The 57,671-nt window shown below is 35.8% G+C and carries 36 protein-coding genes (2 of these 36 running past the window's edge); 28 read left to right on the top strand and 8 right to left on the bottom strand.

All coding sequences use genetic code 11. The features are described 5' to 3' along the window. The 4 genes from VB796_RS01470 to VB796_RS01455 all read left to right on the top strand — a co-directional run. Positions 1-680 carry the 3' portion of a hypothetical protein gene (locus tag VB796_RS01470; protein ID WP_323344731.1) on the top strand. It extends 286 nt beyond the left edge of the window, so only the last 680 of its 966 coding nucleotides appear in the window; its start codon lies beyond the left edge, outside the window; it ends in the stop codon at positions 678-680. A 278-nt stretch (positions 681-958) separates the two neighbouring features. After that, positions 959-2,011 carry an efflux RND transporter periplasmic adaptor subunit gene (locus VB796_RS01465; protein WP_323344730.1) on the top strand — a complete coding sequence of 351 codons (1,053 nt, stop codon included), beginning with the start codon at positions 959-961 and terminating at the stop codon, positions 2,009-2,011. A gap of 260 nt (positions 2,012-2,271) precedes the next feature. After that, positions 2,272-5,385, top strand: a complete 3,114-nt coding sequence (locus VB796_RS01460) for an efflux RND transporter permease subunit (RefSeq protein ID WP_323344729.1) — start codon at positions 2,272-2,274, stop codon at positions 5,383-5,385. Positions 5,386-5,436: 51 nt separating this feature from the next. Continuing rightward, on the top strand, positions 5,437-6,753 hold the full coding sequence (locus VB796_RS01455) for a TolC family protein (RefSeq protein ID WP_323344728.1): 1,317 nt from the start codon (positions 5,437-5,439) through the stop codon (positions 6,751-6,753). A 145-nt stretch (positions 6,754-6,898) separates the two neighbouring features. On the opposite strand, the gene VB796_RS01450 is transcribed toward VB796_RS01455, so the two are convergent. Next, positions 6,899-7,984 (bottom strand): glycoside hydrolase family 130 protein, encoded by a 1,086-nt coding sequence (locus VB796_RS01450; RefSeq protein WP_323344727.1) that lies wholly within the window; start codon positions 7,982-7,984, stop codon positions 6,899-6,901. Between the two features lie 212 nt (positions 7,985-8,196). Beyond that, entirely contained in the window at positions 8,197-8,580 is a 384-nt protein-coding gene (locus VB796_RS01445; RefSeq protein WP_323344726.1) for a hypothetical protein, read from the bottom strand. Between the two features lie 349 nt (positions 8,581-8,929). Here VB796_RS01445 and VB796_RS01440 point away from each other — a divergent pair, with 349 nt between their 5' ends. After that, the gene (locus VB796_RS01440; protein WP_323344725.1) at positions 8,930-11,785 is read left to right on the top strand and encodes a M14 family zinc carboxypeptidase; all 2,856 of its coding nucleotides are present in this window, start codon (positions 8,930-8,932) and stop codon (positions 11,783-11,785) included. Between the two features lie 62 nt (positions 11,786-11,847). Here the strand turns inward: VB796_RS01440 and VB796_RS01435 are convergent, their stop codons facing one another. From VB796_RS01435 to VB796_RS01415, 5 genes are all read right to left on the bottom strand, one after another. After that, a complete protein-coding gene (locus VB796_RS01435) occupies positions 11,848-14,136 on the bottom strand; it encodes a GH92 family glycosyl hydrolase (protein WP_323344724.1) in 2,289 nt (762 codons plus the stop codon). A 138-nt stretch (positions 14,137-14,274) separates the two neighbouring features. Continuing rightward, complete coding sequence (locus VB796_RS01430; RefSeq protein WP_323344723.1) at positions 14,275-15,024, bottom strand: hypothetical protein; 750 nt, start codon at positions 15,022-15,024, stop codon at positions 14,275-14,277. A gap of 19 nt (positions 15,025-15,043) precedes the next feature. Next, positions 15,044-16,195 (bottom strand): AAA family ATPase, encoded by a 1,152-nt coding sequence (locus VB796_RS01425; protein ID WP_323344722.1) that lies wholly within the window; start codon positions 16,193-16,195, stop codon positions 15,044-15,046. A gap of 36 nt (positions 16,196-16,231) precedes the next feature. Continuing rightward, on the bottom strand, positions 16,232-17,515 hold the full coding sequence (hemL, locus tag VB796_RS01420; RefSeq protein WP_323344721.1) for a glutamate-1-semialdehyde 2,1-aminomutase: 1,284 nt from the start codon (positions 17,513-17,515) through the stop codon (positions 16,232-16,234). Positions 17,516-17,625: 110 nt separating this feature from the next. Beyond that, positions 17,626-19,233, bottom strand: coding sequence for an ABC transporter substrate-binding protein (locus tag VB796_RS01415; RefSeq protein ID WP_323344720.1), 1,608 nt, complete (start codon positions 19,231-19,233; stop codon positions 17,626-17,628). A 95-nt stretch (positions 19,234-19,328) separates the two neighbouring features. On the opposite strand from VB796_RS01415, the gene VB796_RS01410 reads away from it, so the two are divergent. The 6 genes from VB796_RS01410 to VB796_RS01385 all read left to right on the top strand — a co-directional run bounded on the left by VB796_RS01410 (position 19,329) and on the right by VB796_RS01385 (position 24,534). Next, positions 19,329-19,781 (top strand): GNAT family N-acetyltransferase, encoded by a 453-nt coding sequence (locus VB796_RS01410; protein ID WP_323344719.1) that lies wholly within the window; start codon positions 19,329-19,331, stop codon positions 19,779-19,781. An 8-nt stretch (positions 19,782-19,789) separates the two neighbouring features. After that, positions 19,790-21,907 carry a Tex family protein gene (locus VB796_RS01405; protein ID WP_323344718.1) on the top strand — a complete coding sequence of 706 codons (2,118 nt, stop codon included), beginning with the start codon at positions 19,790-19,792 and terminating at the stop codon, positions 21,905-21,907. Positions 21,908-22,011: 104 nt separating this feature from the next. Next, positions 22,012-22,410, top strand: a complete 399-nt coding sequence (locus VB796_RS01400) for a heme-binding protein (protein WP_323344717.1) — start codon at positions 22,012-22,014, stop codon at positions 22,408-22,410. Between the two features lie 79 nt (positions 22,411-22,489). Beyond that, the gene (locus VB796_RS01395; RefSeq protein WP_323344716.1) at positions 22,490-23,386 is read left to right on the top strand and encodes a helix-turn-helix domain-containing protein; all 897 of its coding nucleotides are present in this window, start codon (positions 22,490-22,492) and stop codon (positions 23,384-23,386) included. Between the two features lies 1 nt (position 23,387). Further along, positions 23,388-23,903, top strand: coding sequence for a DinB family protein (locus VB796_RS01390; RefSeq protein WP_323344715.1), 516 nt, complete (start codon positions 23,388-23,390; stop codon positions 23,901-23,903). 76 nt (positions 23,904-23,979) lie between these two features. Beyond that, entirely contained in the window at positions 23,980-24,534 is a 555-nt protein-coding gene (locus VB796_RS01385; RefSeq protein ID WP_323344714.1) for a C40 family peptidase, read from the top strand. Between the two features lie 69 nt (positions 24,535-24,603). Here the strand turns inward: VB796_RS01385 and VB796_RS01380 are convergent, their stop codons facing one another. Further along, positions 24,604-26,373: a hypothetical protein gene (locus tag VB796_RS01380; protein WP_323344713.1), complete on the bottom strand. Its 1,770-nt coding sequence runs from the start codon at positions 26,371-26,373 to the stop codon at positions 24,604-24,606. 103 nt (positions 26,374-26,476) lie between these two features. On the opposite strand from VB796_RS01380, the gene VB796_RS01375 reads away from it, so the two are divergent. The 17 genes from VB796_RS01375 to VB796_RS01295 all read left to right on the top strand — a co-directional run. Beyond that, positions 26,477-27,496: a LacI family DNA-binding transcriptional regulator gene (locus VB796_RS01375; RefSeq protein ID WP_323344712.1), complete on the top strand. Its 1,020-nt coding sequence runs from the start codon at positions 26,477-26,479 to the stop codon at positions 27,494-27,496. Between the two features lie 328 nt (positions 27,497-27,824). Next, on the top strand, positions 27,825-30,857 hold the full coding sequence (locus tag VB796_RS01370) for a TonB-dependent receptor (RefSeq protein WP_323344711.1): 3,033 nt from the start codon (positions 27,825-27,827) through the stop codon (positions 30,855-30,857). A gap of 11 nt (positions 30,858-30,868) precedes the next feature. Further along, positions 30,869-32,485 carry a RagB/SusD family nutrient uptake outer membrane protein gene (locus VB796_RS01365; RefSeq protein WP_323344710.1) on the top strand — a complete coding sequence of 539 codons (1,617 nt, stop codon included), beginning with the start codon at positions 30,869-30,871 and terminating at the stop codon, positions 32,483-32,485. A 748-nt stretch (positions 32,486-33,233) separates the two neighbouring features. Next, entirely contained in the window at positions 33,234-36,335 is a 3,102-nt protein-coding gene (locus tag VB796_RS01360; protein ID WP_323344709.1) for a TonB-dependent receptor, read from the top strand. Positions 36,336-36,353: 18 nt separating this feature from the next. After that, on the top strand, positions 36,354-37,916 hold the full coding sequence (locus VB796_RS01355; protein ID WP_323344708.1) for a RagB/SusD family nutrient uptake outer membrane protein: 1,563 nt from the start codon (positions 36,354-36,356) through the stop codon (positions 37,914-37,916). A 59-nt stretch (positions 37,917-37,975) separates the two neighbouring features. After that, complete coding sequence (locus tag VB796_RS01350) at positions 37,976-39,448, top strand: arabinan endo-1,5-alpha-L-arabinosidase (protein ID WP_323344707.1); 1,473 nt, start codon at positions 37,976-37,978, stop codon at positions 39,446-39,448. Between the two features lie 195 nt (positions 39,449-39,643). Continuing rightward, positions 39,644-43,009 (top strand): VCBS repeat-containing protein, encoded by a 3,366-nt coding sequence (locus tag VB796_RS01345; protein WP_323344706.1) that lies wholly within the window; start codon positions 39,644-39,646, stop codon positions 43,007-43,009. A gap of 125 nt (positions 43,010-43,134) precedes the next feature. Next, positions 43,135-44,079: a glycoside hydrolase family 43 protein gene (locus VB796_RS01340; RefSeq protein WP_323344705.1), complete on the top strand. Its 945-nt coding sequence runs from the start codon at positions 43,135-43,137 to the stop codon at positions 44,077-44,079. 247 nt (positions 44,080-44,326) lie between these two features. Further along, entirely contained in the window at positions 44,327-46,567 is a 2,241-nt protein-coding gene (locus VB796_RS01335) for a glycoside hydrolase family 127 protein (protein WP_323344790.1), read from the top strand. Between the two features lie 37 nt (positions 46,568-46,604). Next, entirely contained in the window at positions 46,605-48,116 is a 1,512-nt protein-coding gene (locus VB796_RS01330; RefSeq protein ID WP_416233508.1) for an alpha-N-arabinofuranosidase, read from the top strand. A 316-nt stretch (positions 48,117-48,432) separates the two neighbouring features. Further along, on the top strand, positions 48,433-50,436 hold the full coding sequence (locus tag VB796_RS01325) for an alpha-L-arabinofuranosidase C-terminal domain-containing protein (protein ID WP_323344704.1): 2,004 nt from the start codon (positions 48,433-48,435) through the stop codon (positions 50,434-50,436). 106 nt (positions 50,437-50,542) lie between these two features. Then, complete coding sequence (locus tag VB796_RS01320; protein ID WP_323344703.1) at positions 50,543-52,432, top strand: family 43 glycosylhydrolase; 1,890 nt, start codon at positions 50,543-50,545, stop codon at positions 52,430-52,432. Between the two features lie 129 nt (positions 52,433-52,561). Next, positions 52,562-53,260, top strand: a complete 699-nt coding sequence (locus VB796_RS01315) for an NUDIX hydrolase (protein WP_109742826.1) — start codon at positions 52,562-52,564, stop codon at positions 53,258-53,260. A 68-nt stretch (positions 53,261-53,328) separates the two neighbouring features. Then, on the top strand, positions 53,329-54,966 hold the full coding sequence (locus VB796_RS01310) for a ribulokinase (RefSeq protein WP_323344702.1): 1,638 nt from the start codon (positions 53,329-53,331) through the stop codon (positions 54,964-54,966). Continuing rightward, positions 54,959-56,449 (top strand): L-arabinose isomerase, encoded by a 1,491-nt coding sequence (gene araA / locus VB796_RS01305; RefSeq protein WP_323344701.1) that lies wholly within the window; start codon positions 54,959-54,961, stop codon positions 56,447-56,449. The genes VB796_RS01310 and araA overlap by 8 nt, the downstream gene beginning before the upstream one ends. Positions 56,450-56,603: 154 nt before the next feature. Further along, the gene (locus VB796_RS01300; protein WP_323344700.1) at positions 56,604-57,074 is read left to right on the top strand and encodes a methylglyoxal synthase; all 471 of its coding nucleotides are present in this window, start codon (positions 56,604-56,606) and stop codon (positions 57,072-57,074) included. Then, positions 57,071-57,671, top strand: partial view of an L-ribulose-5-phosphate 4-epimerase gene (locus tag VB796_RS01295; protein WP_323344699.1) — the 5' portion only. The gene runs 104 nt beyond the window's last position; the window shows 601 of its 705 coding nt (coding positions 1-601); the start codon lies at positions 57,071-57,073; the stop codon falls past the right edge of the window. Before VB796_RS01300 ends, VB796_RS01295 begins: the two co-directional genes overlap by 4 nt.

Below are 57,671 nucleotides of genomic sequence, written 5' to 3'. Positions count from 1 at the left end.
ACACAACTATTGATGGCAAAGAACAACCTGACGGTGGTTATAAAACAATGGGCTTGACGTATGTGCAATTGAAGGCAAGTTTAAGAGAAAAGTTTTGGGTTTATGGTGTTGGTGGAGGTGTTACGCAGTCAAATGAAACGTTTTTTAACCCACAACCGTATTTTTATGGTGGTGCAGCACGACTGCGAATTTTAGGACTTAGAACCCAAATTCTCTACGGAACAGCCATTGTTTACAGTCAAAAATTTAGAATTATTCCCATTTTTGGTTTTACAAAATCCTTTGGGGATGATTGGAAGGTTTCTGGGATATTACCATTTAGAGCAAGTGTAACTTATAAGGCAAACCAATGGTTACATCTTGATTTTAATACCGTTTACGATGGTTTTAGTGGAGGGTATCAAGAATATAGTGCGGCAGAAAAATTAGTTCGTCGTCAAAATTATCAACACGTCAAGTTTACATTATCTGCCAATGCTCATGTTCTAAATGTATTCAATTTAGGAATTGAAGGTGGCTTGACCGCTTTTCGTCAAGTAAAAACATTTAATACCGCTAATGAAAATTTAGCAACTTCCACAATGCCCGCAACACCTTATTTAGGTTTGAGTTTGAGGTATATCACGAGTAAGTCAAAATTGTCTTCAAAATTTATGAAAGGAACGGGTATTGACTTTTAAATCTCTCAGAAAATTATACAAGAATTGCCAAATTTGATATTTTATCAGATTTGGCAATTCTTGTATAAATGCAATTTTTAATAGTGTTTTTCGAGTATTTTATTTTATAGCTTCTCTTCAAATAGTTATATTTTCTGCCAACTATTTCCGACATATCTACACATTATAATCCTTGGTCGAAATATATTGATATTGTGCAGTAAAACGGGATAAAAGGTTATTCTTCGCAAGTTACCTTTACATAAAAATCAACGTTGAATAATATTTTCAATTTAAAAATGAAGAACACTAATCCACTATTAGTATTTTTTGCCATCATAGTCTTTTGTTTAAGCTTGGCAGGATGTAGCAAAAAGAAAAAGGAAGATTTAAGTAAAAAAGAAGACAAACCTGCTGTTGTTGATGTCATTATTGCCTCACATCAAGGTATTAGTTCAATTACAGAGGCGAATGGTTCAATCGTTGCCAACGAATTTGTGGAACTACACACGGAAGTTAGTGGTCGTATAACCTATCTCAATATTCCAGAAGGGACAAATGTTGCTCAAGGAACCGTTTTGGCTCGTATCAATGATGCTGATTTGCAAGCTCAATTGAACAAAACGAAAGTTCAACTTGAATTAGCTCAAAAAACGGAACAACGTTTGGCTAAACTTTTGGCAGTCAATGGTATTTCTCAGGGAGAATATGATACTGCTCTCAATCAAGTAAATAGCTTGAAAGCTGACATGGCATATACCCAAGTGTTGATTGATAAAACCGTATTGAAAGCACCATTCAGCGGTTTAATAGGTCTCCGTCAAATTTCTCAAGGAGCTTACGTTTCTCCAACAACCATCATTGCCACTATGCAGCAAGTCAACAAATTGAAAATTGACTTTACCGTTCCAGAAGAATACGCAGGTATTATTCGTAAAGGTTCAGTGGTAGAAGTTGCCGTAGAAGGACAAGGTAATTCTCGTTGCAAAGCCGTTGTGATAGCTCGTGAGCCTCAGGTAAATCAGACTACTCGAAATTTATTGATTCGTGCTTCACTTAGTAATTGTTCTGCCAATCCTGGAACATTCGCTAAGGTATATTTCAATGCAGGTGCTGCCCGTAAAAGCATTATGGTACCAACCAATGCCATAATTCCTGACGATAAAAATAAAAAGTTGGTATTAGTTAAAAATGGCGTTGCCAATTATGTAGTAGTTGAAACAGGCGTGCGACAAGAAGGTTCTGTGGAAATTACCAGTGGCATAGCAGACGGCGATTCCATTGTAGTAGATGGTGTATTATTTGCTCGTCCAGACAAACCTGTAAAGGTTCGTAGTGTGAAAAACTTGTAATAGAACTTAGAACAAGCAGTATATTTTTTGAGCGATAGGAGGGCAACAGAGTCTAATCAAATGTTGTTTAGTTAAGCTGATTAACTTCCCGAAAGTTTGTACCAAATAAATTCTTTAACTAAGCGATATTGGAGTCTAATCTGTTTGTAGGCTTCACGGGAAAGATTCCCGTGCTACATAAAACTCACTATATGCTAAAGTTATTTTTCTTTGTAGAAAATCAAATCATTGCTTTAAAGCTGATTTAATCCATCATATTCATGAATATTTCAGAATTATCATTAAAAAGACCCGTATTTGCTACGGTGATGAACATCCTTATTATTCTTTTTGGAGTAGTAGGTTTTTCATTCTTGGCAGTACGTGATTATCCCGCCATTGACCCGCCCATTGTTACGGTAAGGACTTCATATACAGGTGCAAACCCCGATATTATTGAAAACCAAATCACGGAACCATTAGAAAAGCAAATTAATGGTATTCCTGGTATTCGCTCAATTACCTCATCGAGTACCTTAGGAAGTAGTTCAATTTCGGTTGAATTTAACTTAGACGTACCCTTAGAAGCCGCCGCCAGTGATGTACGTGACAAAGTTGCTCAGGCAGTAAGAAGTTTACCGCAAGATATTGACGCTCCGCCAGTGGTTTCTAAAGCCGATGCCAACAGTGATTTTATTCTTTTATTGGCAATTCAGAGTAGAAGTAAAGGCTTATTAGAGTTAAGTGATTATGCAGAAAATGTACTTCAACAACGTTTTCAAACCATCAATGACGTAAGTGGGGTGAACATTTTAGGGCAAAAACGTTATTCGATGCGTGTTTGGCTTAAAACTGACCGAATGAACGCTTACGGTTTATCATTTACCGATGTTCAAACGGCTCTCGCTCGTGAAAACGTAGAATTACCCGCAGGGAAAATCTACGGAAGTAATACCGAAATGACTATTCGTGCTTTGGGAAGATTAACGACAGAACAACAATTTAGAGACTTAATTATTCGTCAAAGTATTGATGGAATTGTTCGTTTGGGAGATATTGCAGGCGTTGAATTAGGGCCAGAAAACTTAGAACAAAGTTGGAAATACAATGGTGTTTATGCCGTTGGTTTGGCAGTTGTGCCACAACCTGGGGCAAATTACATCAAAATTGCCGATGAATTTAACAAGCGTCTGGAGGAAATCAAGAAAGAAAATAAATCGGATATTGAGTTTAAATTATTGATTGATAATACCAAAAACGTTCGCCGTTCTTTGGAGGAGGTTGAAGAAACTTTGATTATTTCCTTCGGATTGGTTGTATTGGTTATTTTCTTCTTTTTCAGAAACTGGTTAATTGCTATTCGTCCTTTGATAGATATTCCTATTTCATTGATTGCGACTTTCTTCGTGATGTATTTGTGCGGATTTACTATCAACGTTTTGACGCTTTTGGGAATCGTTTTAGCAACGGGTTTAGTAGTGGATGATGGTATTGTTGTAACTGAAAATATCTTCCGAAAATTAGAACAAGGTTTGCCAATCAGAAAGGCGGCGTTGGAAGGAAGTAAGGAAATTTTCTTTGCCGTAATTTCTACTTCATTGACCTTGGCAGTGGTGTTTTTACCTGTAATTTTCTTGGAAGGTTTCGTGGGTCGTTTATTCCGAGAATTTGGTATTGTCGTAGCGGGTGCGGTTTTGATTTCCGCCTTTGTTTCTCTGACAATTACGCCAGTTCTGAACGTGTATTTGACTCGTAAAAAAGCGGGGCATGGTTGGCTTTATGACAAAACTGAACCATTTTTTACAGGTATGGAAAGTGGTTATCAGCGTATTCTGAAAGGATTTATGCGTGTACGTTGGATGGCTTGGGTAATCGTTTTGGCGTGTGGACTTTTAATCTGGTTTTCGGGTAAAAACTTGCAAAGTGAAATTGCTCCGATGGAAGATAAAAGTAGTGTTCGTTTTACCATCACAACGCCCGAAGGCTCAAGTTATGGATATACGCAAAGTGTTTCGGATAAGGTTACGAATTATTTGAATGACTCTATTCCAGAAAAAGATTTTGTATTTAATGCCATTCCAGGTTTTGGAGGTGTTGGGGGTACAAACTCATCAATTGCTCGTGTCGGTTTAGTTGACCCAGATAAACGAAATAGAAGTCAGGACGAAATTGCCAAAACGCTCAATAAAAAACTAAGTAAGTTTAATAATGCTCGAATTTTTGGAATTCAAGAACAGACGATTTCCGTTGGTTTGGGTTCTCGTGGTAGTTTACCTGTGCAGTTTGTAGTTCAGAATATTGATTTTGCCAAAATTAAAGATGCTTTGCCTAAATTCTTGGATGAAGCCCGAAATGATAAAACATTCCAAAACGTTGATGTAAACTTGAAGTTCAATAAACCAGAACTTTTAATGACTTTCGACCGTATCAAAATTAAGGATTTGGCATTAACGACTCAAGACGTAGTAAGTGCGGTACAAGGAGCATTTAGTGGAAGAAGATTGGCGTATTTTACGATGAACGGTCGTCAATATGAAGTAATTGCTCAAGTTGAAAGAGGCGAAAGAACTCAACCGAGCGACATTGAAAACCTATTTGTAACCAATACTCGTGGTGAAAGAATTCCGTTAAGTGCCGTTGTGAAATTGGAAGAAAGTAGTAATCCTTCAACGCTTTACCACTTTAATCGTCTGAAATCGGCAACAGTTTCTGCATCTTTGGCAGAAGGAAAAACGATTGGTGATGGTGTAAAAGCGATGCAAAAAATTGCGGATAAAGTTTTAGATAAATCGTTCCAAACGGCTTTGAGTGGACCTTCAAGAGATTATTCTGAAAGTTCATCTAATACCGCTTTTGCTTTTGGGTTGGCTCTAACGCTGATTTATTTGTTATTAGCCGCACAATTTGAAAGTTTCAAAGACCCATTCACGATTATGATTACCGTGCCTTTAGCTTTGGCAGGTGCGTTAGGTAGTTTGTGGTTTTTTGACCAAACGCTTAATATTTTCTCTCAAATCGGAATGATTATGTTGATTGGTTTGGTAACCAAAAACGGTATTTTGATTGTAGAATTTGCCAATCAGAAACGTGAGGAGGGATTGTCCAAATTTGAGGCAGTTGTTGTAGCTTCAACGCAACGTTTACGTCCAATTTTGATGACCAGTTTAGCAACATCTTTGGGTGCTTTACCGATTGCATTAAGTTTGGGAGCAGCCTCAACAAGTCGTGTGCCTTTGGGAACGGTAGTTGTTGGAGGTATCTTGTTCTCCTTGATTTTGACCTTGTTAGTAATTCCTGCCATTTATACTTTCATTTCAAGTGCCAATTATGTAACTGAGGAATCTAAATTGGCTCTTGAAGAAGGTACAACAGATGAACAAAACCACAATGATTAATCTTGGAAAATATTGAAAATTAATTAGTTATATTTTCGCTCATTAAAAAATATGAATATCTCATTGAAATATATTAGTCTATTTTCTTTTTCAGCAATGTTACTCCTTGCTAATAATGGTTTTGCCCAACAGCAAATAACCTTATCGCAAGCCGTTGAAATTGCTCTTAAAAATAATTTAGACATTCAAATTGCTAAAAATAATATTACTGCCGCCAGTATCAATAATCATATTGGGGTAGCAGGTGGTTTGCCAACAGTAACTGGAGCAGTTGTAACCAATGAACAATTGACAGGTTTGAATCAAGAATTGAGTAATGGAACTATTACAAATCGTACTTCTGTTGCTTCAAATAACTCAAATATTGGTTTTACGGCAACGATGATGCTTTATAACGGTGGGCGGGTTTTAGCTACAAAAAAACGTTTGGAGGAATTACAACATTTGAGCCAAGACCAGTTGAATGTTTCGATACAAGGTGTCATTTCGGATGTCATGCTCAAATATTATATGGTTGTTCAACAGCAAAATTTTATTGCTACACTCAAACAATCCATTGAAGTTTCTAAACAAAAATTAGAGTTAATTGAAGCCCGTCGAAGTGCTGGAATGTCGAATGATGCAGAATTGTTTCAAGCACAATTAGACTTAAATGCTCAAAATCAAGCTTTGCAATCACAGAATATTATTATTGAGCAAGCAAAAGATGATTTGTTACGCAGTTTGGTTATGCCTCCCAATTCTGAAATTATCATTAAAGATACCATCATCGTTGACAAGGCTTTGCAATGGGAAAATATACAAGTGAGCTTGAAAAATCACCCAAGTTTATTATCTGCTGAAACCCAAATAGGTATCAATAAAATTATTGAAAGAGAAGTGGAAGCGAGAAGATACCCAACGGTCAATTTGAATACAGGTTATAATTATACTCGTAGTCAAAGTGCGGCAGGTTTTACCTTGTTGAACCAACAGTATGGTCCATTTTTAGGTGTAAATGTCAGCGTTCCAATTTATACAGGAACAAACAATATCCGCCAGATTCAAGTAGCGAAAGTCAATACTGAAAATGCTCGTTTACAAAAAGAAGTAGTCTTGCAGAATTTTAGAAATACGGCTGCAAAAGCTTGGGAAAGTTACACCGCAACATTAAGTTTAATTGATGCAGAGCAACAAAACTATGCTTTGGCTGAGAAGTTATTGAACGTAATTACTCAACGTTTTCAATTGGGACAAGCAACTATTATTGACATCAAACAGGCACAACAAAGTTTTGAAAACTCAGGTTATCGTTTGAATAATTTGAGTTACAATGTAAAAGTTGCTGAAATTACGTTGAAACAATTAGCGAGCCAATTAAGTAATTAGTAGCACAGACTTGAGTCTGTAAGTAGTAGCACAGACTTTAGTCTGTAATTAGTAACACAGACTTCAGTCTGTAATTAGTAGCACAGACTTTAGTCTGTAAGTAAGGTCAAACGCCAATTGTATCACTTACAGACTGAAGTCTGTGTTACTTACAAACCGCAACGGCAATTTTAGAATCAGCTGTTCCGTAATATAAAAAATAACGATTCTTAAAATACACCATTCCTTCAATAAAAACTACCTGATTAACCTGTCCGTTCAATTCATAGTCTTTTTCTGGTTTCATAAAATAATCGTCGGTTCTGGCAATTACTTTTGAAGGGTCATTTTTATCCATCAAAATTTGTCCAGCACTATACGCATCGGGTGGTAAACCTGCATAGCCACCTTCGTGCAAATTCATGGAATTATAAAGCAATAAAATGCCATCTTTTGTTATCATGGCAGGAGGTCCAGACTCTACCAAACGACTGTCAAATTTATCTTTTCTTGCTCCAAAAATGGGTTTTGGTTTCCCTGTTTCGTCTTCCAAAATTTCCCAATTCATTAAATCGTTTGAACTTGCTAAGAAAATATCAGTATCGCCAAAATACATCCAATATTTCCCTTTTATTTTAGTCGCAATTAGTTTTTCGCCAACTCGTTTACAAATAATTGCTCCCGACTTCGACCACAAATTTCGGTATTTTTCTTGTTTGAAAGCCAATCCGTGTTTCTTCCATTTCTGTAAATTAGACGATGATGCAACACAAAGTCGAGCCGTTTTTCCGTCATAAGTTGTGTAGGTGACAATATACCTGCCGTTATTGGTTTCTACAATGCGTGGGTCTTCGCAACCGCCAGCCCATTCGTAGGGTTTCATGAAGTCATTTTCTGGAAAAAGTACAGGTTTTGCTTGTCTTTTAAAATGAATGCCGTCATTGCTTACTGCCAAACCAATGCGAGAAGTGCCATCAACGGATTTTAGGGTATCTTCTGCTCGATAAAGCAAATATACTTTGCCGTTTCGGACAACTGCCGCAGGATTATACACGTCTTTGGCTTCCCAATTCACTGTTTTTTTACTGACAGGGCAATAGAATGTTGTATTTTTTATTGGCAACAAAATTGGATTTACAGCATCTTGTTTAACAAATGGCGTTAAAGTCCAATTAGGTTGTTGGGCAAAAAGATTTGCGACTCCTACACAAATTTGAAGGAGTATTGAAAAAATAATAGATTTTGATTTCATAATTTGAGATTGTTGATGGAATATATTTTTTGAATTATCTACAATTTGCCACACAACCGCAGACAGGGCAAAAAAGCCGCTGTCAGGGTTTTGGACTCAACCCTGACAGCGGCTTTTCGCCCTGTCTGCGGTTATTTTCTTGATTGCGACAAATAATAGATAATTCCGTATACTTTTGAAAATTGCCTAATTGTTAAGTCTCTACAAAAACCTTATTGCTGACGTATTTCCTTATCTTTTACGGTCATCTCCCAGTCGCCAAAACTACCAGACAAAACAAATGACCCAAATCTGAATTTATCAATAATCTCAGTTCCTTTTGAAACCGAATCATAGAACTCTTTATCGACAGGAATTTCAAAATCAATTGCATTTACCGCATCTTTTATATGTTTTTTGATGCTTAAAGAGAAATGAGCTTGTTTGAGTCTGATTTTTAAAATGTATTTGGGCGGTTTGGCAGTACCGCCAGTTTTGAGGGCTTGCACTTGTGCAGCCAATGCGGCATTTTCTTTTTTGAGTTGTTCCACTTCTGAATTACTACAAGATGTCAGAAATACTGAAAATGAAAGCAAGAAGAGAATATTCTTTTTCATGTTGAGTTAATTTAGTTGATGTTTATTTTCAAAGATAAAAATTATATAACAGACTTATTATTTTGAATTAGGTTTGTTTTGAATTTCTTTCTAAAAATTATGGATTTTTAAAAGATTAATTTTAACTTACAGGAAATTAATCGAAAATACTTAATTTTCCTCCTTTGTACTGATTAAGTAGTAGAATCAAAATATTAATTTTTCGTAGTAATCTGCTTATGCCATTATCATTTTTGTAAAAAAATAATTGCCTTCTCTTAAAACTTTCTCGTTTCTTTAACTGCTGATGCTTTAGAGGTTTTGGTTGTCCCATGCTCTAAGAAAACTCAACTTAAAAAATTAATTATTTATGAAAAAGAAATTTTACTTGCCCGCCCTTGTAATTTTTGTTTTAATGACTTCGCTTGTCAATGCTCAGCGAATGAAATTTCACCGTATTGTTGCTGAAATTGAACCGCAAAAATTAGAATACCTTTTTAATAATGGTCTTGAAATTGACCATTTTAGTTATGAGAATAAGAAAAATTTTACTGCTGAGATTTCAGATAGTGACCTTTCTTTACTGAAAAAAAATAATGTAAAACTTACTTATATCGTAGAGGATTTAGAAAAAAATCTCACAAAGTATAATCAAGATATTGATAAAAAGTCAGCCAAAAACGCCAAAACCGCTGTGGCAACACCAAGTAATTTTGCTCTTGGAACTTATGGTGGTTATTACACTTTTGCAGAGTTACAGACGATTCTCGACCAAATGAGAACGCTTTATCCAAATCTGATTTCTGCCAAGAGTAGTATTGGGACAACCGTTGAGGGAAGAAGTGTTTTTATGGTAAAAATTAGCGATAATCCTGATGCTGATGAAACCGAACCCGAAATGTTTTTTAATGCCGTTCATCATGCCCGTGAACCCATGAGTATGAGTCAGTTAATTTTCTTTATGTGGCATATTTTAGAGAATTATAACACTGATAAAGAGATTAGAACTTTGGTAAATAGTACCGAATTGTATATCGTGCCGTGTGTGAATCCTGATGGTTATGTTTATAATCAAACTACTAATCCGAGTGGAGGAGGAATGTGGAGAAAAAATCGTAAAAATAATGGAAATGGAACTTACGGAGTAGATATTAACAGAAATTACGGTTTTCAATGGGGAATTGACAATACAGGTTCTTCGCCCACAACCAGTTCTGAAACTTACAGAGGAACTGCTCCTTTTTCTGAGCCAGAAACACAAATTATTCGTAACTTTTGTAATACCCATACTTTTAGCCTTTCAATGGATTTTCATGCTTATGGTAATTATTGTATTCATCCGTATGGTTATTCTACAACGAATAGTAATCCAGAATTAAGTTTATTTCAACAAATGGGTTCGTTTTTTGTGGCTGAAAATGGCTTTGTTTCTGGAAGTGCTGTCCAAACGGTGAATTATACTGCTAACGGTGCAGGTGATGACTGGAAATATGGAGAGCAAACAACGAAAGCAAAAATTTATAGTTTTACGCCCGAAGTTGGACCAGCCGCAGAGGGTTTTTGGCCTGCTTCTTCAAGAATAATTCCGCTTTGTAATACAACCGTTGAAATGAATAAAAAAGCAATGAAAGTAGCTACTTATTTTGCAAAATTAACGCCAACTGCTAACCAAACTTTATCAACGACCTCTGGTTCAGTAGCTTATTCAATTCAAAATTTTAGTGTAAAACCCGCTTCTTATACTGTTTCAATTACACCATTGTCAAGTTATGTAACATCAACTGGGGCTACCAAAACTTACAATACACTTACTTTATTACAATCTCAAAGTGATAATATTGCTTTCAGTATTGACCCTGCAACTCCATACGGAACAAATTTGCAATTTGCTTTGACGATTGATAATGGTCATTCTCCACAAACAGATACTGTTTCGGTAAACTATAATTGTTCAAGTCCAAGTAGTTTATCGACTTCGAATATAACTTTAACTGCTGCAACGGCAAATTGGGGAGCGGTTGCGGGTGCGACCAATTATTATGTATCCTATAAAAACAGTACAAGTTCAATTTGGAGTAATGATACTTTAGTGAGTGGAACAAATTTTACTTTTGTAAGTTTAACACAAAGTCAAACATATAATTGGCGAGTAAGAACTTCAACTTGTAATAATTATTCTCAAACAAGTTTTACAACATTATCGCCATGTTTAGCTCCAAGTTCGGCTACAACAACCGCCATTACATCAACCAGTGCAACCTTAAATTGGGGAGCAGTTTCGGGGGCAAATAACTATACTGTCGAATATAAATTAGCGAGTTCTTCAACATGGATAACTGCCACAAGTGCCAATACAACAACTACTTATAATTTATCGGGACTTACATTGTCAAGTATTTACGATTGGCGTGTAAAAGCTAATTGTGCATCAGGAAGTAGTGCTTATATGACTGCTCAATTTACGACTGCTTCTATCACTTATTGTGCTTCAAAAGGAACGAATCTTAACTTTATGTGGGTGGATTATGTGAAATTAGGAACAATTAATAGAACCTCAGCGAAAGATGCAGGATACTATAATGGAATGGCACTTTCTACCAATGCAGTGAGAGGAACAAGTCAAACCATCACAATATCTTCAGGATTTACCAGTACAATTTATAGAATGTACTGGAGAGTTTGGATTGATTATAATAAGAATGGCGTATTTACAGATGCAGGAGAACAAGTAGTTAGTACAAATTTTACAAGTGCAGGAAATACAAATGTATCATTTACAATACCGTCCACTGCTCCATTAGGTGCTACCAGAATGAGAGTTTCTGCCAAATACGGAGCGTATCCAACAGCTTGTGAAACATTTACTTATGGTGAAGTTGAAGATTATACAATCAACATTACTACTGCCATCAAAAACAATGCTTTAGCAAGAATTGATGAAGCTGAAAGTCAAGATACTTCTTTCTTAGATTTTGATACAAATGACATAACAGCCTATCCAAATCCTGTGAGTGATATTGTGACAATTCGTTTGAATTATAACACGGTGGAAGAACCTAAAAAGGTCAAAATGATTTCATCTAATGGCGTAGAAATAGGAACGCAAGAAGTTATTTTAGATAAAAATGAATTTAGAATAGATACGAAAGGTTTGAAAACTGGAATGTACTTTATTTCAGTGCAAGAAGCTGATAGACAGAAAGTTGTAAAAATTATTAAAGAATAAATTATGGACTTCATTTTGTAATAAAAAAACCTCTTGAAAACTTCAAGAGGTTTTTTTATTTACTATTTCTTCAATTCATTCGTCATAGAATAAGGAAAATCTGAATCTGTAACTCCTTTTGTTTTATTTGGTTTTGAAGACATCATTAAGTTTAATGTTCCGCCTTTCATAACGTCTGCGTAATTCAAGAAGTTTTTGGTATAACCTACATTATTCAATTTTGAACTTGAAACATACAGATTATTCGCATTATTTTCTGGTGCTACAATCGTGAAAGTTTTACCATTTTGTAAACTAATTGTAGCCTTTTTGAACAATGGAGAACCCAAAACGTATTGGTCAGTAGCAGGTGCAACAGGGTACATTCCCAAAGCTGAAAATACATACCAAGCGGAGGTTTGTCCGTTATCTTCATCACCGCAAAGTCCATCAGGATTAGCAGAATAAAGTTTTTTCATGATATTTCTTACGTGGTACTGCGTTTTCCAAGGCTCACCCGCATAGTTATACAAATACGGCATGTGTTGAATTGGTTGATTTCCATGAGCATATTGTCCCATATTCATTACCAACATTTCTGTAATTTCGTGAATTTGAATACTGTAATAAGAATAATCAAAAGTTGGAGGTGCCGTAAAAACCGAATCTAATTTTGAGACAAAGTTTTTCTTACCACCCATTAAATCGACTAAACCTTGCACGTCATGAAAAACGCACCAAGTCCAGTGCCAAGAACAACCTTCAGTAAAGGCATCACCCCATTTATCTGGTCTGAAAGGTGACTGAAAACTACCATCTTTATTTTTTCCACGAACAAAATTGATTGATTTATCGAACACATTTCGATAGTTTTGAGCTCTTTTAGCGTACAAATCAATTTCACTTTGTGGTTTATTCAATGATTTTGCCAATTTCCAAATCGTGAAATCATCATAAGCGTATTCGAGTGTCCGAGCCGTATTTTCGTTAATACCCACATCGTAAGGAACGTAGCCCAAATCGTTGTAATATTTTGCCCCTAAACGACCAACTGAACTCAATGGGCCTTCATTTTTCGTATTTTTTGTGATGGCTTCGTACAATGTTTCGATGTTATTTCTACCAACGCCTTTCAAATAAGCATCTGAAATAATGGAAGCCGAATTTGAACCAACCATACAATCTCTGTGTCCAGGACTTGCCCATTCTGGCAACCAACCACCTTCTTTATAAGTATTTGCCAGTCCTTCCATAATTTGATTATTCATTTCTGGGAACATCAAATTAAAAAGTGGAAAAACGGCTCTGAAAGTATCCCAAAAGCCATTATCAGTAAACATATAGCCACTTTCAACTTTGCCATTATAAGGACTATAATGCACGATTTTGTTATCTTTGCCAATTTCATAAAATTTTCTTGGAAACAACATTGTGTGATACAAAGCCGTGTAAAAAGTTCTCATTTCATCAACAGAACCGCCTTCTACTTTGATTCTATTGAGTTGCGAATTCCATGTATTTGCCCCCTTTTCAACAATTTGGTCAAAAGTCTGATTTCCAATTTCGTTCTGTAAATTCAATTCTGCTTGTTCAGCACTAATGAAAGACGAAGCGATTTTTAAATTCACTTGCTCATCAGTTTTTGTTTTGAAACGAATAATACTTCCAGCGTGTTTGCTTTCAACCTCCAATACATTTACTTGAATTTCTCCGTCTTTTACGCCAAAAACTTCTTCAAAATCCTTGTCAACGTAAATAACAAAGTAGTTTTTGAAATTATCAGGCACGCCCCCCGACGAATTGCGAGCATAACCAACGATTTTCCTTTCTTTTGGAAAAACCTTTACCATCGAATTTTTAAAGAATCCGTCGATGATTAGATATGCTTTTTCGGTTTGTGGATACGTAATTCTAAACCTTGCGGCACGGTCAGTTGGCGTAATTTCAACGGTTGTGTTGTAGTCCGACAAGTAGTTTCGGTAATAATTTGGTTTAGAAATCTCAGCCTTGTGAGAAAACCATGATTCACGTTTATTTTCATCAAAAACGAGTTTTTCAGTAGTAGCAAAAATGGAAAAAGCACCATAATCGTTAATCCAAGGAGAAGGTTGGTGCGTTTGTTTGAACCCTCTAATTTTGTTGCTGGCGTATTGGTAGCACCAACCATCGCCCATTTTATTAGTTTGTGGAGTCCAGAAATTCATACCCCAAGGCAAGGCAATGGCTGGGTAAGTATTTCCATTTGAGAAATCGAAACGAGAATCACTTCCGACCAAAGGATTGACGTATTGCAGTAAATTTTCTTGCTTAGCGGTTTGTCCGAAGGCAATAACGGAAAGGAATACTAATGATGAAGTCAATATTTTTTTCATGATATGTTTAGGAAAGATGTTGAGGTGTAAAATTAGAATTTATTTGTAACGTTTTTGTCCTGCTTGGGTTTAAATAGAAACGGTGCTGAATTTTCAGCACCGTTTCTATTATTTTCTATTTTGACTTTTGTGAAATGATTAATCTAAAAATTCTTTTGGTAAATATTGTTTTACACATGAAAGAGAACGTAACAGCATTGTGAAATCAGATTTTCGAGAGAGTATATTTTTAATCTTTCGCTCTAAGTGTTTTTCTTCTGTTACATTGCCTTTCAATTTATTGTATTGCCAAGACATTATTAACTCTTTAACTTCATCTGCTTTTTTATTGATATAAAATCTTAATGTTGCAGTTTTCTTTTTTGAATCAAAATCGTCTCCATTATGAATCTTATCCAAAAGAGCGGAGGTATTTTTAGCTTTGATATTCTGAGAATCTTTAGCATCAAAGTAAGATTCACCATTTGACATCAGCGTATAAATAATCTCTTCTTCAACATCTTCATTAGGGTCGCACGGGTCTAAATAACTTCCGTTAGGCTCATTTCGAGGTTTTGCCATATTAGCATCATGCGTACATGGGTATAAATTCGCCCATTCATATTTTAATTCTGGAAATTGCCCAAATGCTTTTGACTTAAAATGTTCAATATCCATTGCCCAAGGGTTCTCAAATTTTTGTTCAGTCAGGTAACATTTTGAATGAAAATCACGGGCAAATGCTTCTAAAACATCAAAATTTCTATAAGAGATATTACTTTTAGGCTGTTTGGCTATTTTTCTGTCGTCATCCTCCAAACTGTTGTATGACGCAACTTTATCCAAATAGCTTTGAATTGCGGGATTATCTAAAGAAGTCGGTTTTTCACCTCTTGTAACATTAATCATAATAGTGGTAGATAATGAATTATTCAGAAATTTTAGCTTCTAATTCAAAACGCATGGTTGGAGAAATATAACGCTCATTTTCCTTCAAAATAGCTTTGAGTTGTTGATTTCTTAACGGAATATTGTTTCTATATTCTTTTAAAATAATATTTACTTTTTCAAATAAATCATCCGTAAAATCTGAAAATTCATTATCCAAGCCAAAGTGGGAAACCATTAATTCTGAAAAACTTTTTCCAATAGCATCATCTGAAAGAACTTCCTTCGAAACTAAATCAAAAATGGTGACATTTTTAATACTTGATACAATAGCAGCTGAATGTGAAGCTACTATAAACTGAACATTTGGAAATAAATTGGTTAGAATTGGCAAAACATTGTATTGTAAAGAATAGTGTAAATGCGTTTCGGGTTCATCAATTAAAACGATTCCACATGGATTGTAAGTTTTATTCCCAACTTCATCTCTGATAAGTTCAACTCTCAAAAACAAATCCATAATGATACTTAAAAGAGCTGAAATACCATCGGACAAATCATTGAAAGACAATTCTCTTCCGTCTCCCAATAAAAAAGTTATTTTAAGAGCATCTTTATTGAATGTTATTTTAAGTTTCTCATCCTCAAATATTTTTCTAAAACTTGATTCGAGTTGTTGAAAGAAAATATTTATTTTATCTATTTCAACTTGATTATTATCTAACTGTGCAAAAGCTTGTGCAACCTTTTTGTTAACAAGAAATTGCATAAAGTTGTTGATAAAATAATCTGACGATTTATCATAATTTTTTTCTAACTGTTGTTTGAAATCATCTTGTTTTGTTGGTACAGAAACGTCATTTACCTTACTATTTCGTTGTGGAGATAAATAAGAATAAACAATTTCTTTGCGTTTATCGAAAAAAAAAGGTAGAAAATCAAAACGATAACTCGGTTTGATTTTCATAGAATCCGATAACACATAATTACCATCCTGATTTTCTGTTAATGCTTTTGATATATGAAGATTCAAACTTCTCAAAATCGTACTCTTCCCCGACCCATTTTTCCCAGTCAAAATCAAATGACTTAATGGCTTATGTTGTATCAAATCAATATTAAAGTTTTGATACGTATAACAATCGTTTACGTAGATAGATGTTATGTAAGGGAAATCTTCTGGTAAAATCATAATCTTGTTTTTTGTAAAAATAAGTCTAAAGCTAATTTAAATCACCTCCTTCAAACTCTCCAAATTCGCCTCTAAAATCGTTTGAATATGCTCATCTGTCAAAGCCGTTGATAAGAACATCGCTTCGTATTGAGAAGGAGCGAGGTAAATACCACGTTTTAGCATGGCTTGGAAATATCTACCAAATAATGCTGTATCAGAGGTTTTTGCGTCTTCAAAATTATTTACAGGTTTATCCGTAAAGAATAAAGTAAACATTGAACCCACGTGATTGAGTGTGTAATTTAAACCTAATTTTTCCATATTGGCTTTCATGCCGTTGGTTAATGTTGTTCCAATTTCTTCTAAACGAGTGTAAACCGATGGATTTTCTGAAAGGTGTGTAAGCATCGCTTGTCCTGCTGCCATCGCAATCGGATTTCCAGAAAGTGTTCCTGCTTGATAAACTGGGCCTGCTGGTGAAACTACGTCCATAATTTCTTTTTTACCGCCGTAAGCTCCCACAGGCATTCCACCACCGATGATTTTTCCCATTGTTGTCATATCTGGAGTTACCCCACAACGTTCTTGAAAACCGCCTTTGGCTAAACGGAATCCTGTCATTACTTCATCAAAAATCAATACGATTCCTTCTTCGTCGCAAATTTTACGAAGTCCTTCCAAGAAACCTTCAACTGGTTTCACTAAGCCCATATTTCCAACTACGGGTTCGAGAATGATACAGGCAATTTCCCCTTTGTTGGCATCAACTAAGGCTTGAACGGCGTTTAAATCGTTGTAAGGAGCAGTCAAAGTATCATTGGCTACACCTTTTGTTACCCCTGGACTATCAGGTTCACCAAAGGTCATTGCTCCAGAACCTGCGGCAATCAAAAACGAGTCGCCGTGTCCGTGATAATTACCTTCAAATTTTATCATTTTGTCTCTTCCTGTGTAACCACGAGCCACTCGCAAAGCTGACATAGTAGCTTCTGTACCCGAATTTACCATGCGGACTTTTTCTACCGAAGGCACAATTGAACAGATTAATTCTGCCATTTCTACTTCTCTACGAGTTGGAGCTCCGAAAGAAAAACCTTTTTGAATGGCATCAGCAACGGCTTTTTCTACTAATTCATGGGCGTGTCCCAAAATCATTGGTCCCCAAGAATTGATAAGTTCGATGTAAGAATTCCCATCTTCATCGTATAGATATGCCCCTTTGGCAGATTTAATAAAAATCGGACTACCACCAACCGCACGGAAGGCACGCACTGGCGAATTAACGCCCCCTGGAATGTAATTTTTAGCTTTGTCGAAAAGTTGTTCAGAAATTGTCATTTTTTTATAGGAAAAAGCAAATAAGGAGGAGTGGAGGAAAATTAGTAGCACTATCAATTAAATCAATATAAGTTACTTTTCACTTCTTTGATTTCTTCCCTCATTTCTCCTTACTTGGTTATTATAAATTTATAATTTTGAAATGTTGTAAAGGGTAATACTTGATTATCCTGTGATTTTATATAGTTGAATCCTGAGAGATTATATCCGTCTTTGTACGAATCTCGGTTGTCTAAACCCTTACGAATATTATTGCCGTATCGACCCAAAATTCTGCCCCAAAATAGAGCAATGTCATATCCATGAAAAGAATAATAGGAAGGAATAACGCCATATTTACTCAAATAATCCTTACGAAATGTATCAACAATTGGTTTTTCGATGTCCACAAATTCTGGGTCGAGGCAATATACTTCTCGTCCTGCCAAAGTACCATTACTCAAATTAGAGGAATTAAAAGCCTCCGCCGTTGTAACCAAAGGACACATGACATCTTTTTTGTTTAAAGCATTAATCATGGACAATCCTGCTTTTTTATCAGAAGTTGCCATGAAAACATGACTTACTTTTTTCTCGGGTAATTTGTTGCCAATATCATCTGCAAAAGGGAGAATTTTCTCAAACTTTACTATTTCATAACCTACCTTCTCCATTTGCTGACGATAGGTTTCTGCCATTGTAGAATCATTGGGAGAATCGGTATAATAAATGGCGGTGTTTCTTCCCAAAAATGGTTGTTTTCTTACAAATTCTGCGGCTTTTGTAGCTTGCATAACTGCCGAAGGTTGAGCTAAAAACACCAATTCGTATTCATCCAAAAGCCTTTGATTGTTAGACATCGGGTTAATAATGGGTATTTTTGCCGTTTCACAATACGCCGTGGCTACTCGGTTGCTTTCTGAATACAAAGGTCCAACCAATAAATCCATTTTTTGAAAGGATTCATTATTAACCAATTCCAACATATCGTCTGTATTATTGGCAATGTCGTAAGTAAACAAATTGATGGTTATACCTTCTTTTAAAAGAACATTTTTTGCCATTTTCATGCCTTGATAGATGTCAATAGCATATTGATTTTTACGAGTTCGTTCTGGGTCAAGTGTTTCAACCGCTAAGGGCAATAGTAAGCCAAAGTTGAAATAAGTTTTATTCTTAATTGACCCATTAGAAATTACTTGTGAATTAGGAACAATTGTAGTTTTGTTCTTTTTTTCTAATAAAATGCTTTCGTCGGGAAATTTTGCAGATAATTCATTCAACGTTTTTGTTGATTGAATCTGATTGATATAAAATGCTTTCATTTCTGCTAAATCATCTTGAAATGAATCATCAGAAATAGATTTTGCGTAATTTAGGGCATCAGTATAATTTTTTTCTTCAAAGGCAATATTTGAAAAAAGATAATTAATATCATCTTTTTTACTCCAATTTGGATAAAGTATCAATAAATTTTTCAAAGTCGTTTTTGCCTCAAAATATTTCTGCAATTTTGTGGACGAAAGTGCATTGAAATAAAAAGAATAAGGAACGAAGGTTGATTCGACACGATTATTACACAATACTCCAAATTCAGCTTGTGCTTTTTCAAAATCACCATTCTTGAAAGTTTGAATGGCTTTTTTATACGCTACCTCATACTCCGTAGTATTTTTTTGAGCAAAAGCATTTTGAAAAATACTGAAAACAATCAATAACAAGATTAGTCTTTTGAGCATAATATTGAATTTATGGTCTGGTTTTTACAAAGATAAAAAATAAGGATTTAGCTTTTAGAAATTAACACTTAGTTTATTAATAAAATCATCATCAAATGAACATAACTTGGTATCATAAACATTTCAGAGACCTCAATACTACTGAATTGTATCAGATTTTGCAATTGCGGAATGAGGTATTTATTGTTGAACAAAATTGCCCTTTTCAAGATTTGGATGATAAGGACATCAAATGTTATCATTTGATGGGTTTTGATACCGTTTCACAGAAAATAATGGCTTATACTCGCATTGTTCCTGCTGGCGTGTCGTATGAGGAAGCTTCCATTGGGCGAGTAGTTTCATCGACATTGGCTCGTGGTAACGGAATTGGCAAGCAACTCATGAAAAAATCCGTTGAACTTTTAGAAGAACTTTACGGTGGTGTTTCCATCAGAATTGGAGCTCAATTATATCTCAAAAAATACTATGAATCCTTTGGCTTTCAGCAAGATAGTGAGGTTTATTTGGAAGATGGCATTGAGCATATTATTATGTTAAGAAATTAAACTTTAAAATGAATAAACAACAAATCCAAATCATTTCAAACACGGTGGGCGTGATGACCCATCAAGCACAAAATACCATTAACCTATTAGACGAAGGCGGAACTGTTCCTTTTATTGCTCGATACCGAAAAGAAGCCACAGGAAGCCTTGATGAAGTACAAATTCTCGATATTAAAGAACTTTGGACGAAATTGAAAGATGCAGATAAACGTCGGGAGGGAATTATAAAATCTATTGAGGAACAAGGAAAAATGACTCCTGCGTTATTAGAAAAACTCAATAATGCTTATCATCTTCAAGAATTAGAAGACCTTTATTTACCGTACAAACAAAAACGTAAAACTCGTGCTTCAATTGCCATTGAGAAAGGTTTAGAACCTTTGGCTAAAGTTATTTTTGAGCAAAAAGAAAACAATATTCTAAAGAAAGCTGAAGCATTTTTAAATGACAAAGTTGCCAATATTGAAGAGGCATTACAGGGTGCAAGAGACATTATTGCCGAATGGATTAATGAAAATGTAGATGCTCGTAATGCAGTCCGTAAAGTGTTTGAACGTGAGTCTATTATCTATTCAAAAGTTAAAAAGAATAAAGAAGAAGACGGAGCTAAGTATCGTGATTATTTTGATTTTAATGAAGCTTTGAAAAAAGTACCTTCACACCGACTTTTGGCAATACGTAGGGGAGAAGAAGAAGGTTTTTTATCGGTAACTATTTCGCCTGAAGAAGATAACGCTTTGGGGGCTTTGGACAGAATTTTCTTGCGTGGGCTACCCGATGCAAAAGAGCAAGTTGAAACGGCAATTACGGATTCGTACAAGCGTTTGATGAAGCCGTCAATTGAAAATGAATTTGCAGGATTATCGAAAGAAAAAGCTGATGGTGAGGCCATTAGAATTTTTGCACAAAATTTACGTCAATTATTACTTGCTTCTCCATTGGGACAAAAAAAGGTGCTTGCCATTGACCCAGGTTATCGTACAGGTTGTAAAACGGTGGTATTGGATGCACAAGGAAATTTATTGGCAGATACCGTAATTTATCCATTCGATAAACCTTCTGAAGCCCAAGATAAAGTTTTAACGCTTTCTGAAAAATATCAAATTGAAGCAGTTGCTATTGGAAATGGAACGGCTGGACGTGAAACTGAGGATTTTGTGAAGAAACTTTCATTCAAGAAAGTTCCTCAAATTTTTGCCGTTTCAGAACAAGGAGCGTCCATTTATTCAGCATCACCCATTGCACGAGAAGAATTTCCTGATAAAGATGTAACCGTTCGTGGTGCAATTTCAATTGGTCGTAGATTGATGGATCCGTTGGCTGAATTAGTGAAAATCGACCCAAAATCCATTGGCGTTGGACAATATCAGCATGATGTAGAGCAAAATCTTTTGAAAAATTCATTGGATTCTGTCGTGGAAAGTTGCGTGAATGCGGTTGGGGTAAACTTAAATACGGCTTCTAAACATTTGTTGGCTTATGTAGCGGGTTTAGGCCCTTCATTGGCGGCAAATGTGGTGAAATTCCGTCAGGAAAATGGAGAATTTACATCGAGAAGTCAGATTAAGAAAGTGTCACGTTTGGGCGATAAAGCTTATGAGCAGTGTGCAGGGTTTTTAAGAATTCATGAAGCGAAAAATCCTTTGGATAATTCGGCAGTCCACCCTGAAAGCTACCCTGTGGTAGAACAAATGGCAAAAGATTTGAAATGTACCGTTAAAGATTTGATGACCTCTGCGGAGTTGAGAAAGAAAATCAACCTACAAAGTTATGTTACGCCCAAAACGGGTTTATTGACACTTCAAGATATTATGAAGGAATTAGAAAAGCCTTCTCGTGACCCAAGAGAGCAATTAATCGCCTTTGAATTTGACCCGAATGTAAAGAAAGTAGAAGATTTATACGAAGGTATGGTTTTGCCAGGAATCGTTACAAATATTACTGCTTTTGGTTGTTTTGTGGATGTTGGCGTGAAACAAGACGGTTTGGTGCATATTTCTCAATTAGCTAATCAGTACGTTTCTGACCCTAATCAAGTGGTGAAGTTACAACAACACGTAAAAGTGCGTGTCATGGAAGTTGATATTGCTCGTAAACGGGTGGCGTTGAGTATGAAAGGGGTATAAAAAGGAAAATTGTCCATCCATTAGTGGCTTGTATCCATTTGATTGCTTGAATTATGAGTTGAATTTTGTAGTGTTAAAATTCAACTCATAATTTCAAAACAATCATGAATATCTCTTTAGAACAAGCAGAAAAAGCTATCGTTGCGGCAAAGCAAAAATCAATTGAATTAGGTGTTAAAATGAATATTTCTATCGTTGATGGTGGAGCAAATTTAGTAGCTTTCGCTCGTATGGACGGTGCTTGGTTAGGTTCTTTGGACATCTCAATGAAGAAAGCAAAAACGGCTCGTTTCTTTGATATGAATACAGGAATTATCGGAACGCTTTCTCAACCTGGTGGACCTTTATACCATATCGAACACTCAAATAGTGGTTTAATTACTTTTCCAGGCGGTGTGCCAATCAAAAATGAGGCGGGTGAAATTATTGGAGCAATCGGCGTTTCTGGCGATTCAGTAGAAAACGACCATACTGTTGCCGAAGCTGGTGCATTAGCAATCTAATATTCTGCAAATCGTTTTACCTCTAAAAATCTACGGACAAATAAACTTTATTTGTCCGTTTTTTTGTTTACTAATCAGCATGGAAAAAACAGCCTTTACCCTTATCAATCCCCAAAATGGTGATTTAGCGTTTAAAATATTCTCTTTTGATAATAATAGTCCATTTGACCACCTTCAGCGTCATAATTATTACACCATTTTATTAATTACCGAAGGCGAAGGAACGCTCAAAGCTAATTTGTCGGAGTATAAATTCTCTGAAAAAATCATGTGTTGTTTTACGCCTTATCAGCCATATATGATTCAGACAGAAGGCGAAATTTCGGGGCTTGCTATTAGTTTTCACCCTGATTTTTTCTGTATTCATCGTCATCAGCAAGAAATTGCCAGTAATGGGGTCTTGTTTAATAATATTTACAAACCACCATTTTTCAACATTACTGACGATGATATTATTCAGTTATATAGCTTAATCAGTCAGATGAAAACGGAGGTTGAAAAGAACGAATTAGCCAAGCATGAATCACTGGTTTTGTATCTCAAAATCTTTGTTATCAATACCATCAGAATCAAAGTTAGAGAATACGAACAAGCTAAGAAACTACTGTCATACTCGAAAGAACCACCCATTTTACAAGAGCTAAAAGTTGCCATTGAAAAACATTATAATGCCAAACATACCGCCAGTGAATACGCTGATTTACTGAATATTACCCCTAAAAATTTATCAAAATTGGTGAAAAGTTATTACAACAAAACCCTAACAGATTTAATTTCCGAAAGAATCATTATTGAAGCTAAACGAGAATTATATTTGACCTCTAAACCCATAAAGGCAATTGCTTACGATTTAGGTTTTTCGGATGAATATTATTTTAGTCGATTTTTTAAGAAAAATGTGGAGGTTTCACCGTTGATGTATCGTGAAACGGTAGGGTACAATAGAGATATTTCCCTCATTCCAGAAAATAATTAAAATGACGAAACCCAAAGAAACACTCGAAGTGTGGATGCGTGGACCCATCGCTGGACTTGCTCCACTTTTACAACCCGTTGCTCATGCCATTTTGCAGGCTCGTGAAGAAGTTAATTTGATGATGATAGATTTTCCAAATGAATTAATTTGGGAGAAACCGTCGGGCGTTGCTTCGGTGGCTTTTCATTTACAGCATCTTTCGGGTGTGTTGGATAGACTTTTTACGTATGCCAATAATCAAATTTTGAATGAAGACCAATTAGAATTATTAGCCTTAGAATCAGATAGTACACAATATTTAACCGTTAAAGGTTTGCTGACTCGTTTCAATAATCAAGTAAATAAAGCCTTGACGCAACTGAAAAATATTGACGAAAAAACACTTTTAGAACCTCGTGGAATTGGTAGAAAACAAATTCCGACTAATTTATTGGGTTTACTGTTTCATGCTGCCGAACACACTCAACGACATACAGGACAACTTTTTGTCACGGTGAGGATTTTACAAAATTCGTAGTATTTGCAATCCAAAAATAAAAAAAACGTTTATATTTGGATTGCTTAAATGCGAATATCCTTACTTAAAGACAACCATGAAAAATTATATACACATTATGCTCTGTCGGGCATTGTTACTATTTTGTATAGTCATTTTTTTAGACTCGTGTAAACTTTTTCGTCGTAAAGAAAATTCAAATTCTACTTCAAATAAATACCCTTCCAAAACTAATCCTGCTGGAAAACGAAGTTACAATTCCAAAACCATTAACGAAATCGTTTCTTTGGCACGTTCTTATACGGGCGTTCCGTATCGTTCAGGAGGAACAGATGGCAACGGAATGGACTGTTCTGGATTATTGTTTTGTGTGTATGGGCAGTACGGATTTATCATTCCACGTATTTCTTGGCAGCAATCTGAAATAGGAAAAGAGGTGGAAATGGACGAAATAAAAGTAGGTGATTTGGTGTTTTTTGTAACCAATAAAGGAGGAACAGGAACAATAAATCATGCTGGAATAATAACGGAATTGAAGAATCCCAAAGAAGTATATTTTATTCACGCCTCCTCCTCCAAAGGTATCAGAGAGGATAATCTTATCAGTAAATATTGGATGAGTTGCTTTGCTAAAGCTACCAGACCTTTTTAAGTAGGACAGGTTTCCAACCTGTCAAATCATGAATCGTTTTAGATTTGACAGGTTGGAAACCTGTCCTACTTATCCAATCACAATCTTATGCTCAAAAGGCGTTATTCCTGTCAAGAAAACGTGCATTCCGTCAGTTCTTAAAGTACCAAAATGTGAAGTGTACATTTCACCTTCAATTCCTTTTAATTTTGAATGTTTGAAAGTTCCTCCGTCAATTTTAATACTATCATTTCCCAAACGATATTCTCCCGAACCGCTCGCTAAAGTATAATTATCGGCAGAATCTTCTATTTTGCTAAAACCAACTAAATTTCCTCCTTCTTTAAAACAAAACTCAATCGTAACATGAACACCATCTGTTCCTTTTGAGCTGAAATTCAATTCATTAACACCATTTTTTTGTTCAATAGAAATTGTCGTTTCAAGCGTTCTGAGATTGCTTTGCGGACGATTATTAAAGTCCATTTTGTTCCAGAAACGTCCGTCAGTGCTGATTGAATGCTTATAATCTCCGTCTGCTCTTTTGAATTTGGCGGGCATTGGCTGATAATAAGGTGCTTCAATTTTCTGACTCAAAACATACTTTCCATTCACTTTTTTGATGCCCTTGCTTCTGAAATATCCCGTACTGAAAAAGTCAGTTGAATAACGTAGATATTTTAAAATGGCTTCTCCTTTTCGGAATGAAAAGAAATTTGGACTCGTAGAACGCCCTGAACCAATAATTAAAGGAAGGTCAGTTCCTCCAAAAATAGTGGCAGTTTTATCATTATTTCTAATTCTTACCAAATTGGAGGTTTCAAAAAACTTCTCAAATGTCAAAGCTGGACTTTTGGGCTGTGGCATTGGTTTTTTGTATAACGGTTCTTCCAAGAAATAAAACAGTAAATCATTCATCACTTTTTCATCAAATCCTTTTACTTTTTCGATGAATTTAGTAATTGCGGCAAATTCAGCGTTGTTATCTTCAATGGCAAAGAAGCGGTAATTATGGTAAAAATTAAGAATATTTATCGGGGCAAATTGGTCTTGTCGTCTCGAATCATTGCAAACTAAATCGCCATTTGGTTCTGTGTAAAAATAAGTCATTGTCAAATTTTTACGTACAGGTTCATACAATTTTGGTCTATCCAACAAGCGTCCCATCGCAATTAAAGCACGGTCGGTCACTTCACCATAAATCATACTTCGTTCTAAATAATGACCGTCTTTGTCAATAAAAAGTCCTTCTGAAAGCCACTCATCAATGCGATTTACGTACTTTTTGTCAGGAAATAAAGCATTAATTCTTGCCAATGAAGCAGATACAACCCAACGGTGATTTGGCGTATGAATACCTCCTAAACGCAAACCTTCGCCTGATTTTAAAATGAAAGTTTTAAGCATTTCTTTGATTTCATTCAAAGATGCCATTTTGTTCGTTTTCAGAATCGTTAAAGCCGAACAAAGTGGTTCTAAAATAAATGCAGTATCGGGTGGAGAAGCTAAATTTCCAATGTCAAGCGTACCGTCTGGATTTTGTACTTTCAATAAAAAACGCATGATTTTATCCATGTAAGGTACAACTTCCTCTTTTTGATAATATTTAGATGTGGGTTCTGTTAATGCTGCTGATAAATTGGCTAAATCATACCCTAATCGTCTTCTAATTTCGGTTATATCTGTTGATAATGCCTTGATTAATTTGCTTATTTCTTCATTATTGGCGATGACAATTTTGGCATAAAAATCATCTTCAGTAGTTGCTCCAAAAATCAGATTTGTTTTACTGGATAAGCCCACAACTGCTCCGATACTGATTAAATTGGCAATGAATTTTTTTCTTGAAATATTTTCCATGTTTGGGTTTTCTAAATTTAGTAATAATCAAATGTGTACTTTTGTGTTTATTTAATACGAACAAAACAAGTCCTCAATTTTACTCGAAAGTTTTTTTAATATTATGCCCAACATTACTATAAAAGATATTGCCCGTAAGTTTAAATGCTCGCCTTCAACGGTTTCAAGAGCTTTGAATAATTATGAGCATACCAATATTGAAACCCGTAATACTATCCAAGAATATGCTCAAAAAATGGGCTATCAACGGAATTCTGTGTCGTTGAGTTTACTTCAAAAAAATACCAAAACACTTGGTATTGTCTTGCCAAATATTTCCCAATTTCATGAGAGTGCCATGGTTGAAGGTCTTCAATCTGTGTTGCAACCTTTGGGATATTTATTGAATATTTGTGTAACCAACGAAAGCTATTTGCTTGAAAAAGAATACGTTGAACGATTAATGTCAAATAGAGTTGACGGTATTTTTATCTCTATTGCTCAAGAAACATACAGTGAAGTGCGTTACGAACACCTGCAAACGGTGATGAATAGAAATGTTCCTCTTATATTTATTGACCGCCAAAATGGAGATAAAAAAACGCATTGTGTTTCAACTGATGATTATTTGGGTGCCTACATGGCTACTGAACATTTGATACATGGCGGATACAAACGAATTGCTCATTTACGTGGTCCATTGGGTGTCAACTTGGCCGAACAAAGATTTAATGGCTATCGTGATTGTCTCTTTAAACATCACTATCCTATTGAAGACAACTTAGTTTCATTCGTGAATTTTAATATTGCCAGTGCTATTGAACCTACCAAAGCATTGTTGGATTTGCCCAATCCGCCAGACGCAATATTTGGGGTTAATGACCAAGTGTGTTTTGGGGCTTTTCAAGTTATCAGAGAAAAAGGCTTAAAAGTGCCAGAAGAAATAGCGGTTATTGGTTTTGATAACACCCCAATTTCAGCTTATTTTTATCCATCACTCAGTACCATTGCTCGAAAAAGTAAACCAATTGGAGAAGAGGCAGCTAAGCTTTTTCTTAATCAAATCAACCACCCAACTACTGCCAATCATATCGTTCTTCCTCCAGAATTAATAGTACGTAATTCTTCTTCGCTGGCAAATTAGTAAATATTTTTTGGAAATTTTCAGTGCAAACAATTTCAAACGTTTGCATAAGGAAATATTCAAAAATTGCCATTTATTATTTCTAAAATACAGTAATTCTAAAAAATCGACTTCTTTGATATTTAGTTTCTCTGATGAAACTGAGTACAATTGAAGATGGTGTAGAACGGTTGTGGGTGTTGGTTATGAGATATATTTTAGGCTTTCATAAAGTTTGTGTTAAACATTATTAAAGGCATAAAAATATGTCATAAAAAACGCCACTTTTCTACATACGGACATTCCTCAGTTAGAGAAATTATCACTCTCTTTCACAAAACCCAATACAATGAAATCAAAACATTACGACTATTCTCATCGGAATCTAATCTGGGGGATATTTGTCTTGCTCATCAGCATTACAAATGTTTTTGCCCAAACAAAGACCATTTCTGGGAAGGTAACAACCGCCGATGGTCAGGAAGGAATTCCTGGTGTTTCAATTAGTATCCAAGGCTCAAAAGTGGGTACTACAACCGACGGTAACGGGAAATACTCATTATCAGTTTCGGGTTCAAATGCTGTCCTTGTATTCTCATCTGTTGGTTACATCACTGAACGCAAAAATGTTGGAAGTCAACAACAAATGGATGTTCAATTAGTGGCGGATACTAAACAATTAGGAGAAGTTGTGGTAGTGGGTTATGGTACGCAATCTCGTAAAAATTTGACGAGTGCCATTTCAACTATCAAACCTGAAGATTTAAACAGAGGGGCAATTACCGATGTAGGGCAATTACTACAAGGTCGTGTGCCAGGTTTGAACATTTCTGCCAATGGTGACCCAAATGCTACGGCGGCAGTAGTGCTTCGTGGGGCTTCAACTATCAACAGTTCGCAAGGACCACTTTATGTAATTGATGGAATTCCAGGAGCTGATATTTCAACGATTGCTCCTGACGACATCGCTTCGATTGACGTATTGAAAGATGCCTCAGCAACTGCTATTTACGGAAACCGTGCTGCCAATGGTGTTATTATGGTAACCACCAAAAGAGGCAAAAAAGGCGAAATGAAAGTAAATTATCATGGTTATGTGGGTATCGAAAACGTATCAAGCCGTTTGAATATGATGGATGCTACTCAATTGAGAAGCTTTTTGACTACAAATGGTTTATCATTCTCGCCATCAGATGATAAAAATATGAATACCGATTGGCAAGCTGCCGTTCAGAAAGGAACTGCTACTTCTCAAAATCATAACTTGTCTTTCAGTGGAGGTACAGAACGCAGTACATACAGTGCGAGTTTGAACTATACCGACAAACAGGGTATTCTTCTTGGTAGTGATTTGAATCGTGTTATCGCCCGTGTTGCTTTTGAACAATCAGCCTTAAATGATAAAGTGAGATTTGGATTACAAGTAACCAACTCAAACAGTAATGCAAATAACACGCCTCTAAGAAACAACGTATTAGAGCAAATGATTAATCACTTACCTGTTTCTCCAGTTAGAAACGAAGATGGTACTTTCTTTGAAAACCTTACCAATACAGGCTACTTTAACCCTGTTGCGATGATAGCAAACGGACAAGATAATACTAAGACGAATGTTTTGACAGGTGCTTTCACAACGCACGTTAATTTACCATTTGGCTTGACTTATGACTTGAACCTTTCTTATCAAAATTACACAACACTTCATGGTGAAGCTTATGGTAGTTATTATACAAGATACAATAGTGCTAACTTTTACAACAATCCAGAACCTCCACAAGTACATTCATTACAGAACTTTGGTACAAACGGTTCTGCTTTGAGAAATTCTTACCAAAACACCAATAAGTTATTAGAAACATTCTTGGGTTGGAACAAAGAATTTGGAGAGCATTCGGTAAATATGGTGGTTGGTTATTCTTGGCAAGGAAGAATTATTGGTGATGGTTTCCAGTCTTCAAGTACCAATTTCCCTGTGGATAACATCGGATTCAACAACTTTGCTTTGAGTAATCCGTATGCAATTTCTTCGTATCGTGTAAATTTTGGAGCTGACGGAATCTATCAAGAAACTCGCTTAATTTCAGATTTTGCTCGTTTGAATTACAACTACAATAATAAATATTTGATTCAAGGCTCAATCAGACGAGATGGTAGTTCTGTATTTGGAGCCAATAATCAATGGGGTTATTTCCCGTCTGTGGGTTTTGCTTGGAGAGTTAATCAAGAGAAATTCATGGAAAAACAAACGGTTTTTAGTGATTTGAAATTAAGAGCAAGTTATGGTGTAACAGGTAACTCTTCTGGATTTAATGCTTATACAGCTCAATTTATGTCAGGAAGTTTAGGGACCTATTATTATAATGGAGTTCAAACAGCGGCTTATGGCCCAACTCAAGCAGCTAACCCAGATTTGCAATGGGAAAAAACAGCTACTTCAAACATTGGTATTGATTTTAGCATCTTGAAAGGGAAAGTAAGCGGTACGCTTGAAGTCTATGACAAACAAACGACGGGCATGATTTATTCGTACCGTGTTAACCCGATTTTGGTACCAGTTGGTAGTATTATTTCTAACGGTGGAAGCATGAGAAATAAAGGTATTGAATTTAGTTTAAATGCAACGCCAGTAAATAATAGTAAGTTTTTATGGACGACAAGCATCAACTTTGCCAGCAATAGTAACCAAATTGAAAGCCTTTCAAATCCACTTTTTGCAGGAGGTGACTCCATCCGTTTGACACAACCAGAAGGCGGAGGACAAACAGGTAGCACTTTACAAATCTTGAAAGCAGGAAGACCTTTAGGACAATTCTTTACGTTGGAATATGCAGGAAAAAATGACAAAGGAGTTTCTCAATACGTCAATGCCAAAGGTGAATTGACAACTACGCCAGCTATCGGTTCAGACTATAAGTATATGGGAAGTCCACAACCGAAAGTATTAATCGGTTGGACAAACACATTACGTTATGGCAATTTTGACTTTAATGTTTTCATTAGAGGCGTTTTTGGAAATAAAATTTTCAATGCTACCCGTGCCGATTTATTCAGACCAAGTACCGCACAATATACCAACATCTTAGTTGAAGCGGCGAGTGAAACCAAAGCTGACATTAACTCTTATAAATACTCATCACGTTTTATTGAAGACGGAAGTTATATCAGATTAGACAATGCTACTTTGGGGTATAATTTCAAGAAAACAGGGCAATATATCAAAAACTTAAGAGTGTATATGTCTGTCAATAACGCATTTACTATCACAAGTTACACAGGTATTGACCCAGAGGTAAATCAAGGAGGAATTGCTCCAGGGGTAGATTCTAATAACTTTTATCCAAAAACTCGCACCGTATTATTTGGTGTAAACCTGTCATTCTAATTTTTGTAAATATGAAAAAGATAACAACATATATAAGTCTCTTGGCATCAGTTTACTTCATGTCGTCATGCCATGACGTAGTTGTGCCAATAACAACAGAATTAACACCAGATATTTTCCCTCAAAATACTAATCAATTTATTCAAGCGTCAGGTCCTCCGTATGCAGCTTTGAGAGGAAATTATGCCTTAGATTATTGGTTCATGCAGTCGGAAACTACCGATGAATCTATTATGCCCGCTCGTGGTGGAAACTGGTATGATAACCAAAATTATCGCCATTTACATTATCATTCATGGTCAAAAGACCACGGTTGGACAAATGGTACGTGGTCGTGGTTATCAACCGTAATTGGTACAACAAATCAGGCTTTATCTATTTTGGAGCAAACAATTCCAGCAACTGTAAACACCAAAGCCACCAATCTTGCTGAATTGAAAATGGTTCGTGCCATTGCCTATTTTATGATGATGGATTTGTACGGAAATGTGCCAATTTATACAGATTATGGAGATTTTACTCCAAAACCAAATACACCACGTGCCAAAGTGTTTGATTTTATCGAAGGCGAAATTAAAGCAGCATTGCCCAATTTGAGTACCGATGTAAGTGTGGCTACTTATGGTCGTGCTACAAAGTACACAGCCTATGCACTGTTAGCAAAAATGTATTTGAATGCAGAGATTTATACAGGTACAGCTCGTTTAAAAGATTGTATTGAAGCTTGTGATAATGTAACTGCTTCAGGAAAATATGCTCTTGAAACTCGTGCCAATTACTTGCAAATGTTTTATCCAAACAATGGGCCACAAATGAAGGAATTTATTTTTGCTATTCCTTATGACCCAGCCGCAGCCGCAATGCCTGGAACAAACAGTAATATGTATCATGCCCGTTATGATGTAGCACGTTCACAAACGAAAAGATTTAGTCTTCCCTTTACGCCTTCAGCTCCAAGAAGTACCTTGCCCGAATTCTATGCACATTTTAACGATGCAAATGATATTAGAAATAAGCAATGGTTGACAGGCTTACAATTTTTAGCTGACGGAGTAACACCGCTAACTGTAACCACAACCAAAAAGGGCTATGACCAATTTTATACAGGTTCAGATGGAAGTGCCGCTTATACTTATCAGGTTAATCTTACTCCTAAAGTTGAACTGAGACAAGATGCTGTAACTTTTGATGCTGGGAACGATGAAATTGCTTGGAATATGGGGTATCGTAATATCAAGTTTTTTCCAGATGCAACCTCTACTACCAGAAACCAAAATAATGACGTTCCATTCTTGAGATATTCTGATATAGTTTTGATGAAGGCAGAAGCTATCCTGCGAGGAGGTACTGCGACGAATGGTGAAACTGCTCTTTCGTTGTATAATCAATTGAGAGCAAACCGTACAACCTCACCAGCGGTATCATCAGTGACCTTAAACGATATTTATTCAGAAAGATGTCGTGAGTTTGCTTGGGAGTCTTGGCACAGAAATGACATGATTCGTTTTGGAAAATATGAAGAAAAATGGGGCTTCAAAACAAACGCAGACCCAACTCGTAGAATCTTCCCAATACCAACTTCAGCTATGGTTTTAAACCCAGCATTAACACAAAATCCAGGATATTAATCTTTTGATTTAATTCCAAACACATTTTGTACGATTTTGTCATCTTGAATACAGCAATGTTTTGAGATAGTAGCAATTAAGAGTTACAATTTTAGGTCATCTAAGATGATAATTATTACAATTGTCCAGCTAATAGTTCTTTTAAAGACATTATTAGCTGGACTTTTTTGTTAAAAAAAAAACAATACGACAAAACTTCAACATTAAGTCAAATGGTTTTATTTATCAATTTTGTGTAATTTTTTAGTAGAATATAAAAAGTTTTTGCTTTCTCACCATTAAAGAGTTAGGATACATAAAACCTTTTTTATTGTATCTCCATATTTTCCGATTTATGCAACTCCAAAGTACATACTTGTGATTTACTGTATTTTGCTAACACTATGAATTATAGGATATTTACAAATTTTTAAATAAATGAATTTAATTTTATTCCGAAATATTTGTATTATTATATGAAAATGTATTACTTTTGAAATTATAAATCCAAAACAAATTTTTTTGCCATTAAATGTGTTGATGTGACACATTTTTTAAAACCTCAATAATGTGTTAATGTGACACGTTTTTATTGAAAAAGCCGATTTTTAACTTTATTAATTATTGTGTCATGATAACACATATTGTAAAATTTTGCCTATGAACAAAAAATACTAAACAAAAACAATTACAAAGCTCACAGGGGAGGTTACTCCTTCAATACTCAAAAAATTATTACTCATTTTAAAATTTAAACGTGCTCATATTTATGAAAGCATTCTATCTAAAAGCAAAAGATTCGTTGAACAATGAAAAGTTCTTTCGTTTTTGCTCAATATTAACACTTTCGTTAATATTCATTTTTTCACCTTTGCTAAGTAGTTCACTACAAGCAAATGGGATTTCTCATTATAATTTCAAAGGGATTTCTGGTAAAGTAAGTGATGAAAATGGTTCGCCAGTTGTTGGTGTAAATGTTGGTATTAAAGGAACAAATGTTGGAACAACAACAGACAGTCAGGGTAATTATAAATTATCAATTCCTGATGACAGTAAAGAGGCAACTTTAGTATTTTCATTTGTTGGTTACACTTCAAAGGAAGTACAAGTACGTAATCAAAGTGTTGTAAATGTTATTTTGGCTGAAGACAACAAAGAACTAAGTGAAGTTGTTGTAGTTGGTTATGGTACACAAAGAGTAAAAGACTTGACTGGCTCAGTAGGGGTTGTAAAAGTAAAAGATGCTCAAAAAACAGCTACTCCCGACATTGCAAAATTATTACAAGGACAAGTTTCTGGTGTAACTGTTCAAGGAAATGGTGAACCTGGAGGAGGCGTTCAAATCAAAATTCGTGGTATTAGTAATTTTGGAAACAACAGCCCATTATTTGTAATTGATGGTGTGCCAGTTGATGGAGCAATGGACTTTAACCCAGGTGATATTGAGTCGATGCAAGTGTTGAAAGATGCTTCTTCGGCGGCAATTTATGGTGCTCGTGGTGCAAACGGTGTGGTAATTATCACAACAAAGCAAGGTAAGGAAGGTCAGATGAAAATTAATTATAATGGTTATGCAGGTGTTCAGAATATCGCAAGAAGATGGGATTTAATGGACAGAGCAGGTTACCAAAAAGTAGTTTCGGCGGCTGAATTAAATGCAGGATTAAGAATTGCTCCAGCTAATGACCCAACTAACCCTGCTTTTATCAGTGGTGTTAATACAAACTGGCAAAACGAAGCTATCAAAACGGGTTATATCACAGACCACAACATTAGTGTTTCGGGTGGTAGTAAAAATTTACGTAGCAGCGTTTCAGTAGGATATTATAACCAAACAAGTACCGTAACTGGCCCACAAGCTTACAAACGTTTTACTTTTAACGGAAACGTTACAGGTGAAAAAGGAAAATTCAAATTTGGTGCAAAAGTAGGATTTACAGATGCAGACAAAGTTGGGGCTGAAAATACACGTGAACACGCCGTTTTTGGTGGAGCTGTTACAAGTATGTTAACTGCTATTCCTACGATGCCAGTTTATGATGCTAATCGTTTAGGTGGTTTTGGTGGTAGCGATAACAATACTCAAAGAGCTATTACTTTGAACGTTGTAGGTATGAACTCATTATTGAAAGGTACTGACAACAGAAATCGTTTGTTGGCAAATGCTTGGGGAGAATATGAAATCGTGAAAAACTTGAAATATAAATTGAATTTAAGCCATGACCGTTTAGATTATGTTTATAAATATTTTGAACCAGAATACGATTTAGGTTTTTATTATTTAACACCAAATGCAGTGTACAATGAAAACCGTGGAGATGTTATTACCAACCTTATTGAAAATACATTGACTTATAATTTTGAAATTGGAAAACATAGAGTTGATGTTTTAGGTGGTTATACTTTCCAAAACTTTACGAATAATTCAATTCAAGGTTCGGTGAAAGGATTAGAAAAACCTTATATCCAATCATTGAGTGCTCCAATCAAAATTGATGGTGGTAGAAATGTAACAGGAGCTCAATATGAAGCTGCTTTAATGTCATATTTAGGACGTTTAAATTACAACTATGCAGACCGTTATTTATTAACGGTAAACTTCCGTCGTGATGGTTCTTCTAAATTCAGTCCATTAAATCGTTTTGGTAATTTTATGTCAATTGCTGGTGCTTGGAATGTTCATAATGATATTCAATTGCCTGCTGCTATTAACACCTTGAAATTAAGAGGAGGTTACGGTGAATTAGGAAATCAGTCTATCGGAGATTATTTATTTGATACATTCATTAACGGAAACGCAGGATATGTGTTTGGTGGAGTTTTGGCTCCAGGTGCAACACGTACTCAAGTGGTTGACCCAAGTATCAAATGGGAATCTAAGCGTACAACCAACGTAGCAGTTGATATGAGTTTATTAGAAAATAAAATTTCATTAACGGCTGAATATTTTAATAACACGGCTTATGACATTCTTGCTCCTGTGCCAATTCCTTATTCAGTAGGTGCTACCAACGGAACAATTACGACAAATGCCGCTTCAGTAAGAAACAGTGGTGTTGAATTAACGGCAACGTACCGTAAAAAATCAGGAGATTTCCAATATGAAGTTTCAGGAAATATTCATACGTTGAAAAATACTGTATTAGCTTTAGGTGGTACAAACAGCCCAATTTATGGAGCAGCAAGTATTACAGAAGTAGGTTCAGAAGTAGGTCAATTGTATGGTTATCAGACAGAAGGTATTTTCCAAAATGCTGATGACGTTAAAAACCATGCAGAGCAAATTAATGCAGCCCCTGGCGATATTAAATTCAAAGATGTGAACGGAGATGGTAAAATCACGGCTTTAGATAGAATTTATTTAGGTTCTTCAATTCCAAAAATTTCTTACGGGGTTAATTTTTCAGCAAGTTATAAGAACTTTGATTTCTCAATGTTTATGCAAGGACAAGCAGGAAATAAGGTATTCAACGGTGTTTATCGTGACTTAATGGGCTTGCAATACTCAAATGGAAGTGTGGACGCTTTAAATTATTGGACTCCTGCAAACACTTCAACGAATGTTCCAAGACCAATTATTGGTGACCCAAATGCTAACGGTAGAGATTCAGACAGATTTGTAGAAAGTGGTTCATATTTGAAACTACAAAACTTCCAATTTGGCTATAACGTACCATCAACAATTTTGAAAAAATTGAAAGGTATTGAATCAGCTCGTTTCTATGTTTCTGGACAAAATGTATTTTTCCTAACTGGATATAAAGGTTATGACCCAGACTTCTCAAGTGATGGATTATTCTCTCGTGGTTATGACTATGGCTCATATCCAAATCCAAGAACTTTCATGGCAGGTGTACAAGTAGGATTTTAATCAATTAAACTCAAGAAAATGAAAAAGAATACATTAAAAAATATCGCTTTCTGTGCAAGTTTACTGCTTATTGCTGGAGCTTGTGACAAAGAATTAGAACAAAATAATCCAAACGCTCAAACTTCTGCAACTTTTTGGCAGAGTCAAGATGATGCACTAAAAGGTGTTAACGCAGCCTACCTAACCTTAGCAGTTGATGGTGGATATATGCGTTCAACGAACCTTTTATTGGATAATCGTGGAGATGATTTGAAGAGTAATAGCCCTTGGGACCAAATGTATAACTCAGGAAAGTTTGCACTCAATGCAGGTAATGATGCTATATATGGTTGGGCGTATGGTGCATATTATGAAGGGGTATCTAAAGCTAATTTAGTATTGGATAATGTTCCTAATATTGCAATGGATGCAGAGTTGAAGAAAAGAGTATTGGGACAAGCTTATTTTTTACGTGGACTTTACTTTTTTCACTTGGTAAATATGTACGGAAACGTTTCTTTACCAGTTAATTCTGTAAAATCAAAAGCAGATTTTACCGTTCCTCAATCAACACCAGAACAAGGATGGAATCAAGTAATTGATGACTTGAAAAAAGCAGCAGAAATGTTGCCAGCCTCTTATGATGGCGTAACTGGTTCAGATAAAGGACAAACTGGTAGAGCAACTAAAGGTGCCGCTATGGGGTATTTAGGTAAAGCCCTTTTATTCAATAAGCGTTACCAAGAAGCTGCTGTACAATTTAAAGCAGTTATTGATTTGGGTACATATAAGTTAGTTTCAAATTATCGTGATAACTTCACAGAAGCTAATGAGAACAACAGCGAATCACTTTTTGAAGTACAATTTTCTCGTGATGCAGGTGGAAAAGATTTAAACTGGGGTGGCGAGCCTGCACCAGGTTGGGGTAGAGTAACGGGTAGAGCTATTACTTACGGAGCAAGAGGTTTAGGCTGGACAGACGTTCAACCAACTCGTTGGATTTTTGATGAATATCAGAAAGAAAAAACTGCCGATGGTAAAGTTGACCCACGTTTACCTGCAACCATGTTTTATAATGCTCCAGGAATCATGGTTTATGGCGTAGAATTTTCAAAAAGATACGGTGGAAACCCTCAAGATTTGAATGATTTATTCTGTAGAAAATATGCAAATGATGATACAAAGGCTGACGAATTTGACTGGCGTTCGGGTATTAATGAGCGTTTGATGCGTTATTCAGATGTTTTGTTAATGTATGCAGAATGTTTGAACGAATTAGGACAAACGTCTCAAGCAATTCCTTACGTTCAACAAGTAAGAGCAAGAGTTGGCTTAGCGGATATTACTAAAGTTAGACCAAACATGACACAAGCAGATTTCCGTGACCAATTATCACACGAAAGAGCATTGGAATTCTGTTTAGAAGGTCACCGTTTTGACGATGTAAACCGTTGGGGATGGTTGAAAGATGCCACAAAATTAGCGGAATTGAAAAAGCATGATCCTGAATTTGATACTTACAAAACAGGACGTGAATATTACCCAATTCCACAAAGAGAAATAGATAATAATGTAGGTGTTAAGCAAAATGCCTCATATTAACTTTTGGTTGAATTGACTTATTGAGGGAGGATTTTCCTCCCTCACATTTTATAAACGATATGAAAAATCATTGTTTTAAGCTGTTGATATTACTTGCTTTTTTTTCTTGTGATAAAAAAGAAGAAACCCCACAACCTGTTACGCCCACAACGCCTGTGGTTACTACGCCCACTTTTGACATAAATACCATTAAAGACAGTTATGACGAAATTGCTAATCCAACTAATTTTTTGCGTTGGGGTGTTTATAACGTTCATGACCCTTCCATCATCAAACATAACGATACTTATTATTGCTACAATACTGATGTAGCTTTTGGATTTGACATCAAACCAGGGATTCAAATTCGCTCTTCAAAAGACCTTGTTCAATGGTTTACTTACGGTTGGGTTTTTGACCAATTACCCAAAATGGGGGCTGATTTTATTCGTCAAAATGGCACAGTTCCTTTCAATTCATTATGGGCTCCGTATGTTATCAAACACAATAACGAATTTAGACTGTATTACTCATTATCATCATCAGACCCCCGCAGAAGTGTTATGGGTTTGGCTACTGCCACGCATCCTGAAGGCCCTTGGACAGAGAAAGGACTTGTAGTAGTATCTTTAAACGATAATTCACGCCAAACCAATGCTATTGACCCAACGGTCGTAACAACTCCAACAGGTGAACAATATTTTTATTACGGCTCTGGTTGGGACGGAATTTATATGCTACAACTTGACCCCGCCACTGGACTTGCCTTAAAAGCAGGAGATAAAGGGAAAAGAATTGCTAACAGAGGTTTCACCGACGGAAAATATAATGGAAACATAGAAGGGGCAGAGATAATTTATAACAAAGAACTTAAAAAATATTACTTGTTTATAGCCTACGATTGGTTGGCAACAAAATACAATGTTCGAGTTTGCAGAAGTGATTCGCCAACTGGACCTTTTTATGATTATAACGGAATTGATGCCAATAAAGACGTTGACCACGAACCAATGATTTTAGCTCCGTACCAATTTAATGGACACGTCGGTTGGCAAGGGGTTTCACATTGTTCTGTTTTTCAAAACCCTGAGAATGGACAGTATTTTATGGGGCATCAGGGCAGACCAGGCAATCAGGCAGCGTATATGATTCTGCACGTTCGGAAAATTTTGTGGACAGAAGACGGTTGGCCTGTGGTTTCACCCGAAAGATTTGCTTATGAAGAAACCAAAAATGTGGATGAAACTAAACTAATTGGCGATTGGGAACGAATCATTTTTGGTTACCGAGTTGTACCTGGATATGACAAAGAACAATCGTCTCCCGATTTTCAGAAATCAGTAGATTTGAAAATAAATGCCGATAAAACCCTCAATAACGACGCTTCAAGTACTTGGAGCTATAATGCACCTTGGTTGACATTAAAATGGAGCGACGGAACAACCGAAAAAGTAAACGTTCAAGCAGGACGAGATTGGGAAAACAAAAAAGACACTTTCGTTTTTACAGGATTAAACAATAAAGGAACTTCCGTTTGGGGAAAGAAAAAGTAACACAGGTTTTAACCTGTATATTTTTTGACAGGTCAAAAAAATGGGCATAGAACAAAAAATAGTACACAAATGACACAGAAAATAATAACACAGATTTTTACAAATTACAGAACAAAATCTGTGAAAATCTGTGCTTCGCAGAATCTGTGTCATCCGTGTTCTATTGTTTGTGAAATTTCAAAAATATTTACTTTTTTGTTACTTACTCTAATGTTTTCAAGTTGCCAAAAACAAACTAAAACGGCTTTGTTTTTTACCAATTTACCGTCTTCCGAAACCAATATTACCTTCAATAATCAAATTACGGAAAGCGATTCGGTCAATTTTTACACTAACGAATATATGTACATTGGTTCGGGTGTTGGCGTTGGCGATTTTAATAATGATGGCTTGCAAGATGTCTTTTTCGGAGCGAGTCAGGTGGGTTGTAAGTTATATTTGAATAAAGGAGCTTTTCATTTTGAAGACATCACCGAAAAGGCAGGAATTACAAAAAAACAGTGGATAACAGGCGTGAGCGTGATTGATATAAATCAGGACGGTTGGCAGGATATTTACCTCTGTGTTTCACATTTTAAAGATGTCAATCAACGCAAAAATCTACTTTTTGTAAATCAAGGCGGGCAAAATCCAACCTTCAAAGAACAAGCCGTAGAATATGGTTTAGCTGATACAGGTTTTTCAACGCAAGCTACTTTTTTAGATTATGATAAAGATGGTGATTTGGATATGTATTTGCTCAATCACAAACTTTTTGAGCCACAACCCAATCGTTTAATTCCTGTTGATTCTTCTGGAAATGCTCCTGCGGCGGATAAATTATACCGTAATGATTTCCCTCAAAAACACTTTACAGACGTTTCTAAACAAGCAGGAATTAAAGAAGATGGCTATGGATTGGGAGTTGTTATGGCAGATTTGAACCAAGATAATTATCCTGATATTTATGTGGCAAATGATTATTTGAGTAATGATTGCCTGTGGCTAAATGACAAAAAAGGACATTTTACAAACATTAGTGCCAAAGCTACCAAACACCAAAGTTTCAGTAGTATGGGCGTTGATGCGGCAGATATTAACAACGATTTACTACCCGATTTAGGTGTTTTAGACATGATGCCTAATACCAATGACCGCAAAAAAATGATGGTCTTGGGATTTACGCCCGAAAAATTTGAAATGCAAAGAAGTCTTGGTTATCAGCAACAATTTTCCAGAAATATGCTACAAGTAAATCAGGGAAATCGAGAAAATAATGAACCGCTTTTTTCAGAAATTGGACATTTGGCGGGTATTGCCGAAACCGATTGGAGTTGGAGTATTTTGATGGCAGATTTTGACAATGATGCTTGGAAAGATATTCATATTAGCAATGGACTTGCTAAGGATTTAACCAATAATGATTTCATTGCTTTTACCCAAGAAGAAAAACACAGCGAATACAGTTTTGGCGGAGGTGATTCTCAAAGTATAAGTCCTGACCAAATTAAAAATTGGCGTAAAAGATTAGACGAATTTGAACCTGTTAAAAAGACCAATTTCTTCTATCATAATAATCAGAGTTTGACTTTTGAAGACCAATCTAATTTGGTAGGAATTAACGAAAAATCTATTTCGCAAGGGGCAGTTTATGCCGATTTGGATAATGATGGAGATTTAGATGTAGTAGTCAATAATATGAATCAGGAGGCATTTGTGATGCGAAATGAATTACGTAAATCAACGGCTGATACGACTCATAACTTTTTAAGAATTGAGCTAAAAGGAAATCTTGGGAATTTAAATGGAATTGGGGCTAAGGTGTTGATTTACAGCAATAGTCAAGTGCAAAGTGCGGAACAGTCTCCTGTTCGTGGGTATGCTTCGACGGTAGATAATCGCTTACATTTTGGTTTAGGAAATAGTAAAAAAGTTGATTCTTTAAAAATAGTTTGGACGAGTGGCAAAGGGCAAGTTTTACGAAATTTAAAGGTAAATCAGTCTGTTATTTTGAATGAAAAAATGGCAAATATTTTGCCATCGCCATTGTCTGTGTCTCCACAGACGACATTCACATCGCCGTTGTCTGTGTCTCCACAGACGATAAATTTCAAACACCAAGAAACGCCATTTTTTGATTATTACGTTCGTCGATTACAACCACAAAAATATTCACAATTAGGACCTTGTATGGCAAAAGGTGATGTGAATGGTGATGGTTTAGAAGACTTTTTTGTAGGTGGAGCAGCCCGACAATCGGGAAAATTATTTGTACAAAAACAAGATGGCAGTTTTGAAGCAAAGGAATTAGAAACCTTTGGAAAAATGGAAGAAGATTTAGCATCTGAGTTTTTTGATGTTGATAATGATAAAGATTTAGACTTAATAATTACGGGTGGAAGTACCGAATATCCAAGAGGTTTTGTTTCAGTGCCAAAGTTATTTTTAAATGATGGAAAAGGAAATTTTAAAAGAAATCCAAATGCTTTTCCTCAAAATATAAACGTTTTTTCAAGTACAATTGCCATAAATGATTTTGATAAAGATGGTGATTTAGATGTATTTATTGGCGGTAGAATTGACAATGAAAATTTTCCAAAATCTCCTAAAAGTTATCTTTTTAAAAATGAACATGGAATTTTTAAAGACGTAACTGGTTCATTCAGTAGGGATTTTCAAGATTTAGGAATGATTACTGATGCTCTTTGGATAGATATTGATAACGATAAAATTGAAGATTTAGTCGTGGCAGGAGAATGGATGTCAATTCGTTTTTTCAAAAATACCAAAAATAAACTCATTGAAATTACCGATAAAACCACGTTGCAAAATAATACAGGAATGTGGCGTTCTTTGGCTTCGGCAGATTTGGACGGCGATGGAGATTTAGATTTGGTAGCAGGAAATTATGGGCAAAATAATAAATATCATGTCACGGCTGAAAGACCTTTTTATCTTTTTGCCAAAGACTTAGATAATAGTGGAACTAACGAATTAATGCCTGCTTATCACATTCGTAATGCAAATCAAGAATTTGAATTATTCCCAGATTTTGACCGTAATCAAATTGCTGAACAAACGCCAATTATCAAGAAGAAATATTTATATCATAAAGATTTCGCACAAGTCACGATGAATCAATTGGTAGATGATTTTGGGAAGGATAATTTATTGAAATTAACCTGTGAAAACACCAAAAGTGTTTGGTTGGAAAACATAGGAAATGGGCAATTCAAAAGCCATGATTTACCAATTGAAGCCCAATTTGCACCCGTAAATTGTATTCTAATTTCAGATTTTGACAACGATAATAAACCTGACATTTTATTAGCAGGAAATGAATATCAAACTGAATATTCAACAGGTAGAACGGATGCTTCTTTGGGTTTATTCCTAAAAGGAAATGGCAAGGGAGATTTTAAAAGTATTCCTGCCTACAAAAGCGGGTTTTTAGTAGAAGGAGATGTAAAATCAATATTATTGGTTGATAACCAAGTAGTTGTAGGAGTAAATAATGAGACTGTTAAAGTGTTTAATACAAGATTTAAGGATTTGAATAGTGTTGTGACATCTAAAAAATGAGATATTTCTTTGATTTATACGGAATATAACGCTGGCTGAGTTTTGAACCCAGCCAGCGTTAGTCCAACCATAATTTTACTTATAAATCATAGAAGAACAAAAATTGTTACCCAAATAAATTTCTAATGAAAAAAATATTATTCCTTTTATTAATTGCCAGCCAAGCAATGGCTCAATTAGTTGAATTGCCGAATGGTAATCCAATTGTTAAAGACAAATTCACTGCTGACCCTGCTGCATTGGTTTATAAAGACAAAATGTACATTTATGCAGGACATGACGAAGCACCCAATCGTGAGCAACGTTATGTAATGAATGAGTGGTTGGTATTTTCAACTTCTGACATGAAAACGTGGACAGAACACGCTGTACCCTTGAAAGCAACAGATTTTGCTTGGGCAAAAGGCGATGCTTGGGCTTCGCAAGTGGTGGAGAGAAATGGAAAATTTTATTGGTATGTGGCGGTTGAGCATGGAACTATCAAAGGTAAAGCAATTGGCGTTGCCGTAGCAGATAATCCGCTTGGACCTTTCAAAGATGCCAAAGGTTCGGCAATTATTACGAATGATATGACCAAAGGAGCAACCATTTCTTGGGATGATATTGACCCAACCGTTTTTATTGATGATGATGGACAAGCCTACCTTTTTTGGGGAAATACTGCTTGTTACTATGCTAAGTTAAAACCAAATATGATTGAATTAGATGGTGAAATCAAGCAAGTAAAAGTGCCTACCAAATTTACGGAAGCTCCTTGGGTTCATAAACGCAAAGGGACATATTATTTAAGTTATTCAATTGATTTTCCTGAAAAAACCATCTATGCAACCAGTAAGAGCATTCATGGCCCTTGGAAATTTGAAAGTTTAATTTGTGAAAACGCTGGAAATTGCAATACAAATCACCATGCAATTGTGGATTTTAAAGCCAAATCATATTTCGTTTATCATAACGGAGCATTATCGCCCGATGCCGCAAGTTTTCACCGTTCAGTTTGTGTGGATGAATTGAAATACGATAAAAATGGAAAGATTTTGCCTATTGTTATGACCTCGGCGGGATTGAAATAATTTCGATTCGTAATAATTTGTGTACTGAGATAAATTAGACCACAGATAACACTGATTAGACAGATTTTCACGGATAAACTGATAAAAATCAGCGTAAATCCGTTAAATCAGTGTCATCTGTGGTCTAATTTAGGTTTATTAAAGGGGCATAATTTATCCAACAAACCCAAAAACATTGAAAAAATCATTAAGATATAGCCTTCATTTTCTCTTCATTTGTACAAGTGCTTTCACTGCCTTTGCACAAATGCAATCATTTCCTTTGCAATCGGTTCAATTGACGGAAGGCGTTTTTAAAAATGCTCAAGACGTTGATTTGAAGTATATTTTAGCTTTAAATCCTGATAAATTATTAGCTCCGTATTTGATTGATGCAAGTTTACCCTTGAAAGCTGAAAGGTATGGAAACTGGGAAAGTTCGGGTTTGGATGGACACATTGGCGGGCATTATTTGTCAGCTTTGGCAATGATGTATGCTTCCACTAAAAATACCGAATTAAAGAGCCGTTTGGATTATATGGTTTCAGAATTGGCTCGTTGTCAAGCTAAAAATGGCAATGGTTATGTGGGAGGAATTCCACAAGGAAAAGTATTTTGGGAGCGTATTCATAAAGGCGATATTGATGGAAGTAGCTTCGGTTTAAATAATACTTGGGTGCCACTTTATAATATTCACAAACTATTTGCGGGCTTGCGAGATGCGTATCAATTTACCAATAATAAACAGGCTTTGCAGGTTTTAATTGGCTTGGGTGACTGGTTTACGGACTTGATAAAACCACTTTCTGAGGAGCAAATTCAAACGATGCTTCGGACAGAACACGGTGGAATGAATGAGGTTTTTGCAGATTTATACGAAATCACAAAGGACAAAAAGTATCTTCAAATTGCTGAAAAAATATCGCATAAAGCTATTCTAAATCCATTAATTCAGCATCAAGATAAACTCACAGGTTTGCACGCTAATACGCAAATTCCAAAGGTTATTGGTTTTGAAAAAGTAGCTCAGTTGAACGGAAATAAGGATTGGTCTGATGCCGCAGTTTATTTTTGGAATAATTTGACGCAAAAACGTAGCGTTGCTTTTGGTGGAAATAGTGTTCGAGAACATTTTAATCCAACCAATGATTTCTCTAAAATGTTGGAGTCAAATCAAGGGCCAGAAACCTGCAATTCTTACAATATGCTCCGTTTGAGTAAGGCTTTATTTTTCGATAAAAACGATTTGCAATATCTTGATTTTTATGAAAAAACACTTTACAACCATATTTTGTCAAGCCAACATCCAACAAAGGGTGGTTTTGTTTATTTTACGCCCATTCGTCCCAGTCATTATCGGGTTTATTCGCAGCCTGAAACCAGTATGTGGTGTTGTGTAGGTTCGGGTATAGAAAATCATACCAAATATGGCGAGTTGATTTATAGCCATAATCAGCAAGATTTATTTGTCAATTTGTTTATTCCTTCGGTGCTCAACTGGGCAGAACGAGACATAAAACTCACACAAAAAACGCAATTTCCGCATAGCAATCGTTCAGAGCTAATTGTCAGTTTAAAGCAAACTAAAAACTTCAACATTGGCATTCGTTTTCCAAAATGGGCGAATAATGTGAAAATTTGGGTAAATGGTAAAAATCAAGCATTTACGGCAAAATCATCTGAATACATTTTAATCAATAGAAAATGGAAAAATGGCGATAAAATTTTGGTAGAATTACCTATGCAAACGCATTTGGAATATTTGCCTGATAGTTCAAATTGGGCAGCTATTATGCACGGCCCAATTGTGTTAGCCGCCAAAACAGATACTGCCAATTTAGACGGGCTTTTTGCCGATGATAGCAGAATGGGACACGAAGCCAAAGGGAAATTATATTCATTAGAGTCTGCCGTAGCTTTGGTAGCAGACAATCGAGGATATTTAGAAAAGATAAAGCCCGTCAATCTTCAAGAACTTAAATTTTCATACTCAAATCTTACATTGATGCCATTTTTTGAATTACATGATGCCCGTTATCAAATGTATTTTCAAACGATGAATTCTGAGGAATTTAAGAAAAATACCGAGAATTTAAAAAACTATGAAAAGCAGATTTTAGCTTTGGAAGCAAACACAATTGATAAAATAAATTGCGGAGAACAACAACCCGAAGTTGACCATAATTACAAAGGCGAAAAAAGCGATTCAGGTTATGAAGAAGGACATTTTTGGAGAAATACAAAATCCTTTATTTCTTACCAATTGACCAATAAAAATCTTGAAGGAAGAAATATTGAAATCGCTGTCTTAGATAAATTCAAACAAGACAATCTCTCATTTTTAGTGAATGATAAACCATTAGAGATAGTATCAAACGACAATAAAATTATTAAATTGAAAATTCCAGAAACGGAAAATTCTACCCAAAATCTTGTACTAAAAATCAGTGCAAACAATGGTGTTTATTCACCTCGAATTCATCAAATTAGATTAACAATAAAACCTTAATTCATTGAAAAAGACATCTTTATCAATCGTTTTTTTTATGTTTTTGTCAGGAATGATTTCCGCACAAAACAAAATTACCTTAAACACCGATTTGGCTAAAACCAAAATCGACAAACACATTTACGGGCATTTCGCTGAACATTTGGGAAAATGTATTTACGGTGGAATGTATGTGGGTGAAAACAACACAAAAATACCGAATACAAACGGTGTTCGTAATGACGTAATTAAAGCCTTGAAAGATTTGAAAGTGCCTAATCTCCGTTGGCCTGGTGGTTGTTTTGCAGATACTTATCAATGGAAAGATGGTATTGGCCCTAAAGCAAAACGTCCGAGTATGATTAATGCTTGGTGGGGTGGTGTTACGGAAGATAACAGTTTCGGAACGCACGATTTCTTGGATTTATGCGAGCGTATCGGTGCTGAACCATATTTGGCAGGAAATGTAGGAAGTGGAACAGTGAAAGATTTGACTGATTGGGTAACGTATGTAAATCACCCAACGGGAAGTCCAATGTCTGAATTACGTAAACAAAATGGTCGTGAAAAACCTTGGAACGTAAAAATTTGGGGCGTTGGTAATGAAGCTTGGGGTTGTGGCGGAAATATGACGGCTGAACATTACTCAAATATTTATCGTCAATATGCAACCTTTATGGCTGATTGGAGCAATACAGGTGGTTTATACAGAATTGCTTCGGGAGCAAGTGACGGCGATTATGCTTGGACAGAAACTTTGATGAAAAATATTCCTCATAATATGCTTTCGGGCGTTGCTTTGCACCATTATTCAGTGTTAAGTTGGGGAGACAAAGGTCCTTCGGTAGATTTTACGGAAGCTCAATATTTCAAGACAATGGATGAAGCTTGGAAAATGGAAGAATTTGTAACTCGTCACTCAACGATTATGGATAAATATGACCCTGCTAAAAAAATTGCTTTGGTAGTTGACGAATGGGGCGGTTGGTACAATGTTGAAGCAGGAACAAATCCGGGGTTTTTATACCAACAAAATACCATGCGTGATGCCATGATTGCGGGTATTACTTTAAATATTTTCAACAATCACGCTGACCGTGTAAGAGTTGCCAACTTAGCTCAAATCGTAAATGTTTTACAGTCGGTTATTTTGACAAACGAAGAGAAAATGTTGCTTACGCCAACGTATCACGTCATGAAAATGTACAATGTTCACCAAGATGCAACGCTTGTTCCTATTTCAATTGAATCGGCTTCTTATGAATATCAAGGCAAAAAATTGACGGCAGTTTCTGCTTCGGCTTCCAAAGATGCAACGGGTAGCTTGAATATTTCACTGACAAATATTGATTATTCAAAACCACAAGAAGTGTCGATTAATTTGAGAGGAGAAGACTTCACTAAATTATCAGGAACAATTTTAGCCTCGACAAAAATCAATGATTTTAACTCTTTCGAGAATCCAAATAAAATTGCCATTCAAGATTTCAAAGGAGCTAAATTGGAAAAAGGAGTATTAAAATTAACACTTCCTGCTTATTCGGTAGTGGTTTTGAACTTGAAAAAGTAACACAGGTTTCCAACCTGATAAATATTGAGTAACACAGGTTTCCAACCTGATAAATATTGAGTAACACAGGTTTCCAACCTGATAAATATTGAGTAGCACAGGTTTCCAACCTGATAAATATTGAGTAGCACAGGTTTCCAACCTGATAAATATTGAGTAGCACAGGTTTCCAACCTGATAAATATTGAGTAACACAGGTTTCCAACCTGATAAATATTGAGTAGCACAGGTTTCCAACCTGATAAATATTGAGTAACACAGGTTTCCAACCTGATAAATATTAAAATGACAGGTGGAAACCTGTCCTACGTTTAAAATGAAAAAAATATATCTTATTGCTTTGTGTTTATTCGGAATAAACACTTTTGCCCAAAAGAAAATAGTTGTTGATGTTCCTAATAAAGTTTCAGAAATTCAGCCAACCATGTGGGGCGTATTTTTTGAAGATATTAATATGGGAGCAGATGGTGGTATTTATGCCGAATTAATCAAAAACCGTTCATTCGAGTTTGCGAAGCCTTTAATGGGTTGGAATATTGAATATCCTGCCGAAGCCAAAAAAGAAGTCCTTGTGAAGTTAAGACATGAAGGTGAAATTTTGGTACAGAATAGAATGGATAAAACCTCAGCCAATCCACGCTATCTTACGGTTACTGTGAATAATACCCAAAAAGGAGAACTTGGACTTTCAAACGAAGGCTTTAAGGGAATGGGTTTTAAAAGTGGATTACGTTATGATTTCTCGGTTTTAGCAAGAGTAATTACGGGTTCTGTAAAAATGCACGTCGAATTATTAAATGCCAAAAAAGAAATCATTGGAAGTACCCTCGTTACGCCAAATAGCAAAGAATGGTCTAAAATTGAATCAAGTTTTAATGCACTTGCTTCAGAACCAAAAGGTACATTCCGTATTTGGTTTGAAGGTACAGGCGTAGTTGATTTAGATATGATTTCATTGTTCCCTTCTGACACTTGGAAAGGGCGTAAAGGTGGAATGCGTGCTGATATGATTCAATTATTAGCCGATATGAAACCTGGTTTTGTTCGTTTCCCTGGAGGTTGTATTGTAGAAGGATTTGATTTGAATAACCGTTATCAATGGAAAAAAACATTAGGTCCAATCGAAGAACGTCAGTTAATTATGAACCGTTGGAATATTGAGTTTACGCACCGTCCAGCTCCAGATTATTTCCAGACTTTCGGTTTAGGATTCTTTGAATATTTCCAATTATGCGACGATATCGGTGCTGCTCCACTACCAATTTTAAATTGTGGAATGGCTTGTCAATTCAATTCTGCCGAAGTTGTACCATTAGACCAATTACAACCATATATTGATGATGCACTTGATTTGATTGAATTTGCAAATGGCGATGTTTCTACAAAATGGGGGAAAACTCGTGCAGATATGGGTCATCCTGCTCCATTTAATTTAACAATGATGGGAATTGGAAACGAAAACTGGGGCCCACAATATATAGAACGTTTGAAAATATTTACAAAGGCAATCAAAGCTAAATATCCAACGATGAAAATTGTCAATAGTTCAGGTATTGACCCAGAAAGCCGTATTTTTCAACATTTGAATACTGAATTACGTGCTATGAATGCTGACATCATCGACGAACATTATTACAATAAACCTGAATGGTTTTTGAAAAATGCAAGTCGTTATGATTCTTATGACCGTAATGGTTCAAAGGTTTTTGCAGGTGAATATGCAGCTCAAAGTGTTCAAACGGTAAGTCCAAATAATAAAAATACTTGGCAATGTGCTATGTCGGAGGCTGCTTTTATGACGGGTTTAGAACGTAACGCTGCCGTAGTAGAAATGGCTTCGTATGCTCCATTATTTGCTCATGCTGATGGCTGGCAATGGACTCCCGACTTAATTTGGGTGGACAATCTTCGTAGTTATGGAACGCCAAATTATTACGTTCAAAAACTATATAGTAATAATAAAGGAACACACGTATTGCCAATTACTGAAAGTGGTTCAACCATAGCAGGAAAAGATAGTTTATACGCTGCGGCAGCTTGGGACAAAAATGCCAATGAAGTAATTATCAAAGTTGTTAATGTATCTGGAAAAGCTCAAAATCATGAATTGTCGTTGGCGGGCGTTAAAAAACTTGACCCAAAAGCAAAGGCATTCGTGATGCAAAAAGATAATTTGGAAGAAGTAAATACTTTTGAAAATGCAACAAATGTTAGTCCAGCAGAACAGGACATTACTGTTGATGTAAAGAAGAAAATTATTAATTTAAGTTTACCCGCAAAATCTTTTATCGTTTATAGAGTTAAGGTTTTAGATAAGTAAAATATTGTCTTTGCTCTGAATTTAGGATTATTAGCTATTAAGATTTTACTGAAATTATCTTGATAATTGATAATCCTAAATTTATAGTAAAGCCTAAAAATCATAAATGAAAAATAACCTACTTACCTCATTATACATTATACTTTGCTTATTATTCATCCAATTTTCGGGTGTTGCTCAAGTAAAAAAGCCGTTATACCGTGACCCAATTTACGATGGTGCTGCCGACCCTGTTGTTATCTGGAATAAACCCGAAAAAAAGTGGTTCATGTACTATACCAATCGTCGGGCAAAAGCTGAAGGATTAGATGGCGTAACTTGGGTACATGGCACCCGTATTGGCATTGCAGAATCAAGTGATGGCGTAAATTGGTCATATCGAGATACTTGCGATATTCAATATCGTTTGACGGATTACACGCATTGGGCTCCTGAAATCATAGAAAACAAAGGGCTTTTTCACATGTATTTGACCTATGTTCCTGGCGTTTTCAAGGATTGGAAACATCCCCGCTACATTGTTCATTTAACGAGTAAAAATGGAATCAATTGGCATTTTGAATCTAAATTAAAACTTGCTTCCGAACGCTGTATTGATGCTTGTGTTTTTCCATTGCCAAATGGTTCATGGCGAATGTATTACAACAACGAAGCCGATGGGAAATCCATTTATTATGCTGATTCTCCCGATTTATACAAATGGACAGATTCGGGAAAAAGAGTTATCGGAGACAAAGGCGGAGAAGGACCAAAAGTTTTTGAATGGCAAGGCAAATATTGGATGGTGGTTGATAATTGGCAAGGCTTAGGAATTTATCAATCCGATGATTTAGTAAACTGGAAACGACAAGCCAATAATATTCTCAAAGAAGCAGGAAAAGGCGTTGATGATGGCGTAATGGGCGGACACCCAGACGTGGTAGTCAGTGGCGATAAAGCCTTTATTTACTATTTTACGCATCCCGAAAAAACACCAGAAAATAAAGGCGTTGACAATTATGGAACACGCAGAAGTTCTATTCAATTGGCTGAATTAGAATATCAAAATGGAGAAATTGTTTGTAATCGTGATAAAGTATTGAACAATATCAGACTTTTACAATCAGGTGAAATTTTCACGCACGACCCAAGTACCGTAAAATTTGATAATGGTAAATATTTCTATTTTTCAACAGGAAATGGTATTCAAGCGGTTCAATCTACTGATTTAAAGAATTGGAAAATTACAAAATCAATTTTTGAAAAAGATAAATTTCCCTCTTGGATTACAGAATTGGTGAAAGACTTTAAAGGACATTTTTGGGCTCCTGATGTCATTTTTATGAATGGTTTTTATTATTTATATTATTCATGTTCTTCGTTTGGTTCGGCGGTTTCTGCCATTGGCGTCGCACGTTCTAAATCTTTAGACCCTAAATCTGAAAAATATAATTGGGAAGATTTGGGCTTAGTTGTAAAATCTGAAAAGAAAACAGATTTCAATGCGATTGACCCTGCTTTATTCCGTGATGATAATAACAAAATCTATATGACCTACGGCTCGTTTCATGGTGGAATTGGGGCGGTTGAAATTGATACTGTATCTGGAATAACCAAAGGTGAAATCAAAAAACTGGCAGGTGGAAGAGAATCTGATTGGGAAGCTCCATACATCATAAAAAACAAAGAAGATTATTTTCTTTTTGCCAATAACGGTCTGTGTTGCAAAGGGTTAAATAGTACCTATCGAGTTGTGGCAGGGAAATCTAAATCCATTTTTGGACCTTATCTCGACCAAGAAGGGCGTGATTTGACTGAAGGTGGAGGAACAACTGTTTTAGCAACAAAAGGAAATGTTATTGGACCTGGGCATTTTGGTTTACTATTAAAAGACAACAAAAAAATCATCTCCACTCATTTCTACGACCCATACAAAGAAGGTCAGCCAACTTTTAAATTTTGGGAATTGAAATTTAAGAATAATTGGGTTGTTTTGCAGGATTCTTTTGATAATTAATAAAAATAAAGTAATATTGTGTCACAAGTACACGATTTGGGGATGATTTGAGTTTTTTTGCATTTGTAAGGAATATTTGTTTGATTCGTGAAAGTATTTACCTGAATAAATCAATTATTAAGCATTTTCATGGCGAATTATCCACATATTAATAGAATTCTTGTTGCACTCGATTGTATCGTATTTGGTTTTGATGGAGAGGACATCAAATTATTACTTATCAAAAGAAATTTTGACCCTGAAAAAGGGAAATGGTCATTGATGGGGGGCTTTTTGGAATCGGATGAAGACCTTGAAGATGCAACCAACAGAATTTTATATGATTTGACAGGTTTGAAAGGAATCTATTTTGAGGAAATTCAAACTTTTGGAAAAGTCAACCGTGACCCAGTTGAACGAACTTTATCCGTTTGTTTTTTTGCCTTAATCAATATTCATGCTCACGACCAAGATTCGGCAAAGGCTCAAAATGCTTTTTGGATAAATCTAAAAAATAGACCAGAACTCATTTTTGACCATAATGAAATGGTTGATATTGCTCTTGAAAGATTAAGATATAAAGCTGCTTTGCATCCAATTGGTTTTGAATTGTTGCCAGAAAAATTTACAATTCCTCAGTTACAAAAACTCTACGAAGCCATTTATGATTCACTTTTAGACCGAAGAAATTTTAGTCGTAAAATACTTTCTACAAAACTTTTATTGGATACAGGTGAGAAGAATGAAAATTCTACTACAAAGAAGGCAATTCTCTATAAATTAGATAAAGATAAATACCAAAAGCAGTTTAACGCTTTTCATTATTTTATTTCAGATTCAGTGCGATAAGGGATAGAAATTATTGAAAAATTTTTAATTAAAATTATAATTGTGTTAAATAAACACGAATAACAAAAATGCAAAATAAATTCACAATTGGGCTCGACTATGGTACAGATTCAGTACGTGCTTTAGTTGTTAACACTCAGACAGGTGAAAATGTTGGAACTGCGGTTCATTATTATGAGCGATGGAAAAAAGGACTGTTTTGTGACGCATCCATTTCGCAATTCAGACAACATCCACTTGACTATGTAGAAGGCTTGGAAGCTGCCGTAAAAGGAGCTTTAGCAGGACTTTCGGATGAAGTAAAGCAAAATGTAGTCGGAATTTCCGTTGATACCACAGGCTCTACTCCAGTGGCTGTGGATGCGAATGGTGTTCCATTGGCTTTATTGCCAGAATTTGCAGAAAATCCAAACGGAATGTTTATTCTTTGGAAAGACCATACTGCCAATGCTGAGGCTGAGGAAATCAATAATTTGGCTCATCATTGGGATGTAGATTATACAAAATACGTAGGCGGAATTTATTCCTCTGAATGGTATTGGGCTAAAATTTTACGTACACTTCGTGTAGATACTAAGGTTCAAGAAAAAGCTTTTTCGTGGGTGGAGCATTGTGATTGGATTTCTGCACTTTTAACAGGAAATACAAATCCATTAACTTTCAAGCGTTCAAGATGTGCGGCAGGACATAAAGCTCTTTGGCACGAAGAATTTGAAGGTTTGCCTTCGGAAGAATTCTTGACAAAACTTGACCCATTATTGTGCGGTTTACGTGATAGACTTTTCAGAAATACTTATACTTCAGATGAAGCTATGGGAACGATTTCGGAAGAATGGGCTACAAAATTAGGTGTTCCTTCTGACGTGAAAATTGGCGTTGGTGCATTTGATTGCCACATGGGAGCTGTTGGTGCTGAAATTGAACCTTATGATTTCGTGCGTGTAATGGGAACTTCTACTTGTGATATGTTGATTGCTCCAAATGAAGAAATTGGACATTTACTTATCAAAGGTATTTGTGGTCAAGTTGACGGTTCAATCATTCCAAATATGTTGGGAATGGAAGCAGGACAATCAGCTTATGGTGATTATTACGCTTGGTTTCAACGCATCATTACTGAACCTGTAAGAAGTCTTTTGGGCGATGCAGCGGCAGAAGAATTGAGTCAAAAATTGATTCCTTATTTATCTGAACAAGCGTCACAATTGCCTATTACTGAGAATGATATTGTAGCAACGGATTGGATAAATGGTAGAAGAACACCAGATGCAAATCATACGTTGAAAGCATCATTTATGGGTTTAGGTTTAGGAACTGATGCTGTTAAAATATTCAAAATGATTGTGGAGGCTACGGCTTATGGCTCAAAAGCAATTGTGGATAGATTTATTCAGGAGGGTGTGCCAATCAAGCAAGTAATTGCCATTGGTGGCGTTGCCAAAAAATCACCATTTGTCATGCAAACGCTTTCTGATGTCTTGAATATGCCAATAAAAGTGGCAAGTTCAGACCAAGCGTGTGCATTGGGGGCTGCCATGAATGCCTCAGTTGCCGCAGGAATTCACGCAACATTAGCTGACGCACAAAAAGCAATGGGTTCTGGTTTTGATGCCAATTATACACCACGTCCAGAAGCGGTTGAAGTTTATAAAAGTTTATACGAAAAATATCAAAAATTAGGAAAATTCACTGAAAATAATGCTTAATCTAAAGAGTTATGAAGTTTGGTTTGTAACAGGCAGCCAACATTTATACGGAGAAGAAACACTCCGTCAAGTTGATGAACACTCAAAAATCATCGCTGATTCATTTAACAATGCTTCGCAAATTCCTGTGAAAGTGGTTTTTAAACCTGTTGTGAAGTCGGCAGAGGAAATTACTACTATCTGCAAAGCAGCCAATGCTACGCCAAATTGTATTGGTATCATCGCTTGGATGCACACATTTTCACCTGCTAAAATGTGGATTAATGGCTTGAATGTTCTTCAATTACCATTATTGCATTTACACACACAATTTAATCGTGATATTCCATATTCAGATATTGACATGGATTTCATGAACTTAAATCAGTCGGCTCATGGTGACCGTGAATTTGGGCATATTATGTCTAAAATGCGTATCAACCGTAAAGTTGTGGTTGGACACTGGCAAGCTGAATCTGTACTTGAAAAAATCAACGTTTGGTCACGTGTGGCAGTTGGAACCTACAAAATGAAAACCATGAAATTGGCTCGTTTTGGCGATAATATGCGTTATGTGGCAGTTACAGACGGCGATAAAGTATCGGCAGAAATGAAATTTGGTTTTGAAGTAAATACTTATGCTGTTGGTGATTTAGTAAAAGTAATCAATCAAATTTCTGATGCTGAAATTCAAACTTTGATTAAAGAATACGAAGCTACTTATCAGATGATGTCATCATTGGCAAGTAGTGGAGCAATGCGTTCGTCTTTAGTAGAAGCAGCCAGAATTGAATTAGGTTTAAAAGCATTTTTAGAAGACGGAGGCTATTCGGCTTATACCAATACTTTTGAAGACTTACACGGAATGCGTCAGTTACCGGGTATTGGTTCACAACGTATGATGGCGGCAGGTTACGGTTACGGTGGCGAAGGCGACTGGAAAACATCTGCAATGGTTCATATTTTGAAAGCAATGTCAAGCGGAATGCAAGGTGGTACTTCTTTCATGGAAGATTATACGTATCATTTCAATCCTGCAAATCCAATGGTATTGGGTTCTCACATGTTGGAAGTTTGTCCAACAATTGCCGATGGCATTGTAAAATGTGAAGTTCATCCATTAGGAATTGGCGGAAAAGAAGACCCTGTACGTTTAGTATTCAACGGTCAAGAAGGCCCTGCTATCAATGTTTCATTAGTTGATATGGGCAATCGTTTTAGATTAATCGTAAACGAAGTTGATGCAGTTAAAGTAACAGAAGAATTCCCGAAATTACCAACCGCTCGTGCTTTATGGAAACCACAACCAAGCATGGAAGTAGGTTTACAATCTTGGATTTTGGCAGGTGGTGCTCACCATACAGTTTACAGTCAGACAATTACAACAGAATACATCGAAGATTTAGCTGATATGTTAAATGTTGAATTGGTAATTATTGATAAAGACACAACAATTCGTGGTTTGAAAAACGAATTAAGATATAATGAGGTTGCTTTTAAATAGGGATTAGGATTTAGGTATTAGGTGATAAAATCTTCCAAGCCTTAAAACGCTTGGAAGATTCATTTTATGAAGTAAAAAATAGACAATTATACTTTTTTGTAATACTTTGTACCCAATACTTAATACATTCATCTTATAAATAATTCTCATTAAAATGTCAGAAAACAAAAACATCATTAGAAAATTAGATGCTCGTAAAAGAATTGCCTTAGTTGCACATGATAACAAAAAAGATGATTTAATAGATTGGGCAATTTATAATAAAACCGTTCTTTCAAAACATCAACTTTTTGCAACGGGTACAACAGGAAGGCTTTTAGAAGAATCTCTTGATGTACACGTGACTAAGTTTTTGAGTGGTCCTTTAGGGGGCGACCAACAAATTGGGTCGTTGATTGCCGAAGGAAAAATGGATATGCTTTTTTTCTTTTGGGACCCTATGGAAGCTCAACCGCACGACCCTGACATTAAGGCTTTAATTCGTCTTGGGGTAGTTTGGAATATTCCTATTGCTTGCGACCGTGCTACGGCTGATTTTCTTCTGACATCCCCATTGATGCACAATGAATATGAAGCAATCATTCCTGATTATGCTAATTATTTAAAAAGAAATATAAAATTATGAGTATATACAAAACCCTTAAAGAAGAATGTTTTGAGGCAAATATGATGCTTCCAAAATTAGGTTTAGTGCTATTTACCTTCGGAAATGTTAGTGCAGTTGATAGAGAGAAAGGTGTTTTTGCTATTAAACCAAGTGGCGTTGATTATGACTTATTGAAGCCAGAAGACATCGTAATTATGGATTATGATGCCAAAGTGGTGGAAGGTGCAATGCGTCCGTCGTCTGATACAAAAACTCATGCTCAATTATATAAAAATTGGGAAGATATTGGCGGAATTACCCATACACATAGCACTCATGCGGTAGCTTGGGCTCAAGCAGGAAAGGATATTCCTATTTTTGGCACTACTCACGCCGACCATACTCACCAAGATATTCCATGTGCGGTAGTCTTAACCGACGAAATGATTGAGGGAGATTATGAGTATGAAACAGGAAACCAAATCTTTGATTGTTTTAGAGACAAACAGTTATCTCACAAAGAAATGGAAATGGTTTTATTGCAAAATCATGGGCCTTTTACTTGGGGAAAAACCGCTCAAAAATCAGTTTATAATGCGGCAGTGTTAGAAGAAGTTGCTCGTATGGCATATTTGA

The sequence above is a fragment of the Arcicella sp. LKC2W genome, assembly GCF_034931005.1.
Taxonomy (GTDB): domain Bacteria; phylum Bacteroidota; class Bacteroidia; order Cytophagales; family Spirosomataceae; genus Arcicella.
Note: the sequence above shows the minus strand (reverse complement) of the source record. Positions and strands in the feature narration are given on the sequence as shown.

What these genes read in the sequence shown, in the direction of transcription:
- VB796_RS01335 (WP_323344790.1), top strand. Translation starts at nt 44,327, where the DNA reads ATGCAATCATTTCCTTTGCAATCGGTTCAATTGACGGAAGGCGTTTTT.
- VB796_RS01330 (WP_416233508.1), top strand. Translation starts at nt 46,605, where the DNA reads ATGTTTTTGTCAGGAATGATTTCCGCACAAAACAAAATTACCTTAAAC.
- VB796_RS01430 (WP_323344723.1), bottom strand. Translation starts at nt 15,024, where the DNA reads ATGATTAATGTTACAAGAGGTGAAAAACCGACTTCTTTAGATAATCCC.
- VB796_RS01400 (WP_323344717.1), top strand. Translation starts at nt 22,012, where the DNA reads ATGAATATCTCTTTAGAACAAGCAGAAAAAGCTATCGTTGCGGCAAAG.
- VB796_RS01365 (WP_323344710.1), top strand. Translation starts at nt 30,869, where the DNA reads ATGAAAAAGATAACAACATATATAAGTCTCTTGGCATCAGTTTACTTC.
- VB796_RS01310 (WP_323344702.1), top strand. Translation starts at nt 53,329, where the DNA reads ATGCAAAATAAATTCACAATTGGGCTCGACTATGGTACAGATTCAGTA.
- VB796_RS01340 (WP_323344705.1), top strand. Translation starts at nt 43,135, where the DNA reads ATGAAAAAAATATTATTCCTTTTATTAATTGCCAGCCAAGCAATGGCT.
- VB796_RS01445 (WP_323344726.1), bottom strand. Translation starts at nt 8,580, where the DNA reads ATGAAAAAGAATATTCTCTTCTTGCTTTCATTTTCAGTATTTCTGACA.
- VB796_RS01410 (WP_323344719.1), top strand. Translation starts at nt 19,329, where the DNA reads ATGAACATAACTTGGTATCATAAACATTTCAGAGACCTCAATACTACT.
- VB796_RS01385 (WP_323344714.1), top strand. Translation starts at nt 23,980, where the DNA reads ATGAAAAATTATATACACATTATGCTCTGTCGGGCATTGTTACTATTT.
- VB796_RS01425 (WP_323344722.1), bottom strand. Translation starts at nt 16,195, where the DNA reads ATGATTTTACCAGAAGATTTCCCTTACATAACATCTATCTACGTAAAC.
- VB796_RS01440 (WP_323344725.1), top strand. Translation starts at nt 8,930, where the DNA reads ATGAAAAAGAAATTTTACTTGCCCGCCCTTGTAATTTTTGTTTTAATG.
- VB796_RS01325 (WP_323344704.1), top strand. Translation starts at nt 48,433, where the DNA reads ATGAAAAAAATATATCTTATTGCTTTGTGTTTATTCGGAATAAACACT.
- VB796_RS01415 (WP_323344720.1), bottom strand. Translation starts at nt 19,233, where the DNA reads ATGCTCAAAAGACTAATCTTGTTATTGATTGTTTTCAGTATTTTTCAA.
- VB796_RS01450 (WP_323344727.1), bottom strand. Translation starts at nt 7,984, where the DNA reads ATGAAATCAAAATCTATTATTTTTTCAATACTCCTTCAAATTTGTGTA.
- VB796_RS01370 (WP_323344711.1), top strand. Translation starts at nt 27,825, where the DNA reads ATGAAATCAAAACATTACGACTATTCTCATCGGAATCTAATCTGGGGG.
- VB796_RS01395 (WP_323344716.1), top strand. Translation starts at nt 22,490, where the DNA reads ATGGAAAAAACAGCCTTTACCCTTATCAATCCCCAAAATGGTGATTTA.
- VB796_RS01300 (WP_323344700.1), top strand. Translation starts at nt 56,604, where the DNA reads ATGTCAGAAAACAAAAACATCATTAGAAAATTAGATGCTCGTAAAAGA.
- VB796_RS01390 (WP_323344715.1), top strand. Translation starts at nt 23,388, where the DNA reads ATGACGAAACCCAAAGAAACACTCGAAGTGTGGATGCGTGGACCCATC.
- VB796_RS01465 (WP_323344730.1), top strand. Translation starts at nt 959, where the DNA reads ATGAAGAACACTAATCCACTATTAGTATTTTTTGCCATCATAGTCTTT.
- VB796_RS01375 (WP_323344712.1), top strand. Translation starts at nt 26,477, where the DNA reads ATGCCCAACATTACTATAAAAGATATTGCCCGTAAGTTTAAATGCTCG.
- VB796_RS01350 (WP_323344707.1), top strand. Translation starts at nt 37,976, where the DNA reads ATGAAAAATCATTGTTTTAAGCTGTTGATATTACTTGCTTTTTTTTCT.
- VB796_RS01355 (WP_323344708.1), top strand. Translation starts at nt 36,354, where the DNA reads ATGAAAAAGAATACATTAAAAAATATCGCTTTCTGTGCAAGTTTACTG.
- VB796_RS01320 (WP_323344703.1), top strand. Translation starts at nt 50,543, where the DNA reads ATGAAAAATAACCTACTTACCTCATTATACATTATACTTTGCTTATTA.
- VB796_RS01315 (WP_109742826.1), top strand. Translation starts at nt 52,562, where the DNA reads ATGGCGAATTATCCACATATTAATAGAATTCTTGTTGCACTCGATTGT.
- araA (WP_323344701.1), top strand. Translation starts at nt 54,959, where the DNA reads ATGCTTAATCTAAAGAGTTATGAAGTTTGGTTTGTAACAGGCAGCCAA.
- VB796_RS01435 (WP_323344724.1), bottom strand. Translation starts at nt 14,136, where the DNA reads ATGAAAAAAATATTGACTTCATCATTAGTATTCCTTTCCGTTATTGCC.
- VB796_RS01460 (WP_323344729.1), top strand. Translation starts at nt 2,272, where the DNA reads ATGAATATTTCAGAATTATCATTAAAAAGACCCGTATTTGCTACGGTG.
- VB796_RS01360 (WP_323344709.1), top strand. Translation starts at nt 33,234, where the DNA reads ATGAAAGCATTCTATCTAAAAGCAAAAGATTCGTTGAACAATGAAAAG.
- VB796_RS01405 (WP_323344718.1), top strand. Translation starts at nt 19,790, where the DNA reads ATGAATAAACAACAAATCCAAATCATTTCAAACACGGTGGGCGTGATG.
- VB796_RS01380 (WP_323344713.1), bottom strand. Translation starts at nt 26,373, where the DNA reads ATGGAAAATATTTCAAGAAAAAAATTCATTGCCAATTTAATCAGTATC.
- hemL (WP_323344721.1), bottom strand. Translation starts at nt 17,515, where the DNA reads ATGACAATTTCTGAACAACTTTTCGACAAAGCTAAAAATTACATTCCA.
- VB796_RS01455 (WP_323344728.1), top strand. Translation starts at nt 5,437, where the DNA reads ATGAATATCTCATTGAAATATATTAGTCTATTTTCTTTTTCAGCAATG.